At 42.1% G+C, this 57,671-nt stretch carries 55 protein-coding genes, 1 other RNA gene and 1 pseudogene (2 of these 57 cut by a window edge); 6 read left to right on the forward strand and 51 right to left on the reverse strand.

Annotation, left to right across the window (positions count from 1 at the left end; genetic code table 11):
- The 13 genes from NQ560_RS08620 to uraA form a co-directional block, all read right to left on the reverse strand.
- A protein-coding gene (locus tag NQ560_RS08620; protein ID WP_154104202.1) for a histidine kinase N-terminal 7TM domain-containing protein crosses the window boundary here: on the reverse strand, window positions 1-212 show its start. Its footprint begins 1,459 nt before the window's first position; only the first 212 of its 1,671 coding nucleotides appear in the window; the start codon lies at window positions 210-212; its stop codon lies beyond the left edge, outside the window.
- Between the two features lie 343 nt (window positions 213-555).
- Window positions 556-2,643, reverse strand: a complete 2,088-nt coding sequence (locus NQ560_RS08625; RefSeq protein WP_040015292.1) for a polyribonucleotide nucleotidyltransferase — start codon at window positions 2,641-2,643, stop codon at window positions 556-558.
- A gap of 348 nt (window positions 2,644-2,991) precedes the next feature.
- Complete coding sequence (rpsO, locus tag NQ560_RS08630) at window positions 2,992-3,258, reverse strand: 30S ribosomal protein S15 (RefSeq protein ID WP_005331040.1); 267 nt, start codon at window positions 3,256-3,258, stop codon at window positions 2,992-2,994.
- Between the two features lie 132 nt (window positions 3,259-3,390).
- Entirely contained in the window at window positions 3,391-4,287 is an 897-nt protein-coding gene (locus tag NQ560_RS08635) for a bifunctional riboflavin kinase/FAD synthetase (RefSeq protein WP_005331042.1), read from the reverse strand.
- A complete protein-coding gene (gene truB / locus NQ560_RS08640) occupies window positions 4,288-5,202 on the reverse strand; it encodes a tRNA pseudouridine(55) synthase TruB (protein ID WP_005331043.1) in 915 nt (304 codons plus the stop codon).
- A gap of 2 nt (window positions 5,203-5,204) precedes the next feature.
- Complete coding sequence (locus NQ560_RS08645) at window positions 5,205-6,158, reverse strand: DHH family phosphoesterase (protein ID WP_173789360.1); 954 nt, start codon at window positions 6,156-6,158, stop codon at window positions 5,205-5,207.
- Window positions 6,142-6,531, reverse strand: coding sequence for a 30S ribosome-binding factor RbfA (rbfA, locus tag NQ560_RS08650; protein WP_040015293.1), 390 nt, complete (start codon window positions 6,529-6,531; stop codon window positions 6,142-6,144). The genes NQ560_RS08645 and rbfA overlap by 17 nt, the downstream gene beginning before the upstream one ends.
- Before the next feature lie 41 nt (window positions 6,532-6,572).
- On the reverse strand, window positions 6,573-9,377 hold the full coding sequence (gene infB / locus NQ560_RS08655) for a translation initiation factor IF-2 (RefSeq protein ID WP_005331047.1): 2,805 nt from the start codon (window positions 9,375-9,377) through the stop codon (window positions 6,573-6,575).
- Window positions 9,378-9,391: 14 nt separating this feature from the next.
- Window positions 9,392-9,715 (reverse strand): L7Ae/L30e/S12e/Gadd45 family ribosomal protein, encoded by a 324-nt coding sequence (locus NQ560_RS08660; RefSeq protein WP_005331049.1) that lies wholly within the window; start codon window positions 9,713-9,715, stop codon window positions 9,392-9,394.
- Entirely contained in the window at window positions 9,702-9,956 is a 255-nt protein-coding gene (gene rnpM / locus NQ560_RS08665) for an RNase P modulator RnpM (protein ID WP_005331053.1), read from the reverse strand. Before rnpM ends, NQ560_RS08660 begins: the two co-directional genes overlap by 14 nt.
- A 32-nt stretch (window positions 9,957-9,988) precedes the next feature.
- On the reverse strand, window positions 9,989-11,194 hold the full coding sequence (nusA, locus tag NQ560_RS08670; protein WP_005331054.1) for a transcription termination factor NusA: 1,206 nt from the start codon (window positions 11,192-11,194) through the stop codon (window positions 9,989-9,991).
- Window positions 11,195-11,212: 18 nt separating this feature from the next.
- Window positions 11,213-11,686, reverse strand: a complete 474-nt coding sequence (locus NQ560_RS08675) for a ribosome maturation factor RimP (protein WP_005331056.1) — start codon at window positions 11,684-11,686, stop codon at window positions 11,213-11,215.
- A gap of 217 nt (window positions 11,687-11,903) precedes the next feature.
- Entirely contained in the window at window positions 11,904-13,160 is a 1,257-nt protein-coding gene (gene uraA / locus NQ560_RS08680) for a uracil permease (protein WP_005331067.1), read from the reverse strand.
- A gap of 91 nt (window positions 13,161-13,251) precedes the next feature.
- Between uraA and NQ560_RS08685 the strand changes: the two genes are divergently transcribed.
- Window positions 13,252-13,494 carry a hypothetical protein gene (locus tag NQ560_RS08685; RefSeq protein WP_040015294.1) on the forward strand — a complete coding sequence of 81 codons (243 nt, stop codon included), beginning with the start codon at window positions 13,252-13,254 and terminating at the stop codon, window positions 13,492-13,494.
- Between the two features lie 19 nt (window positions 13,495-13,513).
- Here NQ560_RS08685 and nudC read toward each other — a convergent pair whose 3' ends face one another.
- From nudC to gpr, 5 genes are all read right to left on the reverse strand, one after another.
- Window positions 13,514-14,386 (reverse strand): NAD(+) diphosphatase, encoded by an 873-nt coding sequence (gene nudC / locus NQ560_RS08690; protein ID WP_040015319.1) that lies wholly within the window; start codon window positions 14,384-14,386, stop codon window positions 13,514-13,516.
- A gap of 76 nt (window positions 14,387-14,462) precedes the next feature.
- Window positions 14,463-16,703, reverse strand: coding sequence for a DNA gyrase/topoisomerase IV subunit A (locus tag NQ560_RS08695; RefSeq protein ID WP_005331071.1), 2,241 nt, complete (start codon window positions 16,701-16,703; stop codon window positions 14,463-14,465).
- Window positions 16,704-16,720: 17 nt separating this feature from the next.
- Complete coding sequence (locus NQ560_RS08700; protein WP_005331072.1) at window positions 16,721-18,643, reverse strand: DNA gyrase/topoisomerase IV subunit B; 1,923 nt, start codon at window positions 18,641-18,643, stop codon at window positions 16,721-16,723.
- Between the two features lie 107 nt (window positions 18,644-18,750).
- Window positions 18,751-19,971: a stage II sporulation protein P gene (gene spoIIP, locus NQ560_RS08705; RefSeq protein WP_005331073.1), complete on the reverse strand. Its 1,221-nt coding sequence runs from the start codon at window positions 19,969-19,971 to the stop codon at window positions 18,751-18,753.
- A gap of 90 nt (window positions 19,972-20,061) precedes the next feature.
- Complete coding sequence (gpr, locus tag NQ560_RS08710; protein WP_005331074.1) at window positions 20,062-21,042, reverse strand: GPR endopeptidase; 981 nt, start codon at window positions 21,040-21,042, stop codon at window positions 20,062-20,064.
- A 186-nt stretch (window positions 21,043-21,228) separates the two neighbouring features.
- Between gpr and rpsT the strand changes: the two genes are divergently transcribed.
- Window positions 21,229-21,492, forward strand: a complete 264-nt coding sequence (rpsT, locus tag NQ560_RS08715; RefSeq protein WP_040015295.1) for a 30S ribosomal protein S20 — start codon at window positions 21,229-21,231, stop codon at window positions 21,490-21,492.
- 162 nt (window positions 21,493-21,654) lie between these two features.
- Here the strand turns inward: rpsT and NQ560_RS08720 are convergent, their stop codons facing one another.
- The 17 genes and pseudogenes from NQ560_RS08720 to NQ560_RS08800 all read right to left on the reverse strand — a co-directional run bounded on the left by NQ560_RS08720 (window position 21,655) and on the right by NQ560_RS08800 (window position 35,259).
- Window positions 21,655-22,296, reverse strand: coding sequence for a phosphoribosyltransferase (locus tag NQ560_RS08720; RefSeq protein ID WP_005331076.1), 642 nt, complete (start codon window positions 22,294-22,296; stop codon window positions 21,655-21,657).
- A gap of 363 nt (window positions 22,297-22,659) precedes the next feature.
- Window positions 22,660-23,679, reverse strand: coding sequence for a ketol-acid reductoisomerase (gene ilvC, locus NQ560_RS08725; protein ID WP_005331077.1), 1,020 nt, complete (start codon window positions 23,677-23,679; stop codon window positions 22,660-22,662).
- 42 nt (window positions 23,680-23,721) lie between these two features.
- Window positions 23,722-24,219, reverse strand: coding sequence for an acetolactate synthase small subunit (gene ilvN / locus NQ560_RS08730; protein ID WP_005331079.1), 498 nt, complete (start codon window positions 24,217-24,219; stop codon window positions 23,722-23,724).
- Between the two features lie 127 nt (window positions 24,220-24,346).
- The gene (locus tag NQ560_RS08735) at window positions 24,347-25,267 is read right to left on the reverse strand and encodes a ComEC/Rec2 family competence protein (protein ID WP_005331080.1); all 921 of its coding nucleotides are present in this window, start codon (window positions 25,265-25,267) and stop codon (window positions 24,347-24,349) included.
- A 74-nt stretch (window positions 25,268-25,341) separates the two neighbouring features.
- Window positions 25,342-26,001, reverse strand: a complete 660-nt coding sequence (locus NQ560_RS08740; protein WP_005331081.1) for a DUF1847 domain-containing protein — start codon at window positions 25,999-26,001, stop codon at window positions 25,342-25,344.
- 69 nt (window positions 26,002-26,070) lie between these two features.
- Window positions 26,071-26,634 carry a chromate transporter gene (locus tag NQ560_RS08745; RefSeq protein ID WP_005331082.1) on the reverse strand — a complete coding sequence of 188 codons (564 nt, stop codon included), beginning with the start codon at window positions 26,632-26,634 and terminating at the stop codon, window positions 26,071-26,073.
- Window positions 26,631-27,209 carry a chromate transporter gene (locus NQ560_RS08750; RefSeq protein WP_005331083.1) on the reverse strand — a complete coding sequence of 193 codons (579 nt, stop codon included), beginning with the start codon at window positions 27,207-27,209 and terminating at the stop codon, window positions 26,631-26,633. Before NQ560_RS08750 ends, NQ560_RS08745 begins: the two co-directional genes overlap by 4 nt.
- A gap of 18 nt (window positions 27,210-27,227) precedes the next feature.
- Window positions 27,228-28,163, reverse strand: a complete 936-nt coding sequence (locus tag NQ560_RS08755; protein ID WP_005331084.1) for an aldo/keto reductase — start codon at window positions 28,161-28,163, stop codon at window positions 27,228-27,230.
- Window positions 28,164-28,293: 130 nt separating this feature from the next.
- Window positions 28,294-29,046 (reverse strand): annotated as a pseudogene (locus NQ560_RS08760) (3-hydroxyacyl-CoA dehydrogenase); the annotation flags it as partial.
- A 47-nt stretch (window positions 29,047-29,093) separates the two neighbouring features.
- On the reverse strand, window positions 29,094-30,104 hold the full coding sequence (locus NQ560_RS08765; RefSeq protein ID WP_005331087.1) for a GGGtGRT protein: 1,011 nt from the start codon (window positions 30,102-30,104) through the stop codon (window positions 29,094-29,096).
- A gap of 14 nt (window positions 30,105-30,118) precedes the next feature.
- Complete coding sequence (locus NQ560_RS08770) at window positions 30,119-30,811, reverse strand: iron-sulfur cluster assembly scaffold protein (protein ID WP_005331089.1); 693 nt, start codon at window positions 30,809-30,811, stop codon at window positions 30,119-30,121.
- 155 nt (window positions 30,812-30,966) lie between these two features.
- Window positions 30,967-31,428: a GNAT family N-acetyltransferase gene (locus NQ560_RS08775; RefSeq protein ID WP_005331090.1), complete on the reverse strand. Its 462-nt coding sequence runs from the start codon at window positions 31,426-31,428 to the stop codon at window positions 30,967-30,969.
- Entirely contained in the window at window positions 31,428-31,970 is a 543-nt protein-coding gene (gene pgsA, locus NQ560_RS08780) for a CDP-diacylglycerol--glycerol-3-phosphate 3-phosphatidyltransferase (protein WP_005331091.1), read from the reverse strand. The genes NQ560_RS08775 and pgsA overlap by 1 nt, the downstream gene beginning before the upstream one ends.
- Entirely contained in the window at window positions 31,970-33,292 is a 1,323-nt protein-coding gene (gene rimO, locus NQ560_RS08785) for a 30S ribosomal protein S12 methylthiotransferase RimO (RefSeq protein ID WP_005331092.1), read from the reverse strand. The genes pgsA and rimO overlap by 1 nt, the downstream gene beginning before the upstream one ends.
- A gap of 85 nt (window positions 33,293-33,377) precedes the next feature.
- On the reverse strand, window positions 33,378-33,740 hold the full coding sequence (rpoZ, locus tag NQ560_RS08790) for a DNA-directed RNA polymerase subunit omega (protein ID WP_040015296.1): 363 nt from the start codon (window positions 33,738-33,740) through the stop codon (window positions 33,378-33,380).
- Window positions 33,741-33,745: 5 nt separating this feature from the next.
- The gene (gene gmk, locus NQ560_RS08795) at window positions 33,746-34,366 is read right to left on the reverse strand and encodes a guanylate kinase (protein ID WP_005331094.1); all 621 of its coding nucleotides are present in this window, start codon (window positions 34,364-34,366) and stop codon (window positions 33,746-33,748) included.
- Between the two features lie 11 nt (window positions 34,367-34,377).
- Window positions 34,378-35,259 carry a YicC/YloC family endoribonuclease gene (locus NQ560_RS08800; RefSeq protein WP_005331095.1) on the reverse strand — a complete coding sequence of 294 codons (882 nt, stop codon included), beginning with the start codon at window positions 35,257-35,259 and terminating at the stop codon, window positions 34,378-34,380.
- 150 nt (window positions 35,260-35,409) lie between these two features.
- Here NQ560_RS08800 and NQ560_RS08805 point away from each other — a divergent pair, with 150 nt between their 5' ends.
- On the forward strand, window positions 35,410-37,149 hold the full coding sequence (locus NQ560_RS08805; RefSeq protein ID WP_005331096.1) for an Rqc2 family fibronectin-binding protein: 1,740 nt from the start codon (window positions 35,410-35,412) through the stop codon (window positions 37,147-37,149).
- A gap of 56 nt (window positions 37,150-37,205) precedes the next feature.
- Here NQ560_RS08805 and NQ560_RS08810 read toward each other — a convergent pair whose 3' ends face one another.
- The 4 genes from NQ560_RS08810 to pheA form a co-directional block, all read right to left on the reverse strand.
- Window positions 37,206-38,141 carry a nucleotidyltransferase family protein gene (locus NQ560_RS08810; RefSeq protein ID WP_005331098.1) on the reverse strand — a complete coding sequence of 312 codons (936 nt, stop codon included), beginning with the start codon at window positions 38,139-38,141 and terminating at the stop codon, window positions 37,206-37,208.
- Window positions 38,142-38,188: 47 nt separating this feature from the next.
- The gene (locus tag NQ560_RS08815; protein WP_005331101.1) at window positions 38,189-39,403 is read right to left on the reverse strand and encodes a DUF1015 domain-containing protein; all 1,215 of its coding nucleotides are present in this window, start codon (window positions 39,401-39,403) and stop codon (window positions 38,189-38,191) included.
- 2 nt (window positions 39,404-39,405) lie between these two features.
- Window positions 39,406-40,698, reverse strand: coding sequence for an ATP-binding protein (locus tag NQ560_RS08820; RefSeq protein ID WP_005331114.1), 1,293 nt, complete (start codon window positions 40,696-40,698; stop codon window positions 39,406-39,408).
- 94 nt (window positions 40,699-40,792) lie between these two features.
- Window positions 40,793-41,923, reverse strand: a complete 1,131-nt coding sequence (gene pheA, locus NQ560_RS08825; protein WP_005331121.1) for a prephenate dehydratase — start codon at window positions 41,921-41,923, stop codon at window positions 40,793-40,795.
- Window positions 41,924-42,160: 237 nt separating this feature from the next.
- Here pheA and pyrB point away from each other — a divergent pair, with 237 nt between their 5' ends.
- Window positions 42,161-43,078: an aspartate carbamoyltransferase gene (gene pyrB, locus NQ560_RS08830; RefSeq protein ID WP_040015297.1), complete on the forward strand. Its 918-nt coding sequence runs from the start codon at window positions 42,161-42,163 to the stop codon at window positions 43,076-43,078.
- A gap of 13 nt (window positions 43,079-43,091) precedes the next feature.
- Complete coding sequence (locus tag NQ560_RS08835; RefSeq protein ID WP_005331128.1) at window positions 43,092-43,547, forward strand: aspartate carbamoyltransferase regulatory subunit; 456 nt, start codon at window positions 43,092-43,094, stop codon at window positions 43,545-43,547.
- A 141-nt stretch (window positions 43,548-43,688) separates the two neighbouring features.
- On the opposite strand, the gene rnpB is transcribed toward NQ560_RS08835, so the two are convergent.
- The 8 genes from rnpB to der all read right to left on the reverse strand — a co-directional run bounded on the left by rnpB (window position 43,689) and on the right by der (window position 50,717).
- Window positions 43,689-44,052: RNase P RNA component class A (rnpB, locus tag NQ560_RS08840), an RNA gene on the reverse strand.
- Window positions 44,053-44,098: 46 nt separating this feature from the next.
- The gene (gene rnhA, locus NQ560_RS08845) at window positions 44,099-44,551 is read right to left on the reverse strand and encodes a ribonuclease HI (protein ID WP_005331130.1); all 453 of its coding nucleotides are present in this window, start codon (window positions 44,549-44,551) and stop codon (window positions 44,099-44,101) included.
- The gene (locus tag NQ560_RS08850) at window positions 44,552-45,250 is read right to left on the reverse strand and encodes an MBL fold metallo-hydrolase (RefSeq protein ID WP_005331132.1); all 699 of its coding nucleotides are present in this window, start codon (window positions 45,248-45,250) and stop codon (window positions 44,552-44,554) included. It abuts the gene before it with no gap.
- Window positions 45,250-45,720 carry a MogA/MoaB family molybdenum cofactor biosynthesis protein gene (locus tag NQ560_RS08855; protein ID WP_005331133.1) on the reverse strand — a complete coding sequence of 157 codons (471 nt, stop codon included), beginning with the start codon at window positions 45,718-45,720 and terminating at the stop codon, window positions 45,250-45,252. The genes NQ560_RS08850 and NQ560_RS08855 overlap by 1 nt, the downstream gene beginning before the upstream one ends.
- 117 nt (window positions 45,721-45,837) lie before the next feature.
- A complete protein-coding gene (gene spoIVA, locus NQ560_RS08860; RefSeq protein ID WP_029730374.1) occupies window positions 45,838-47,310 on the reverse strand; it encodes a stage IV sporulation protein A in 1,473 nt (490 codons plus the stop codon).
- Window positions 47,311-47,715: 405 nt separating this feature from the next.
- A complete protein-coding gene (locus NQ560_RS08865) occupies window positions 47,716-48,729 on the reverse strand; it encodes an NAD(P)H-dependent glycerol-3-phosphate dehydrogenase (protein ID WP_005331136.1) in 1,014 nt (337 codons plus the stop codon).
- Between the two features lie 14 nt (window positions 48,730-48,743).
- Window positions 48,744-49,385 (reverse strand): glycerol-3-phosphate 1-O-acyltransferase PlsY, encoded by a 642-nt coding sequence (gene plsY / locus NQ560_RS08870; protein ID WP_005331137.1) that lies wholly within the window; start codon window positions 49,383-49,385, stop codon window positions 48,744-48,746.
- 3 nt (window positions 49,386-49,388) lie between these two features.
- Window positions 49,389-50,717, reverse strand: coding sequence for a ribosome biogenesis GTPase Der (der, locus tag NQ560_RS08875; protein ID WP_005331138.1), 1,329 nt, complete (start codon window positions 50,715-50,717; stop codon window positions 49,389-49,391).
- A gap of 204 nt (window positions 50,718-50,921) precedes the next feature.
- Here der and NQ560_RS08880 point away from each other — a divergent pair, with 204 nt between their 5' ends.
- Window positions 50,922-52,139 (forward strand): ribose-phosphate pyrophosphokinase, encoded by a 1,218-nt coding sequence (locus NQ560_RS08880; protein WP_005331139.1) that lies wholly within the window; start codon window positions 50,922-50,924, stop codon window positions 52,137-52,139.
- A gap of 191 nt (window positions 52,140-52,330) precedes the next feature.
- Here NQ560_RS08880 and NQ560_RS08885 read toward each other — a convergent pair whose 3' ends face one another.
- The 4 genes in view from NQ560_RS08885 to ilvD are tightly spaced (at most 48 nt apart) and all read right to left on the reverse strand, a layout consistent with a single transcriptional unit that may run on beyond the window.
- Window positions 52,331-53,494 (reverse strand): phosphoglycerate dehydrogenase, encoded by a 1,164-nt coding sequence (locus NQ560_RS08885; protein WP_005331141.1) that lies wholly within the window; start codon window positions 53,492-53,494, stop codon window positions 52,331-52,333.
- 1 nt (window position 53,495) lies between these two features.
- Window positions 53,496-54,578, reverse strand: coding sequence for a 3-phosphoserine/phosphohydroxythreonine transaminase (gene serC / locus NQ560_RS08890; RefSeq protein ID WP_005331142.1), 1,083 nt, complete (start codon window positions 54,576-54,578; stop codon window positions 53,496-53,498).
- A gap of 48 nt (window positions 54,579-54,626) precedes the next feature.
- Window positions 54,627-56,303: a biosynthetic-type acetolactate synthase large subunit gene (gene ilvB / locus NQ560_RS08895; protein ID WP_005331143.1), complete on the reverse strand. Its 1,677-nt coding sequence runs from the start codon at window positions 56,301-56,303 to the stop codon at window positions 54,627-54,629.
- Between the two features lie 23 nt (window positions 56,304-56,326).
- Window positions 56,327-57,671, reverse strand: partial view of a dihydroxy-acid dehydratase gene (ilvD, locus tag NQ560_RS08900; protein ID WP_005331144.1) — the 3' portion only. The gene runs 329 nt beyond the window's last position; the window shows 1,345 of its 1,674 coding nt (coding positions 330-1,674); its start codon lies off the right edge, out of view; the stop codon is at window positions 56,327-56,329.

A 57,671-nucleotide genomic window follows, 5' to 3' on the forward strand; every position in this document is an offset into this window, starting at 1 on the left:
ACTCCACTTAAAAATTTACATTCCTCATTCTGCAAAAGTCTGCGTCTCACCTGACTGATCCAAATAAATAAAGCTGATGTATAAAGCAAAAAAATAATAATATTACAGGAATATCCCGGAATTACATTGAACAAAACACGAACCGGTCCACTCATAATAATCAAAAATATACATACCCAGTCCAAGAAAATTGTCTTTTTTATTTTCCTCAAATACCTCTCCTCCACCTGCAGTTCAAGAATGCCTCGGCATTCTTGCTGCGAGGTGCGCGTCATGCAATTGCATGACATACTTCTACTGCGCACCTCTGCAATCCTGCCGGAGGCTATATCAGCTGGGGGATTGACTCCCACCACTGATACCAGCTTGTTTCTCACCACCTATAGAGGTGGGAGTCATCTCCCAGCTGATATAACCTCTTTTCTTTCATTGTATCGAAGATAGTATGAATTTGCAATGCAAAAGGGCACCCCTTTCTTCAAAAAGGGACACCCTTAATCCATGATGGGGACGTAGCATTTTAACATTTTACTACGTCCCCAATTTACAATTTTTTTATTCTGCTACGTCTTTCATGCTGAATGAGAATCTTCCCATCTTATCTTTTCCAAGGCATACAACTTTCACTGTATCGCCAAGTGTCAGGACGTCTTCTACATGATTCACTCTTTCTTTTGAAATTTTAGAAATGTGTACCATTCCTTCTTTACCTGGTGCAAACTCAACGAATGCTCCAAACTCTTTGATGCTGATGACTTTTCCTTCCAGAACCTGTCCGGCCTCAAAGTCAGTAACGATTGTATAAATGAGCTTTCTTGCCTGCTCCATTCCTGTTGCGTCTGTTCCGCAGATAGATACTGCACCATCGTCTGTAATATCAATCTTCACACCTGTCTGCTCAATGATCGCATTGATTGTCTTTCCTCTCTGACCGACAACATCACCGATCTTCTGAGGATCGATCTGCATCTGGATAATCTTAGGTGCGTATTCTCCGACCTCAGCTCTTGGCTCATTGATTGCTTTGGACATAACCTCATCCATGATGTAAAGTCTTGCTTTTCTTGTCTTTGCAATTGCCTCTTCAATGATGGCTCTTGTCAATCCGTGAATCTTGATATCCATCTGGATAGCTGTGATACCTTCATGTGTTCCGGCTACCTTGAAGTCCATATCTCCGAAGAAGTCTTCCAGTCCCTGGATATCTGTCAGTACAAGGTAATCATCATCAGTATCACCTGTTACAAGTCCACAGGAGATTCCTGCTACTGCAGATTTGATTGGTACACCTGCTGCCATCAGAGCCATAGAAGATGCACATACACTTGCCTGTGATGTGGATCCATTGGACTCAAATGTCTCAGATACTGTACGAATCGCATATGGGAAATCTGCCTCACTTGGAAGTACTGGTACAAGTGCACGCTCAGCCAACGCTCCATGTCCAATCTCACGGCGTCCCGGTCCTCTGGAAGGTCTTGTCTCGCCTACAGAGTATGATGGGAAATTATAGTGGTGCATATATCTCTTTGTTGTCTCTGCCTCGTCAAGTCCGTCTAATCTCTGCGCCTCAGATAACGGAGCCAGTGTACAGATATCACAGATTTGTGTCTGTCCACGAGTAAACATTGCAGAACCATGAACTCTAGGAATCAGGTCTACCTCTGCTGCCAGTGGTCTGATCTGATCGATCTGTCTTCCATCTGGACGCTTGTGGTCTTTTAAGATCATCTTACGAACAGTCTTCTTCTGGTACTGATATACAGCATCCGGAAGAATTGCAAGCCACTCTTCATTGTCTGCAAATGCTTCTTCTAACTTTTCTGTAACAACACGAATATTTTCTTCTCTAGTCTGCTTGTCATCCGTAAATACAGCTTCTTCCATCTCTTCTGGAGTTACCACTTCTTTCATAGCTGCAAATAACTCTTCCGGTACAGCAAAGCTCTCATATGAGTGCTTTGGCTTTCCACACTCAGCTACGATTGTATCAATGAATTTGATCACTTCCTGGTTCACTTCGTGAGCCTTGAAGATTGCATCGATCATCTGCTGCTCCGGCACTTCATTGGCACCGGCCTCGATCATGATAACTTTCTCTCTTGTAGATGCAACAGTCAGGGCAAGATCTGATACAGCTTTCTGCTCTGCAGTCGGATTGATCACAAACTCGCCATCAACAAGTCCAACTTGTGTTGTTGAGATTGGTCCATCAAATGGAATATCTGAAATTGTTGTTGCAATTGCAGCACCAAGCATAGCTGTAAGCTCCGGTGAGCAGTCCTGATCTACAGATAATACCAGATTCTCCAGTGTTACATCGTTACGATAATCTTTCGGGAACAGCGGACGCATCGGACGGTCGATAACACGATCTGTCAGAACTGCATTCTCAGATGCCTTTCCCTCTCGTTTATTAAATCCTCCCGGAATCTTTCCTACAGCGTACATTCTCTCATTGTACTCTACACTTAATGGGAAGAAATCAATTCCTTCTCTCGGCTTTTCAGATGCAGTTGCCGTACACAGAACAGTCGTATCACCGTAATGCATCAGAACAGCACCATTTGCCTGCTTTGCAACTCTGTCTACATCTACGCGAAGAGTTCTTCCAGCCAGTTCCATCTCAAACTTTTTGTACATAGTGTTCTCCTTTTTCTCTATTACTCTTGAACTCACGGGATACCATATGAAAATCCCACGCTCTCGTATTCTCTCACTTTTGGTATCTCATGTATTATTCATCGGCCGGGGAACACCGAAACTACTGAAAAATGTACTTTTTCATCGAAGCAAATACCCTTTTCAGTGGTCTCGGAGTGTTATCCCCGTCCACAATCTTTAATATTATAACATACATATATAAAATGTGCCATATAAAAATTTATATTACATGGTGTCGGCTTTTTGGCTTTTTTATATTATAAAATGCAATTTCCTACTATAGAAAAAGAGACGTCCATAAAATGAACGTCTCTAAACATAACTGAATTATTTTCTCAGTCCAAGCTTCTCGATCAGTGCACGATATCTCTCGATATCTGTCTTCTTAAGGTATGCAAGAAGTCCTCTTCTCTGTCCTACCATCTTAAGAAGTCCTCTTCTTGAGTGGTGATCTTTCGGGTTAGCTTTGAAATGATCTGTAAGATCATTGATTCTAGCTGTCAGGATAGCAATCTGTACTTCCGGTGATCCTGTATCCCCTGCTGTTCTACCATATTCTGCAATAATCTGTTCTTTCTGCTCTTTTGTTACCATGTTGTGGTTCCTCCTTAAATTCTTATATATCGCCTGGCATTAAGTAACGGTTGGAGAATCCAATTACCGAACACCGGCTAACTCACTCGACTAATATATCATATCTGTCTCGTATTGTAAAGTACTATTTTTCTAGATTTGAAAATACTGTCTGCCACTGGCGATATCTTTATCCACGCGTGCTTTCAGTTCTTCTTTACTTTCAAATTTCTGCTCCGGTCTGACGAACTCAATCAGTTCCACCATAACTTCTTTTCCATAAGCATCTGCTTCATAATCAAATAAAAATGTCTCAAGCCACACTTTTTCTTCGTTGGATACTGTCGGTCTGACTCCCACATTTGCAATACCATTATATCCATAACCGTCCATATACGCCCGGCACAGATACACGCCTCTCGGCGGTATAATCTTGCGCTTCGGCCATGCAATATTCATCGTTGGAAATCCAAGTGTTCTTCCAAGTTTATGTCCATGCTCTACCGTGCCGCAGATTCCATAAGAATAACCCAGAAGTCTGCCGACCAGATCCATGTTTCCGGTTCCCAGTATCTTCTTTGTGTAGGTACTGCTGATAATATGATTCTCATACCGTATCTTTTCCAGAACGATCAGACGGTATCCATATCTTTCCTGATACTGGGCAAGCATATAGATATCTCCTTCTTTATTATAGCCAAACTGGAAATCTGTACCTACTACTACATAAGCTGCATGAAATGTTCCGATGATAATATTCCGGATAAAATCCTCAGCTCTCATCTGACGGATTTCATCTGTAAATGGACAGTCGACCAGATAATCCACCTCATCCTCCAGATGAATCTGCCGTTCCTGCGGAAGCATCAATAGCGCCGGTGAATCCATATCGAACGCACATACTACACTATCTACATCATCTTTGTCCTGCAGTTTTTTCACTGTGTCAACGAGCGTCATATGCCCTTTATGAAGTCCGTCAAACTTTCCAAATGTCACTGCTGTCTTTCTGGCATTGTCATAATGCTCAAGACCTCTGATATACTGCATCTATTTTTCCTCTTTTATATAAAACATTTTCCGTATCCGGTACTCACGTTCTTTCTCGTGATACTGATACACCCCAATAAAATCTTCTACATCATCATATACCCTGACATACGCTTCGTCCAGAATATTTTCATCTTTCCGGACATCTCTGTCTTTGATCCCATTACCATTATACGCAAGTCTCGCCGCTTCTCCCGACACAATAATGCTCGGATAATCTGCGAACATTTGATCAATTGGAATCAGTATTTCTGACAGTCTGTCTTCTTTCTTTAATACCTCGATCTGTGCAAGTGTCAGACTGTCCTTTATCTCAAATCTGCTTACCTTTGTTCTTGTAAGCTTTTCCATACATGCACCACATCCAAGCTTCTGCCCGATATCGTGGCACAGTGTACGGATATATGTTCCTTTTGAGCAATGAACCTTCATTGTCACCCGTGGCAATGCTATACTTAGGATTTCAATATCGAAAATCTGTACCCGTCTTGCCGCACGCTCTACAATCTTGCCTTCTCTGGCAAGCTCATAAAGCTTCTTGCCGTTGATTTTAAGCGCGGAATACATAGGTGGAACCTGATTGTAATCCCCCACAAAATCTAAAACTGCAGCCCGGACCTGTTCTTCTGTAAGCTCGTCTGTCTCACTGCTTTTTAGTATCTGTCCGGTTGTATCCTGGGTATCTGTCTCCACACCCAGAAGCATCACAGCCTCATAGACTTTGTCTTTATCTGTCAGCATATCGCACAATTTTGTTGCACGTCCCAGACATACAGGCAGCACACCGACCGCATCCGGATCCAATGTGCCTGTGTGACCAATTTTCTTCTGTCCCACAATTCCACGAAGCTTTGCAACCACATCATGAGAAGTAAATCCCTGCTCTTTATATACATTTATAACTCCGTGTATCATGCCTATCCTTTCAACTGCTCATCAATGCGCTCTGCCAGATTATTCAGAATATCCTGCGGCGTACCTGTCATAGTAACTCCAGAAGCTTTTTCATGTCCACCGCCGCCAAAATATCCTGCAATCTTGCTTACATCAACTTCATTCCCAGAACGAAGGCTGACTTTAAATACATTCTGATCCAGCTCATACATAAAAATAGCAACTTCCACGCCTCTGGTATTACGGAGCTGGCTTACAATCCCGTCAAGATCTTTTGGCTTTACACCATAGAAATCCATGACTTTCTTACGAATATAGGAGACGATACATTTTCCTTCCATGAACAAAAAGCTCTCCACCAGTGCACGTCCGAAAATCTGCATTCTCGCATAAGATTTTTCATAAAATGTATCCATAATAAGATCTGCCGCATCAATTCCAGTCTCCAGAAGTTCTGCCGCCGCACGAAATGTAGATGGTCCGGCACAGGAATACTGAAATACTCCTGTATCATGTACGATTCCTAGATACAGTGCTTCTGCAATCTCTTTTGTAATCTTATCTTTATCAATCAGATTGTAAACAAGCTCTGAAGTGGAGCTTGCATCTGGTACAACATAATTATCCTGTGCAAAACAGATATTGCTGACATGATGATCAATACAAAGTGTATGTCCTGCACTTACGAACAGTGGCACAGAAAACTCCAGTCTTCCGGTATCTCCACAGTCCAGTACAATGAACAGATCATAATGTTTACTCTCGTCAATCTCATGTAAAATCTCATCCGTCCCTTTGATTCTGTAAAATGTAGATGGGATTTCCTCCAGAAAAACGTCCACTTCTTTGTCTGGATAATTATTTTGGATATACTGATACATTGCCATACAGGATCCGACACAGTCGCCATCCGGACGCACATGTCCTCCGATGGCGATTGTTTTTGCCGGTTCCAGAATCTTATTCAGATTCAACATCTTCATCACCTTCTGTGTTCAGATCTTTTGTTACTTCATCAATCTTCTTGGACATGTTAACACCATACTCAATAGACTGATCCAGAATGAACTGAATCTCCGGAGTGTTTCGCATATTCAGAGTTCTTGCCAGTTCGCGGCGGATAAATCCTTCTGCACTTCTCAGTCCTTTGATCGTATCCTCCTGCGCCTTTACGTCACCGAGAACACTGATATATGCTTTACATGTCTTAAGATCTGGTGCCACCTCGACTGCTACAACAGATGTCCACGGAGCTACCCGCGGGTCCTTTAAGCCCCGGCGGATAATCTCACTGAGTTCACGCTGTACTTCAATGTTCACTCTTGTATTCTTAATACTTCTTTTTCTCAATTTCTATTCCTCCTAAGAGAAGGCTTTTCACATGATTTCCCTTATCTTGGAACCTCTACCATCTTGAAGGCTTCTACAAGGTCACCCTCTTTGATATCATTGAAGTTTGCAAATACGAAACCACACTCATAGCCTGCTTTTACTTCTTTTACATCATCTTTGAAACGTTTCAGAGACGCAAGCGGTCCTTCAAAGATCACAATTCCATCTCTTGTCAGACGAACTGAGCAGTCACGCTCAAACAAGCCATCCAGTACATAGGAACCTGCAATAGTTCCGACACCGGAAGCCTTGAATGTCTGACGCACTTCTGCATGACCAAGTACTTTTTCTTCGAATACCGGATCAAGCATTCCTTTCATAGCTGCCTCTACATCCTCAATCGCATTATAGATGACACGATACAGACGTACATCTACGCCCTCTCGCTCTGCTGTTTCTTTTGCAGTTGCATCCGGACGTACGTTAAATCCAATGATAATTGCATTAGATGCAGATGCAAGGCTGACATCAGACTCATTGATTGCACCAACACCACCATGGATTACTTTTACAATAACTTCGTCGTTAGACAGCTTCAGAAGGCTCTGTTTTACAGCCTCCACAGATCCCTGTACATCAGCCTTAACGATCAGATCAAGTTCTTTTAAATTACCTTCCTGAATCTGTGTAAACAGATCATCCAGGGAAAGTTTTGACTTTGTATCTTCAAGAAGTTTCACTTTATTCTGAGCAATAAATGTCTCAGCAAAGCTTCTTGCCTCTTTTTCATTCTTACAGCATACTACAACTTCTCCTGCATTCGGCACATCATCAAGTCCAAGAATCTCTACTGGAACAGATGGACCTGCCTCTTTGACACGTCTTCCCTTGTCATCCATCATAGCTCTTACTTTACCATGTGCAGAACCTGCTGCAATTGCATCTCCGACACGGAGTGTACCTTTCTGCACAAGCACAGTTGCGACCGGACCTCTTCCTTTATCAAGCTGTGCTTCCAATACAAGACCTCTTGCACGGCGGTTCGGATTTGCTTTTAATTCCATAACCTCTGCAGTCAGAAGGATCATTTCCATCAGTTCTTCCAGACCTTCTCCTGTCTTAGCAGATACCGGAACAAAAATAGTACTTCCACCCCAGTCCTCTGCAATCAATTCATACTCTGTCAATTCCTGTTTTACACGATCAACATTAGCACTCGGTTTATCAATCTTGTTGACAGCTACAATAATCTCAACACCTGCAGCTTTTGCATGGTTGATAGCCTCAACAGTCTGTGGCATGACACCATCATCTGCTGCGACAACAAGGATTGCGATATCTGTAGAACTTGCTCCACGCATACGCATTGCTGTAAACGCCTCATGTCCCGGTGTGTCCAGGAATGTGATTTTTTCTCCATTTACCTCTACAACAGAAGCACCAATGTGCTGTGTGATACCACCAGCCTCTCGGTCGATGACATTTGTCTGACGGATAGCGTCCAAAAGGGAAGTCTTACCGTGGTCAACGTGACCCATGACACAGACTACAGGTGGACGTTTTTTCATCTTGCTTTCATCCTCTTCGTCCTCTTTAAGAAGTTCTTCAATCACATCAACAACTTCCTCTTTTTCACAAAGAACATCAAACTCCAATGCGATTTCTTCAGCTGTCTCGTAATCAATTTCCTGATTGACTGTTACGATTTTACCCTGCATGAAGAGTTTCTTTACAATAACCGAAGGAACAATCTTCATCTTATCTGCAAGTTCCTGAATCGTCAGAACCTCTGGAATCGTGATAGATTTGATCTGCTCTTCCTGTTTCTGCTCTTTCTTCTCCGGTTTCTGAAGCTGAGTCTTTGGCTCATTCTTGCCCTTCTTACCTTTTCCTACGCGGTCTTCGTCATGGCGGAAGTCTTTATCTTTCTTCTTAAAGTCATCCTTACCTTTTCCTTTGTTTCTCTGTGGCTTCTGACCTTCCACGATTGGCTCTGGAATTGCCGGACTGTTCTTGCGGTTGTCACGTCTGTCATCACGTCCACGATTATCACGTCTGTCATCACGTCCGCCCTGATTACGATTGTCGCGTCTGTCATCTCTTCTGTCATCACGTCCGCCCTGATTACGATTGTCGCGGTTATCTCTTCTGTCATCGCGTCCGCCCTGATTACGGTTATCGCGTCTGTCATCACGTCCACGATTATCACGTCTGTCATCACGTCCGCCCTGATTACGGTTATCGCGTCTGTCATCTCTTCTGTCATCACGTCCACGATTATCTCTTCTTTCGTCGCGGTTATCACGATTTCCCTGAGAACGGTTTTCTTTTCTTTCCTGCTCTTTTTTCTCCTGTTCCAGTCTCTTCTTCTGCGCGGCTGCAGCTGCTTCTGCCTCATGCATCTGCTGAACCTGTTGACGGATTCTGTCCGGACGTGGACGAATTGGCTGGGATGGTCTTTCATCTCTTACTTCTTTGCGTCCATTCTGGGATTTTCCATTTTTATTTCCACCGTTTGAACGGTTATCTCTCTTATCATCACGTCCAGTCTGAGAACGGTTATCGCGTCTGTCGTCACGTCCCTGACCCTGACGCTTTCCACCCTGTCTTCCACCACTCTGGGTGTTCTGCGGGCGGAATACCTGGACGATTTTTTTCTTCTTTGGTGCGTCAGATTTTTCCTCTTCTGCTTTTTCGGCATTTGCCTTTGGTGCAAATGCTTTTCTTACCATATCTGCTTCTGCCTCGTCGATGGTACTCATATGTGTCTTGGCTTCCACATCCTTTTTATTCAGGAACTCAACAAGCTCTTTGCTCGGCTTATCAAGTTCTTTCGCTAACTCATATATTTTGATTTTTGACATATACACTACCTCCTCTATGCAACCGTATTATCTTCTGTCTTCATCTGCTTCATAATTTCCTTCGCAAAACCTTCGTCCAGTATTGCAAGAGATGCCCGGAATTCCTTTCCCATTGCATGCCCCAAGGTATCTTTATCTTTATAAAAATAGATTGGCACTTCATAAAATTCACACATATCCCGGAACTTTTTCTTTGTATTTTCGGAAGCATCTCCTGCCACAATAACAAGCGCTGCTCTTCCTGTCTTTACTTCCTTTTCTGTACAGAACTCTCCGCTGGCTGTCTTACCTGCCCGCGTTGCAAGCCCGACGAGTGATAAGATCTTATCTGGTTTCAAGCTCTGTCATCTCCTTTTCCAAAGACTCATACACTTCCTGCGGAATTGCCTGCTTAAAAGATCTCTCAAGGCCCTTACTTTTCACTGCCTTTTTCAGACATTCCTGATTTGGACAAATGTATGCGCCCCGTCCATTTTTGCGTCCGGTCGCATCTAACAGAAATTCTCCTTCACTGGTACGGATCACACGGATCATTTCTTTTTTATTCTTCATTTCCTGACATCCCACACACTGACGCATAGGAATCTTTTTATTTGCTCCCAATGAGATTCTTACGCCTCCTCACCGTCTTCTTCCGGCTGAACATTAGCTTCTGTTTCATTTTCCGCTTCTGTATCTACTTCTACATCTGCGTCCTCTGGATATTCTTCATTCTCATCATAAACATCTTCTTCGTACACACCTTCGCCCAGTTCCATATAGTTCTCTGGAAGCTCACCGGACTCAATTGCCTGTGTCTCGCTCTTGATATCGATCTTATATCCAGTCAGTCTTGCTGCCAGTCTTGCATTCTGTCCTTCTTTACCGATTGCAAGGGAAAGCTGATAATCCGGTACAATAACGCTTGCTTTCTTCTCATCCGGATCAGCCATAACAGAAATAACTTTTGCAGGGCTTAACGCATTCTCGATCAGGATTGCCGGATTATCGCTCCAGTTGATGATATCAATCTTCTCGCCGCGAAGTTCATTCACGATCGCATTGACTCTGGCTCCGTTCATACCAACACATGCTCCGACCGGATCTACATCCGGATCATTAGACCATACCGCAATCTTTGTTCTGCTTCCGGCCTCTCTTGCAATACTCTTAATCTCTACGATTCCGTCTCTAACCTCTGTAACCTCAGACTCAAACAGTCTCTTTACAAGTTCCGGATGTGTACGTGATACAAGAATCTTCGGTCCTTTTGTTGTATTCTTTACTTCTACAACATAGAGCTTGATGCGCTCTGTTGGTTTGAACACTTCACCTTTGACCTGCTCATTCTCTGTCAGCATAGCATCTGCTTTTCCAAGGTTGATACTTACATTCTTACCTACATAACGCTGAACGATACCTGTCACGATATCCTTCTCTTTCTCAAAATACTGATCATATACCACTTTCCGCTCTTCCTCGCGGATTTTCTGAAGGATCAGGTTCTTTGCATTCTGTGTTGCGATACGTCCAAATGATTTGGATTCGATTGGAACACGAACGATATCGCCGAGGTCATAATGTCCATCTAACTGGCTTGCCTCGTCAAGACTGATCTGCTCAAGCGGATCTTCTACAGTCTCAACAACTGTCTTCTCTGCAAAAAGCTGGTAATCACAAGTATCATGATCCATAATAACTTTGATGTTATCTGCTTTACCAAAATGATTCTTACATGCATTTAACAGGGAATTCTCAATTGCATCTAACAGAGTCTCTTTGCTAATTTCTTTTTCTTTTTCCAAAATATTCAACGCTTCTAATAATTCTGTGTTCATAGTAATTCTCCTCCTAATCTAAAAATCGAACGCCAGGCGAATAAGCGCAATATCGCCTTTTTCAAATGTCTTCATAGTTCCATCTTCCAGTTCTATCGTAACTGTTCCTGCCTCATAGTCATAGCTGTCAAGAAGTCCTGTGAATTCTTTCTTCTTGTCAACCATACGGTAGGTACGTATCTCAACTTCTTTTCCAAGATTACGTTTATAATCTTTCTCCTTCTTAAGAGGTCTTCCAAGTCCAGGAGAGCTGACCTCCAGAACATAAGAATCTTCAATAAAATCTTTTTCATCTAAAATATCTGATAATCTGCGGCTTACAGCTTCGCAGTCGTTCACTGTAATTCCGCCCGGTTTGTCAATGTAAGCCCGCAGATACCACATGCTGCCTTCTTTTACATACTCTACATCTACCAGTTCAAATTCCAGTTCCTCCATGATCGGATTCAGGATTTCTTCCGTCTTCTGCTCATAAATTTCTCTTTTTGACAATGTTCTAATTTCCTCCTTACTGTGTCAAAGACTTCTTGTCTTTTTACACACCCATGCAACAAAGAAGAGTGAACTTACGTCCACTCTTCTGCCGATTCCTATGTTACTATTCCAATAGTATAGCACTACAAACCCTAAAAATCAAGGCTTTTTTATATTTACATCAATCTTTTCCAAAGACTTTTCCAGCGACTACGCTGCGATTCCCCTTAAGTCTTTAATCACGATCGTTCGTAAGTTTTAACTTATCCAGTATATAAAAGATCAGACTCAGAATCATGGCAACTACACACGCCAGTACCATTCCCGTAAGCTGTACATCCCCAAAATTTACTGCAATACCGGAAAGTCCTGTTACAAACACAACACTTGTCAGTGTCAGGTTTCTGGATTTACCATAGTCTACCTGCGCGTCTACAAGAATCCTAATTCCGGAAGCTCCTATCATTCCATACAAAAGGAAGGAGATTCCTCCGATGACCGGTCCCGGAATCGTCTGGATCAGCATGGACAACTTCCCGACAAAGGAACAGATAATGGAAAGCACTGCTGCCCCTGCAATAACGCGCACGCTATATACCTTTGTCACTGCCATAACTCCGATATTCTCACCGTAAGTCGTTGTCGGGACGGAACCGATCAGACCTGAAAGCATCGTTGAAAAGTTATCTCCAAACAGAGATCTGTGAAGCCCCGGATCCTTTAACAGATCCCGTCCGATAATCTTGCCGGTCACAACCTGATGTCCGATATGCTCTGAGGTAATAACAAGTAATACCGGAAGGATCATAAGAATTGCTCCCATATCAAACTTTGCAGGTTGGAAGTTTGGCAGGGCGAACCAGGAAGCTGCTGCTACCTGTGAGAAATCTAAGATTCCAAGACAGAACGCTGCCACATATCCTGCAATAACTGCGATCAGGATTGGGATTACAGATAAAAAGCCACGGAATAAAATATTTCCAAATATCGCAACACCAAGTGTCACTAAAAATACAATTACATTTTTCATATCCGGCTTGTCGCAAAGAAGTCCCGCATTGCTTGCTGCAGAGCCGGATAACTCCAGTCCGATCAAAGCAACGACCGGTCCCATAGCTGCAGGCGGCAGAACCACGTCAATCCATTCTGTTCCACATTTATAAATAATAAAAGAAAGAATACAGCCGCAGAAACCGACTGCCACGAATCCTCCCAGGGCATAGGAATAACCCATTTTACTAATAACGATTCCTGCCGGTGCAAGAAATGCAAAGCTGGAACCTAAGTATGCCGGCGCCTTCCCCTTGGTCACTGTCATAAAAATCAAAGTTCCCACACCGTTCATAAATAACACAATTGCCGGATTGATCCCGAAAATGAACGGTACAAGCACAGATGCGCCGAACATGGCAAACATGTGCTGAATGCTGAGCGGCAAGAGCAGCTTAAATGGCACCTTGTCCTCAACCTGAATGATCTTCCTCTCACTCATCTTAAATCCTCCTCATAGTTTGGTATTGAAACCACATTTTTTCTATTGTATAATGAAACATCATAAAAACAAAGGAGATTTTAAAATATTTATGAATTTTAATCAGATTGCAATGCTCCAGAAGTTAAAAAGCAGCATGGATCGTTTCCGCAACAATCATCCGAAGTTTCCACTTTTCTTAAAAGCCGTCGTTGGAAATGCACTGGAAGAAGGAACCCTTGTGGAAATCAATGTCACAACTCCTGAAGGGAAGAATTACTGTACGAATTTAAAATTAAAACAGGAAGATCTGGAATTTTTCCAGACATTGAGTGAAATGGGAAGCCAACATTAATGTCAGCTTCCCATTTTCTTTATATTGTATATCCGTCACGAAACACCATCATCATCTCGTTAGTCAGACTGATGTCGTCCGGCTCTGCCGGAATCTGATTCCGTTCGAACCATTCGGCAAGTGCCAGTTCATTTTCATCTAATTTCACCTGATCCGATCCGTCAAGCTCGCAGAAGAATCCCATCAGTAATGTATCTGAAAATGCCCACGGCTGATTCTTATAATAAGTAATATTCTTTACTTTTAAACCAACCTCTTCCATAACCTCCCGGCTCACAGTCTCTTCCAGTGTTTCACCAATCTCTGTAAATCCCGCAAGAAGTGCATATTTCTTATATTCCCGTCCTGCATACTTGGACATCAAGATCCGGTCACCGTCAATAACTCCAATAATCACAGCCGGACAGATCTTCGGGAATTCCATCAGTCCACACTTCGGACATTGCATCATCCGTTCCACATGATCTGGCTTCATCACATTTCCACATCGCCCACAGAACTTGTGATCCTGATACCATCTGGCAAGCTGCCAACCTGTGATTCCTGCAAAGGCCTCATACTTTGGAGATACACATCTAAACTCTTGATGATCGATCCACTCGTATCCCATCTGTTCAGATAATATACCGACATTCTCTTTTTTTCCAAGATAATAGCTTTTATCGTCTACTGCAAATAAATATGTATATTCTGTATCTTCTGCCACATCTTTAGGCATACACTTTTTCAGTTCTTCATAAGTCGGATATGCGATTTGATTCTCGTTCCCGCCAATTCCTTTTCTCACCAGAACCTTTCTGCCATCATAATATAAAAATCTGCTGCCTGCATCCGGTGCTTTTTTCTGTCCATACTGATTATTCAGTTTATGTGGTGCAATATCCTGAATCATTTTTGCTGCCTTCTTTCCTGCTGTATCTTGCTCTCTTATAAATGCCCCGGCATGATTGATGCCTGAGTTTTCACTCTTAACTCCTAGCCTTCGTTCCGGTCCCGTCACGTTTTGCAACCTTCAGCCGGTTCAACGTCAGTTCCCGGTCACCGTATGAAATCTTGTGTTCCGTTCCTTCATAAAAGAGATAAATCTGTTCCAGCTCATCATTCTTACGAAGCTTTATGCCACGGACTCCCACAGCCGCTTTCTTCTTCTCGGCAACTTCCTGAGCTGAAAAACGCAGAAAATATCCATCTTTTGTCTGAAGGACTACATGCTGGTCATCAGTAATGACTTGAACACTGATCAGCTCATCATCCTCCTGAAGCTTTGTTGCTGCAATGGTACGTTTTGCCACCTGGAACTCATTTCCCTTTACTTTCTTAATCATCCCCTGCTTCGTTGCAAATAATAATTTCGCATAACGAAGCTGTAATTCGTCGCACATATATACGACCATTTCCTGTGTACTGTCATAATTACTTACATTGTCGATTGGCTGCCCCTTATCACGGAACTTTCCATATGGAAGATCGAGCACTTTAATCTGATGCATCTTGCCGGTATTGGTAAATACACACAGTTTCCCGGTATTAATGCAGTTTACGATCCATTTATTCTCTGCATCTGCTGCCTCTTTATTTCGCTCGTAAGTTGCCACATCCACTGTCTTGGCATAACCAAAACGATCCATCAGGAATACTACTTCCTGTTCTTCTACTTTCTTTTCTTCATAGACAGCCTCCTGGCCATTCTCTACAACAGTGCGGCGTTTGCGTGCATATTCCTTTTTGAAATGCTCCAGATCTTCAATGATAACTTCTGCCATAGAATCATAATTATTCAAAATATCTTCATATCTTGCAATATTTTTCAGAGTCTCCTCATGTTCTTTCATCAGCGCTTCAATTTCCAGACCAATGAGTTTGTAGAGACGCATTTCCAGGATTGCATTTGCCTGGCGCTCAGTAAAACGGAGCATCGCAGCCATTTTCCTGGAAATCCCGGATTTAAATTTGATATTTTCGGTGATTCCCTGTGTCAGACAGGCTCTTGCATCGGCCACAGACTGACTTCCCCGTAGGATTTCAATGATCAGGTCAATGACATCACACGCTTTGATAAGACCTTCCTGAATTTCTTTTCTGTCCCGCTCTTTTGCAAGCAATGTCTTATATTTTCTTGTTGCCAGTTCGAACTGGAAATCTACATGGTGCTCGATAATCTTCTTAAGCCCCATAGTCTCTGGACGTCCGTCTGCAACTGCCAGCATATTTACCCCGAAAGTATCTTCTAATCTTGTCTTTTTATAGAGCATATTGGTCAGATTTTCAACATCTGCTCCTTTTTTCAGCTCAATAACAATGCGGATTCCTTCCTTTGAAGACATATTGGAAATGTCTACAATATCGTTTGTCTTCTTTGTCTCTACAAGCGCACAAACATCATTTAAAAACTTGCCGATTCCGGCTCCGATCATCGTGTAAGGAATCTCAGTGATGACAAGACGCTTCTTGCCACCTTTCATCTCCTCTACTTCCACTTTACCACGGACTTTGATCTTACCCGCACCAGATTCATAGATTTCAAGAAGGTCATCTTTATTGACAACAATTCCTCCGGTTGGGAAATCCGGTCCTTTGATACATTTCATCAATTGCTTTGTGGAAATGTCTTCATGTTTCATATACGCTTCTACCGCATCAATGACTTCTGCCAGATTATGCGGCGGAATACTGGTCGCCATACCAACTGCAATACCATCCGCTCCGTTGATCAGAAGATTCGGTACACGCACCGGAAGAACTTCCGGTTCTTTCTCCGTCTCATCAAAGTTCGGCATAAAGTCTACAATATTCTTATCCAGGTCAGCAAGATAAGCTTCCTGCGTGATCTTTGCAAGTCTTGCCTCTGTGTAACGCATTGCGGCTGCTCCGTCCCCTTCAATGGATCCGAAGTTACCATGTCCGTCCACCAGTGCCATTCCTTTTTTAAACTCCTGTGCCATGACAACTAATGCATCATAGATAGAACTGTCACCGTGCGGGTGATATTTTCCCATCGTATCCCCAACGATACGGGCACATTTTCTATATGGTTTATCATAACGGATACCAAGCTCGTACATATCATAAAGCGTACGTCGCTGTACTGGTTTTAGTCCATCCCGCACATCAGGAAGTGCCCTGGCAATGATAACACTCATGGCATAGTCAATGTAAGACTTCTTCATCAACTCACTGTATTCCGTTCTGATAATCTGTGAATCCTGCATATTTTCTCTCCTAAATTTTATATGTCAAGCTCCGCTTCTGTCGCGTTTTCATAGATAAATGCACGTCTTGGCGGTACTTCTGTTCCCATCAGCATCTCAGTCACACTGGACGCCATTCTTCCATCCTCAATCTCTACTAATTTTAAAAGTCTTGTCTTAGGATTCAGTGTTGTCTCCCAAAGCTGGTCTGCGTCCATCTCTCCAAGACCTTTATAGCGCTGCAGAGTAAATGGACCATCATGGGTTTTCCTGTATTTTTCCAAGGCCTTGTCATCGTACAGATACTCTTCCTCGCCTTTCTTCGGCATAGCCTTATAAAGCGGTGGCATGGCAATATAGACATGTCCCTCCTGAATAAGCTCCGGCATAAAGCGGTAGAACAACGTCAGAAGCAATGTGGAAATGTGTGCACCGTCCACGTCAGCATCAGCCATAATAATAATCTTGTCATAGCGCAGTTTTGTAATATCAAAATCATTGCCGTAGCCCTCGGAAAATCCACAGCCAAAAGCATTGATCATAGTCTTGATTTCCGCATTTGCAAGGACTTTGTCGATGCTTGCTTTCTCCACGTTCAGAATCTTACCCCGGATCGGCAGGATTGCCTGATACATACGGTCTCTTGCTGTCTTTGCAGATCCTCCGGCAGAATCTCCCTCCACAATAAATATCTCGCATTTTGATGCGTCGCGGCTCTCGCAGTTGGCAAGCTTTCCGTTGCTGTCAAAAGAATATTTCTGCTTCGTCAGAAGATTCGTCTTCGCTTTTTCTTCTGTTTTACGGATTTTTGCAGCTTTCTCCGCACAACCGATGACATTTTTCAGGGTCTCCAGATTGCGGTCAAAAAAACGAACAATTTCCTCACCGACCACCTTGCCAGTCGCCTTGGATGCATCCGGGTTGTCCAGCTTCGTCTTCGTCTGACCTTCGAATCGCGGATCCGGATGTTTGATGGACACGATCGCTGTCATTCCATTTCGCACATCCGCTCCTGTAAAATTAGGATCCTTATCTTTAAGAATTCCAAGTTCTCTTGCATACTGATTAATGACTGTTGTAAATGTTGTCTTAAATCCGGTCAGATGTGTACCGCCCTCACTGTTATAAATGTTGTTACAGAATCCAAGAATATTTTCATGGAACTCATTTACATACTGGAATGCAACTTCCACTTCTATTCCGTCTGCCTCACCTTTAAAATAAACCGGCTCATGGACAGATTCTTTTTTTGCATTTAGTTCACGGATAAATCCAAGAATTCCGTCTGGCTCATGATAAACGATATGCTCTGGTTCTGTGTCTCTTAAATCTTCAAATATAATCGTCAGGTTCGGATTAAGGTAGGTCGTCTCATGCATACGGCTTTTGACTTCCTCTGCTTTGAACTTCGTTTTTTCAAATATCGTATCATCTGGCAGAAAGTTAACCTTCGTTCCGGTCTTTCTTGTCTTCCCGAGTGTCGGAAGAAGTCCATCTTCCAGTTCAACTACAGGAATACCTCTCTCATACCGGTCATGATGAATATATCCATCACGACTGACCTGCACATCCATATAAGCAGACAATGCATTTACAACTGAAGAACCAACTCCATGAAGACCACCACTTGTCTTATAAGCAGAGTCATCAAATTTACCACCTGCATGCAGTGTCGTATATACAATTCGCTCCGCTGAAACGCCTTTTGCATGCATACCGACCGGGACTCCTCGGCCATTGTCCGAAATTGTCGCAGAGCCATCTTTTTCCAGAGTTACATGAATCTCCGTACAAAATCCGGCCAGATGTTCATCAACTGCATTGTCTACAATCTCATAGATCAGATGGTTCAATCCTTTCGTCGATACACTTCCGATATACATTCCCGGTCTCTTCCGAACTGCCTCAAGTCCTTCCAGGACGGTAATACTATCTGCATCATAAGTGTTGTTCTTTGCCATTTCGTCAGTTCCTTTCCATTTTTAAACATACTATTTAAAATATAGCACAAAACAAAAAGACAGGCAAATAAATTTTCAAGACGTCAGCGCAAGCTTTTTCAAGCTTTTCAGGGTGTCAGCACCCGACTCAGCACATCTGCCAGTACTTCCATAGCATTTCTCATCTCTTCTACTGTATTCGTCTGTGCTCCTGCCTCAATAAGCATTGCCTTCGGTGCCAGATCCAGATTATACCGGTAACTTTTCAGATAAATATGCCTCGTAAAACCAGGATAATATCTTGCTGCCATAAGCTGCATCTGAAAAGACGTTGCCAGATTATCCTCACGGTATGGATTATTCAAATATGCTATCTCTCCATTTTTCCTTGTCCGGCTAAGACCATTAAAAAACATGATCTGAGCGGTTGGTTTCCCATTAATTTCCGTCACCAGATGTGTGCCCTGCGCCACGCCATCTCGATGCAGATCAATCACCACTTCAATGCTTGGATTATCTTTTAAAATCTGCCGGACATCCGGCTCTGCAAGCTGATAGGCCCGGCTGCGATCCAATTTCCCATCAATCAGATCATAAATGCCCTCATGATGAAGCGTCTCAATTCCCCTTGCATTCAAAAGCTCTGTCAAATATGTACCTATCCCCATAATTGTCGTAGAAGTGTCTCCATCAACAGAATCAGCAAATGCCTCCTGGGAATGTGTGTGATAAATCAGTACTTTTGGTCCTCCTGTTGTCATATCAAGCGCCAGATTCTTCTCCAGAAACTTCCCTGCATTCAGTTCCTCCGGACCGGTCATAGTTGTCCCGTCAACGGTGTAAAATGTTCCCACCAGATATTCATAATCATTTAACTGATTCATATCAATGTCCTGAACCGGTGTACTGGCTAATACTGCTGCATTTTCTTCTGGCACCCCAGCCCCAACTGATTCTTGCATACTCCCAGCCGGAATCAGATTGCCGTTCTCATCGATAGCATTTTCATCATTTGCCTGATTTTCCAGAATCATAGTTCGTGTCAATGTATCTTCCACGGTTGTTTCCGGTTCTTCATGATTTCGAACATATTCACTGATTGGAACGAAGCTTAAAACACTTTTTTCAATTCTTCCCGTCAATGTGTCTTTCCGCCCCTCTTTTACATATGTAAGTCCCGGAAGCAGCCAGTTTGCCGCCTGCTTCAGGACATTTTGACTTACCAAGCCCAAAAAAATATTTCTACCCCTACTTATTTTTACATTTTCTATATCTGTAAATGCATAAATCAGCAGCATCCCTACGATCAATAGCATCAGTATTCGATTTCTTTTCTTTTTTTCTTGCATTACACCGCCCCGTGTGCGTCTTAGTTCTAATAATATATGATGCAATGGGGGTTCTTATGTGCATGTCCTTTCAGAAATCCAAAATATCTTCTATTCAAAACTTTGCCCTGAAAACGCAAGATTCAGCCCCTCTGAGATGGTGTAACTCAGACGTTTTACTGTCTCATCTATATCTTTCGGTGTCATAAACATACTGTTCAGGTTTGGTGCGATCAGTTCTTTGATCAGCTCATACTTCTCTGCTTCGCTGTATCCTCCTAGCACAAGTCCGACTCCTTTTAACGATTCTGATGTCTCCAGTGCTGACAATAGATTTTCCATCGTATCACTTACAATTGTCACAGCATCAACAACTGTCGGAACTCCGATTGCAATTACCGGAACTCCAATTGTTTCTTTTGTAATCGCATTCCGGTAATTACCGACACCGGAGCCTGGGTTGATTCCGGTATCAGCAATCTGGATCGTCCGGTTCAGTCTTCTGGAATTTCTCGCAGCAAGGGCATCAATTACAATTAAAAGATCTGGCTTGGTCTCCCTCACCACACCCTTTATAATCTCCGCTGTTTCCATTCCGGTCTGTGCCATCACTCCTGGAACTATGGCACTGACCACACAATTCATCTCTTCTAGTGCTGCATATTTCCCATATTCTTTCACAATATGTCTGGTAACGTTCAGATTATCTGCCACATAAGGACCAAGAGCATCGGGTGTCGCCTGACGATTTCCAAGCCCTATGACCAGAACTTCCTTATCATGTTCACTTTCCGGTATGATTTTTTCCATAACTTCTATCAGATATTTTGCCAGTTCTTCTGAAACCTCCCGGTGGATTCCCTCATCCGGCGAAGATAAATTCGGGGCTTCAATCGTCAGATATGTTCCGACTGGTTTCCCCATAGTCTTCGCACCATTTTCGGTTTCAATCCGTACAGTCGTCACCCTAATTTCCCGCTCCTTATCATATTCTTCCTCCAACACAACTCCTTGTACCTCCACCTGGTCAGACTCAAAACGTTCCTTCTCTTCCAATGCCAAATCTGTCCGTATGTTATATTTTTCAACCATGATTTTCTCCCCCTTTCACCTGCAAGCACTATTTTTATACTAGTTTTTACAATATTTCCATAATTATGTATTGACAGAATAAGTCAGCTGGTCTAAAATGAATGAGTGTGTTCGAGAGAACGTCCGTGTCCGGATCTGTCGAACTGATCATTATAATCGAAATCATAGATATTGGAGGTGGACAAATTGGCTAATATCAAATCCGCAAAGAAGAGAATTTTAGTAAACGAGACAAAGGCTGCTAGAAATAAAGCAATCAAGTCTAAAGTTAAAACTTACGTAAAAAAAGTTGAGACAGCTGTAGAGAAGAAAGATGCAGCAACTGCTGCAGTAGCTCTTAAAGAGGCGATCGCTGAAATCAACAAAGCTGGAAGCAAGGGTGTATACCACAAAAACACATGCTCTAGAAAGATTTCCCGTCTGACAAAAGCTGTTAACGGAATTGCTTAATTCATAGAGAAACATTGAAAGACAACCATACCGTCATGTGGTTGTCTTTTTTATATATATAATAGAAAATTGCACTTCCACTAAAAAGAGCCGGAAATAAATGCTCGCATCTTTCTCTCCGACTCCTCATCTTATTATTTAACAGATACTCCTGTTCTATTTCTATAATTTTGAATATCCAAAACTGTTGACAATTGCTTCTACTCTGTCACCTGCTTCACACATTGGGCACTTATTCGGCTCATATGCATGATATGCCGGAAGATCTTTGCTTGTGAAAATTGTCTTTACTTCCATGCCTGCTACTTTTGTTACAGCACTGAAGATAGAACATACTCCACAAATCGTTCCTCCATAATATAATACAGAATCAATAGCACGCTTAATCGTCTTTCCAGTCGTAATGGATGCTGCCAGCACAAGTACCTGCTGATCTTTGATCATTCTCTGTTGATTATCACGGAACATAATCTGCCCCAATCCGTTATATTCCGGTGTGATCACAGAAATATTATTCTTATGGCTCAATGCCATATGTGTGCTGTCTGCCAGCTGTTCAGCCAGAAATGCTCCAATCACACTTGTCTCATCCAGGCATACAATCGTATCTACATATGTACTTGTCACGTACTCCTGCGCCAGTACTTTCGCTGCCTCTCTCGCATTGTTATGACGAATCTTTACTGTTGACATATCAATATAAGTATCCAGATGTGAGTTGCTTGTAGCAAAATGTCCTTTCATAATCTTGATACGCGCTTTTGGATTTTTCGTCGACCGCAGATTCTCTAATCTTTCATCCATGTCTCATACCTCCCTTGATGCTTGCTGTTTCCAGTCGTTCGTAATCATTCGATTCATTCTGCCGCATTTAAAATTGGTATCGAACTTTTTACTTTATGTTTTATTCTATCATATATGTATGTAATTGAAAACTAAAATTATAATTTTTTGTGTATTTTTCACATACAAAAGCATCCTTCAAAATTACCCACATAATCCTTATTCACACGTATGACTTTCTGCGAGAGTTCTTTATATAATAGGAATGCTTTTTCCGATTATACAAAAAAGAAGCTCTGCGTTCCTGTTACGGTTCGTAAAGCTTCTCTTATCTCTTATGTCAAATATGTAAGATCAAGTCTGATTCTATGCTGCAAATCTCGATTAGTTGTTGATCAGTTTGTCTTCTCCATTCCAACTGTACAGCTTTCTAACTTCAGCTCCAACTTTCTCTGATGGGTGCTCAGCTGCAAGCTTTCTCATAGCCTGGAAGTGTACCTGACGTCCTGCCGGAGACATGTCAAGTAAGAACTCTTTTGCAAATGTTCCGTCCTGGATATCAGAAAGAATCTTCTTCATAGCTTTCTTTGTATCCTCTGTAATAATCTTAGGTCCTGTTACATAGTCACCATACTCTGCAGTGTTAGAAATAGAATATCTCATTCCAGCGAATCCTGACTGATAGATTAAGTCTACAATCAGTTTCATCTCATGGATACACTCAAAGTAAGCATTTCTCGGATCATATCCTGCTTCGCAAAGTGTCTCAAATCCTGCCTGCATAAGTGCACAAACACCACCGCAAAGGACTGCCTGCTCACCGAAGAGGTCTGTCTCTGTCTCTGTTCTATATGTTGTCTCAAGAAGTCCTGCTCTTGCTCCACCAATTGCAAGACCATAAGCTAATGTTCTGTCCCAAGCTTTCCCTGTAGCATCCTGCTCTACAGCGATAAGGCAAGGAGTTCCTTTTCCTGCAAGATACTCGCTACGAACTGTGTGTCCTGGTGCCTTAGGGGCGATCATTGTTACATCTACGTTCTTAGGTGGTTTGATGCATCCGAAGTGAATGTTGAAACCATGAGCGAACATTAACATGTTTCCTTCCTCAAGGTTTGGCTCGATGTCTTTCTTGTACATATCAGCCTGTAACTCATCATTGATAAGAATCATGATAATGTCTGCCTGCTTTGCTGCCTCTGCTGCTGTGTATACTTTCAATCCCTGCTCTTCAGCTTTCTTCCAGGATTTACTTCCCTCATAAAGACCTACGATTACGTCACATCCGGACTCTTTCAGGTTCAGAGCATGAGCATGTCCCTGACTACCATATCCGATGATAGCAATCTTCTGTCCTTCCAGTGCTGATAAATTACAATCTTCCTGATAAAAAATTCTTGCTGCCATTTTGACATTCCTCCTAATAAATATGTAAATTTAAATTGGTAACTACTCGATAAATGTGACATCCTTGATTCCTCTTGACAGTCCGGCAATTCCGGTTCTGGCAAGTTCCAGGATTTCATAACCATCCAGGAGCTGTAAGAACGCTTCCAGCTTCGACTGGGTTCCTGTAAGCTCAATCACGAGAGACTCTCTCTCTGCATCAACAATCTTTGCACGAAAGATATCAGCAATTGAAACAATCTCTGACCGCTGCTGTGCATTGGCACGGATCTTAACCAATATCAGTTCACGATATACGGATTCTTCCGGCTTTAAGACCTTCACTACGATCACGTCTTCCAGCTTGGCAATCTGCTTTTCAATCTGAGATAAAATAATCTCATCTCCACTGGATACAATCGTGATTCTCGTAAATCTTGGATCTGCCGTCACACCGGCTGTAATACTGTCGATGTTGTATCCTCTTCTTGTGAATAGTCCGGATATTCTACTTAATACTCCGGAATTGTTATCAACTAATAATGAATAAACTCTCTGCATAATGCACCTCTTTCTTGTATCTTTTCAAAAACAGAGTGCGTTCTGTTTTTAAATAATAGCAATATCTCACGTATTTGTCAAGTATCTATCTTATCTTTTCTAAGAACTTTTTATCTTTTTTTGATTTTTACTCTTTCTCACTGAACCAGGAAATATTCGTTCCGTCACTCGTTGCAATAATTGTTCCAAGCAGATCTGTGCGGTAAACCTGCACATCATCGTTATTCAGGCGCTCCAGCGTCTCCTGATGCGGATGTCCATAAGAATTATCCACGCCACAGCTGATAACAGCCCATGTTGGGTTCGTTGCTTTTAAAAACACTTCACTTGTAGAAGTTCTGCTTCCGTGGTGTCCGCATTTTAACACATCACATTCCAACGCACTTCCAAATCTCTTCACCATTGCGCTCTCAGATTTCTCACTGGCATCTCCACACATGACAAAAGAATTCTCTCCATGCACCAGTTTAATTCCTACTGAAGCATCATTGGTATCATCTGAACTGACCAGATCCGTTTCCGGACAAAGCACAGTAAATGTCGCATCTCCAAATCCGAACTCTTCGCCGACTTTTGGATGCTCTACCGGAACATTTTCTTTCTCAATATCATCCATAACCTCTTCATAAGTCATTGTATCATTCGCCACATCCGGCATAATAACCTGTTCTACCTCAATCTTCTCCAAAACATCATCGCCGCCACCTATATGATCGGCATCCGGGTGTGTCAGGATCAGATAGTCAAGCTTGTCTATGCCCTGTTGATTCAGATAATCCACCACATCTTTTCCTTCATGGTTATTCCCAGCATCAATCATTGCATTATGACCTTCTGTCTGAATAATTGTACAGTCACCCTGTCCTACATTAAGATAGGTCACTTTCATCTGACCGGTCGCAACCGTATCTGCAATGTTTTGTGCAGGCTCACCAGACATTCGTTCCATCAAATTCCCACGCTCCGCAAATCCGCCAATCAATGCAAGAATCAGCATGATTGCCGCAGGAATTCCTTTTAGATTCTTATTCTTTTTTCTTCTAGCCATACTTACTTTCGCTCCCCTTATGTAATTTTCGCTCCCCTTTCATTCAGGCCTTGAAATCCATTTTTCGCTTCAAATTATTGTTCTTTTTCTCCTGACACCGGATCAGCCATCAGTTTCTTGTAATACGCTTTTGTCTGATACAATGCTCCAACCGGATTGTGTGCAAGCACGCGGTCTTTTGTCACCAGCGTTGTCGTCAGTGTGTGTGTATATTTATAAAACAAACTATCATGTCCGACGCATAATCCAACTACAACATTAAAATCTGTCCCGGCTTTCTCCAAAAGCTTTGCCTGCATAATCGGATTACACAGCGCATTTCCTACTTGCGTTGTATACTCTTTTCTTACTCCTATATCCGTCTTATTAAATGCTCCAGCCTTACAAAGTGCTGCATATGGTTCAAAACCGTTCTTTCTCAAAATCTGAGCAAATATACGACTTTCTTCAATCAATCCAATACATGTTGCAATTCCAATCTTATGAAAGCCCATCCGCTTTGAAAATTCAATGATTTCCTCTACTCTCGTATAACGGCAATAAAATTCAGCTTCAATCTCTGCTGAAATCACAGAAACTTTATTGTTCTCTTCATCTTCAAGATATAGTTTTTTAATCTCCTCCAGCTCTTTTACATCAAAATTTGTAGTCAGACAGAACTCCGGATATTCCTTATCTCTCTTGGCACAGTTCAATACGCCACAGTTAACACATGATTTTTCAAATTCTCCCATTGTACATTCTCCTTCCAGCTGATATATTTGCTTATATTTAGTATTGTTTATTTGGGTATAAATATTATCCTACAAACGTTGAGCACAACTCACGCCAACTTTCATCATCCCTGCCAGCAACATCACCCACACAGGATTCATTTTCACTTTCTGTATCAAAAAAATACAGATTATAAATATTGTAACCAGACCCCAATTAGTTCCTGCAAAAGTAATCATATCATTTCCCCAAAATGCCGTAATGAGAATTGATATTCCTGCCGATGCTATCAATGCAACAACCGCTGGGCGCAAAGAGCCTAACACCCCCTGAAATAACTCCATATTCCGCCATTTTAGATAAATCTTTGCAATTACCGTTACAATAATACAAGACGGCAATATGTACCCGGCTGTTGCACAGAGCGCTCCTGGTATACCTGCAATCTTTTCACCTACAAATGTTGCTGAATTCACGGCTATTGGTCCCGGTGTCATCTGAGATATGGTAATCAGATCTGTAAATTCTGACATACTAAGCCAGCTATGCGTTTTTACGACCTGCCCCTGAATCAGAGGAAGTGCTGCATATCCACCTCCGAAACTGAACATGCCAACTTGAAGGAAACTTAAGAACAACTGCAAATAGATCATGCTTCTTTTCTCCTTTTTAAAAGAGTCCTTACCACACCAAATATAATACATGTCAGAATAATATATATTACATTTACATTCATGAAACATGCCGCAACAAATGCTCCAGCCATTATCAGAAGTGACATTTTGTCACCGCCTTTTGCAATACCATTTCCCATTTCGTAAGTCACACAGGCAATGACTGCAGCCACACCTGCCTGCATGCCTTCCAGCATCTGACTGATCAACCAGTTATCACGAAATGCCTGATAACACATTGCAAGAATTGTGATAATCACGAATGGCGGAATAATTGCTCCTATAACCGCTACAAATGCTCCTATAAGCCCCGCCAGTTTATATCCCACCACAATCGCTCCATTAACTGCGATTGCTCCCGGTGCCGATTGTGCAATTGCCACAAGATCTAACATCTCATCATTTTCAATCCAGTGATATTCGTCCACGAATTTTTTCTTTAACAGGGAAACAATCACATATCCTCCACCGAAAGTAAATGCGCTCAGATATAAAGTTGAAATAAATAAATGGAATAACACCTTTTTCTTATCTTCCACTATTTTCCCTTTCATAAATCAGTTATCCGACTGTTATAATATTCTTACAGACTCCAGTCTTCGAATCTCATTATCCGTCAGTTCCCATTGAAGATTTCTGCAGTTTTCTTCTACTCTGGCACGGCTCTGCGCCCCAATGATGCAACTGGATACAAATCTCTTCTGAATCACCCATTTCTCTGCGATCTGAGCCAAGGAAACATTTCTCTCTTCTGCAATCTGATCCATGATTGTTAACAGTTCCATTGCTTTTGAAAACAATGGTTCTTTAAAATATGGGTAAAATCGATTTCTGCTGTCAGTCTGCTCAAAGGTTCTAAGTTTTCGGTAATTTCCAGTCAGAATTCCGCCACCTAAAGTTCCATAAGTCATAATTCCAAGCCCTTGTTCATAAGCCCAGCGAATCAACTTCTCGTCTTTTCGGTCTGCCAGTGAATACTGTGGCTGAAAAGCTTCGATTTTGCAATATTTCTGGGCCTCTTCAATCTGTTCTTTTGAAAAATTAGAAACTCCTGCATGCAGAATTTTTCCTTCTTTTTTCAACGCACTCACCGCATCTATTGTCTCTTCCAGTTCAACATCCGGATCCGGCCAGTGTACCAGATAAATATCAATATAGTCTGTCTTTAGATTTTTCAGCGACTCGTCGCACTGCTTTAAAATACTCTCTTTTGAACCACAGCGAAGATATTTTCCATCTACGAACTTATTTCCACATTTTGTAGAAATGACCACCTCTCTGCGCTTTTTGAGCTTACTCAAAGTTTCACCAACATAACATTCTGCTTTTCCTGCATTGTAAGCCGGTGCTGTATCTATAAAATTAATGCCACACTCCAACGCTGCCTTAATTGCGTCCATTCGTGACTCATCCGAATAACTGTCCCAACCGGCACCTCCGATACCCCATGTTCCAAGACACAGCTTCGAAACCCTCAAGCCTGTTTTTCCAAACTCCTGATACTGCATATCTGTCACATTCCTTTCTGTCTGCTACGTTATCATTCATCATCTGTTTTGTTACGGCCTTTTATTATTCTACCAAATTACTTTCCATACGTCAAAACCGTCAGGAAACATATCCTGACGGTCATACTTTTTACTTCGTGTATTTATAAAATCCTTCTCCTGTGCAGACGCCTTTCTTGCCTGCATCGATTTTTTCTTTCAAGCGTTTTGCAATCTTTCCCGGTGTTGTCTCCGGATCTTTTGCAGCCGGATCCATACAAACGATATTGTATGCAGTCTCCAGTCCCACAATATCAAGAATACGGAATGGGCCAAGTGGAGCTCCAGTAGCAAGACTCCATGTCAGATCAATTGTCTCCGGATCAGCCACATCATTTGCATAAAGTGCTTCTCCTGCATTCAAAAACGGAACTAACAGAGAGTTCAGAATATATCCCGGCTGTTCTTTATGTAATTTCAATGGAATCATACCAATCTGTCCGGCAAACTCTACAACCTCATCGTAATATTTTCCTTCTGTACCGGCATGTCCCATAATCTCAGCCGTGTTATTTTTCCAGATTTCATTTGCAAAATGCAGTGCAAGATATTTTTCCGGTCTTCCTGTGTACTGAGCAAATGTACTCGGCACCATAGTTGATGAATTTGTCACAATAACTGTCTTTTCCGGAAGAAGCGGCGCCATCTGCTGATAGAATGCAATCTTTGCTTTCGGATCTTCTGATAAAGATTCAATCACAAGGTCTGCATCTGCCATTGCTTTCGCCATATCAAGTTCATATATAAGACTTTCAAATGCCTGGTCAGCCTGCGCTTTTAATTCCTCTACTTTTGTATTAAAGTTCACACTTATAAACGTAAAGAGAAGCCTAGCATACGCTAAGCTCCTCTCATTATTCCATTATTATTTCTTGCTTTTCTGGCGGTTTCTTAGAATTTACCTGCCTTTGCTGCTTCCTCAACAGAAACTGCTACTGCAACAGTCATACCAACCATCGGGTTGTTACCTGCTCCGATAAGTCCCATCATCTCTACGTGAGCCGGTACAGAAGATGATCCTGCAAACTGTGCATCTGAGTGCATACGTCCAAGTGTATCTGTCATACCATAAGATGCTGGACCTGCAGCCATGTTATCTGGATGAAGTGTACGTCCTGTACCACCACCAGATGCTACTGAGAAGTATTTTTTACCTTTCTCAACACACTCTTTTTTGTACGTTCCTGCTACTGGATGCTGGAAACGTGTCGGGTTTGTAGAGTTACCTGTGATAGATACATCTACACCCTCTTTCCACATGATTGCAACACCTTCACGTACATCATTTGCTCCATAGCAGTTTACTTTGGAACGAAGTCCGTCAGAATAAGAGATTCTCTGAACCTCTTTCAGCTCTCCTGTATAGTAGTCATATTCTGTCTGAACATATGTAAATCCATTGATACGGGAGATAATCTTAGCTGCGTCTTTTCCAAGTCCGTTCAAGATAACACGAAGTGGTTTTTTACGAACTTTGTTTGCTTTTTCAGCGATACCGATCGCACCCTCTGCTGCTGCAAATGACTCATGTCCTGCAAGGAAACAGAAGCAGTCTGTATCCTCTTCCAGAAGCATCTTTCCAAGGTTACCATGTCCAAGACCAACTTTTCTCTGATCTGCTACAGATCCTGGAATACAGAAAGACTGAAGTCCTTCACCGATTGCTGCTGCTGCTTCTGCTGCTGTCTTACAGCCTTTTTTAATTGCAATTGCAGCACCTACTGTGTAAGCCCAGCATGCGTTCTCAAAACAGATTGGCTGAATGCTCTTAATCTGATTGTATACATCAAGTCCGGCATCTTTTGTAATCTTCTGTGCTTCCTCGATTGAAGCGATTCCATATCCTGCCAGCACTTCATTGATTTTATCAATTCTTCTTTCATATGATTCAAATAAAGCCATTTTAAAAAGTCCTCCTACTCTTTTCTTGGGTCAATAATCTTTGCTGCGTCTTCAACACGACCATACTGTCCTTTTGCCTTTTCCCATGCATCATTCGGTGTATCGCCTTTTTTGATGAAGTCTGTAAGTTTTCCAAGATTTACGAACTGGTATCCGATGATCTCGCCTGCTTCATCGAGTGCGATACCTGTTACATAACCCTCTGCCATCTCAAGATAACGAGGTCCTTTTGCTAATGTTCCGTACATTGTTCCTACCTGAGAGCGGAGTCCTTTTCCAAGGTCCTCAAGTCCTGCTCCGATAGCAAGTCCGTCTTCAGAAAATGCGCTCTGAGTTCTTCCGTATACAATCTGTAAGAATAACTCACGCATTGCTGTATTGATTGCATCACAGACAAGGTCTGTATTCAATGCCTCTAAAATAGTTTTTCCTGGAAGGATTTCTGAAGCCATAGCAGCTGAATGTGTCATTCCGGAGCAGCCGATTGTCTCAACCAATGCCTCCTGGATAATTCCATCTTTCACATTCAGTGTCAGCTTACAAGCACCCTGCTGAGGAGCACACCAGCCAATGCCGTGTGTAAAACCGGAAATATCTTTGATCTCCTTAGCCTGAACCCATTTTGCCTCTTCCGGAATCGGAGCTGGTCCGTGATTAGCGCCCTGCGCTACCGGACACATCATTTCTACTTCTTGTGAATAAATCATTTTAAAACTCCTTTCAACTATGTGTGTTTTATAAATAGTGTTTGTTATAAGTTTAACACCATATCCTTTTTTATTCTCTCATAAATAACATTTTTCGTCAATTGGCACTACGCTACATTTTTAAATTGTTTGGACCGCTTTTTATAGTCATTCTACTAAAGAATTTCCATTGCCATAGGCACATAACATTTTCCATGTATCATCTGCATCTCATCGATTGGTTTCATGCCCATGTGGATATATTTTTTCACCGCCTCCGGAGCAGCATCAACGGTCATAATAGTCTTATGCAGTTCTTCCTTACAATACCTTTTCGCATAGTCAAAAAGTAACCTTCCAGCACCTTTTCCCTGGCAGGATCTGCGCACATAATAATTGCAAATGTGTCCCCGCCTCTGAAGGGATATGGTTCCTTCCAGTTCTTCTTGTTCAAATACACCGAACATCAGAAGTTCTCCGCTATCACAGAGCTGGTCGATATTCTCCTGCTTTAAATATTCGCGGAATGTATCAATTCCTTCCTGCTCATACACCTCGGCCACATCCATGCAAAAAACGCTCCAGATAATATCCAGAGCGTATTTCCTTTCCTGTTTTTCCAGTTCACGTACGATCATTACATACCTCCCTGTGTCAGCACCTGCACATTCTTTGCAATATAGTCAATCAGTGATACAACTGTCAGGATCAGTGAAAGCCAGATCAGAACTGTGCCAACGATATCGAACACACCTCCAAGATCTGCAATCAATACAATGATCATAAACATCTGGGATACTGTCTTAAATTTACCCCAGTAACTTGCTGCGATGACAATTCCATTATCTGCAGCCACAAGGCGGAATCCGCTAATAATAAACTCACGGGCAATGATGATGATGACGAACCATGCCTGTAATTTTCCTAACGGAATCATACAGATCATAGCAGAACACACAAGCAGCTTATCTGCTAAAGGATCCATGAACTTTCCAAAGTTTGTCACAAGATTTCTTGCACGGGCGATCTTACCATCCAGCATATCTGTCAGACTGGCAACACAGAACAAAACTAACGCGATCCATTTATTTGCCGGTCCTCCCACATCAGTCAACATAAAAAATACAAAAAACGGAACCATGATAACTCTTAATACTGTCAGTTTATTTGGTAAATTCATTATATCAGCTCTCCTATCAAATCATATTCCAGTGCACCGGTCACGCGGACTCTTGCAAAATCTCCACTCATCAATTCTTCGTCTGTATTGATAAAAATCAAGCCATCCACATTCGGTGCATCTTTATAAGTTCTTCCTACATATGCATTTTCATCTGCAACTTTTCCTTCAATCATAACGAGAACTTCACGTCCGACCATATCTTCTGCCAGATCAAATGCGATTTCCTGCTGAAGTTCCATCAATTCTGCCTGGCGGTCTTCCTTGACTTCTTCCGGAATCTGCTCTGTCATAGTTGCAGCTGGTGTATCTTCCTCCGGTGAGTAAGTAAAAACTCCAAGTCTGTCAAATTCCATCTCATCTACGAAATCCTTCAGCTCTTCATGCTGTTCTTGTGTCTCACCCGGAAATCCTGTGATCAATGTGGTACGAAGAGAAATATCCGGGATCTCTTTTCGAAGCTTTTCAATAATCTCTACAAGCTGAGCTTTTGAAGTTCTTCTTCCCATTCTTTTTAGCACTGCGTCACTTGCATGTTGAATCGGAAGATCCAGATAGTGACAGACTTTATTTTCTTCTTTAATCGTCTGAATCAGTTCATCGTAAATCTCCTCCGGATAACAATAAAGAATTCGGATCCACTGGATTCCGGATATTTTACAAAGCTCGCGGAGCAATTTATGCAAAGATTTCTCTCCATATAAATCCTTTCCGTATACGGTCGTTTCCTGTGCAACAAGAATCAATTCTTTTACTCCCTGATCAGCCAGGTCTTTCGCTTCTGCCAGCAGCTTCTCCATCGGAACACTGCGGTAATTACCACGAAGTTTTGGGATGATACAGTAAGTACAATGCTTGTCGCAGCCTTCGGCAATTTTCATGTATGCATAATGCCCGCCTGTTGTTACAAGTCTCTTTTCTTTTACATCTGGAAGTGCATCCACATCTTCCAGAACAACATGTCCATTTCCCGCAAGAGCCTCTTCCACCGCTTCTACGATATGATCATAAGAAGTAGTTCCAAGTACTGCATCAACTTCCGGTATCTCGTCAATAATCTCCTGCTGATAGCGCTGTGCCAGGCACCCGGTCACGATCAGAGCTTTCAGCTTCCCTTCTTTTTTGTACTCTGCCATCTCAAGAATGGTCTGAATACTTTCCTCCTTTGCATCATGAATAAAACAGCAGGTATTAACAACAATAATATCTGCGTCTTCTTCTGAATCTACGATCTGATATCCCTTTTTATCCAAAAGCCCAAGCATGACCTCTGAATCCACCAGGTTCTTATCGCAGCCGAGGGATATAAATAAAATATTCATATAGTTCTCCTTGTATGTCTTATTTAAAAAGCAGATACCAGACGGTATCTGCCTCAGGCACACGGCACACCGTGTAATAATCTCTCTATTCGTTATCTTCAGACTCTTCTACTGCTTCTGCGTCTTTCTCTGAATCCTCTTCCTGAATATTCAAGAAATCTTCCTCTGCATTCTCCTCTGCCTGCTTTGCTTCCAGTTCCGCAAGTTTTGCAGCCTCTTCTTCAGCAAGTATAGTGATCTTTCCCTGATTCATCTCGCTGATCGCGATAGAAAGCGGCTTCTCACCCGGCTTTGTATCTACTAATGGCATAGAACCATCAATAATCTCGCGTGCTCTTTTAGCTGTAGCCATAACGATAGAATAACGGCTGTTAACAACCTTTGTCTCGCCTTCCTCAACGTCTTTATTAACGACCTTCATTAAGTCTGTGTAAGATGGATGTAACATGTACACTATTCTCCTTTCAACTCTCTCTTCATATGCTCTATAAATGTCTGATTACGGAAACATCTCTCATGTTCTCCCTGAATCAGATGATGCATCTCTTCCACGCACACATCTAATTCATCATTCACGACCAGATAATCATACTGATCCATATATTCTGCCTCTTCAATAGCGCGCTTCATACGCCCATCGATGACTTCCTGTGTCTCAGTCCCCCGTCCTTCCAGACGCTTTCTGAGTTCTTCTGCGCTCGGAGGTGTTACGAACAGTAATAATGTATTCGGAAATTTTTCTTTGACTTTCAATGCGCCCTGGATTTCAATCTCCAGGATTACATCTTTCCCTGCACGAAGTTGCTCTTCCACATATGCTTTCGGTGTTCCGTAATAATTTCCCACGTACATAGCATACTCTATCAAATCATCTTTCGCAATCATTTTTTCAAATTCTTCAGTTGTTTTGAAAAAATAAGCCTTTCCTTCTTCTTCTCCCGGTCTTGGGTTTCTTGTTGTTGCAGAGATGGATAATGCATAATTATCATATCTCTCCAGAAGTGCTTTCATAATCGTACCTTTGCCGGCACCGGAAAACCCGGATACTACAATAAGAATTCCCTCTTTATTCATAGCTATACCTCTTATTCAATATTCTGGATCTGTTCTCTGACCTTCTCAATCTCTGTCTTTAACCCAATTCCTGTATTGGAAACTTCCAAGTCATTTGCCTTTGACAAGATTGTATTTGCTTCACGGTTCATCTCCTGTGCAATAAAATCAAGCTTGCGTCCGATTCCTGCCTCATCTGACTGGAGCGTCTCTTTCATATGTACGACATGACTCTTCAGTCGTACGACCTCTTCATCTGTACAGATCTTATCTGCATAAATCACAACTTCTGCTGCAATACGATTCTCCTCAATCTGCGTATCTTCAAGAAGTTCTTTAACTTTGGCTTCCAGCTTTTCTCTATACTCGGCAACGATCTTCGGAGAACGCTCCTCGATAAATGCTACCATCTCAAGAATTCCATCGAGCTTTGCAAGAATATCTTCTCTCAGATGTTCTCCCTCTGCAGTCCTTGTAGTTACAAATCCGTCAACGGCTCCATCCAATGCTTTTTTAAGTCCTTTCCAAAGTTCATCGGTATCCTCACTGCCCTCTTCCATTGTAAATATCTCAGGATATCTGGAAAGTGCAGACACACGGACATCATTCTCAATGCCAAACTTTTCTTCCATCTGCTTGAAATATTCAAGATATTCTGCTGCCAGACTTTCATTATACTTTAATGAAACCTGTCCGTCAGATAAATCCTCATAGCTGATAAAGATGTCTACTTTTCCTCTCTGGATTCTTTTCTTGATCTCTGTCCGGATTGCCGTCTCGAAGAAATTCAGTTTCTTCGGCATACGGATACTCATATCCAGATAACGGTGATTCACACCTTTCATCTCTACGGTAAACTTGCGGTCTCCCTCTGATATTTCACATCTTCCGAAACCGGTCATACTCTTGATCATGTGTATTACCTCTTCTTTTCAGTAATAAATACGGTTTTAACCGTACGTTTTATTATACTTCATTTGGATTTTTGAGTCAACTATGGTATGATATGAAAAGTAAACATTTATCATACATTTATAACATTATTTTAAAGGAGTGCTTATATTATGGCATTTGACGGAACAACAATCGCAGCAGTTCGAAAAGAACTTTCCGATTCTATCCTTGGCGGACGCATCTACAAAATTGCACAGCCGGAACCGGACGAACTGTTGATCACAATAAAAACACCCGAAGGACAACGCAAACTATATATTTCTGCAAGTGCATCTCTTCCACTGATTTATCTCACTGATGAGAATAAACCGAGTCCTATGACTGCACCTGGTTTTTGTATGCTTCTTCGCAAATATGTTGGAAATGGGCGTATCACAGCTATCTCACAGCCTGGTCTGGAACGTATTTTATTCTTTGATATTGAGCATTTAAATGAACTGGGGGACCTTTGCCGTAAGCGTCTGATCGTAGAAATCATGGGCAAGCACAGCAATATCATCTTCTGCGATGATAAAGATAAGATTCTGGACAGCATTAAGCATGTTTCCGCACAAATGAGTTCTGTCCGGGAAGTCCTTCCTGGAAGAACCTATTTCATCCCGGACACGATGTCTAAACTGGACCCGCTCACAGTTTCTTTTAAAAACTTTGTCCTGGCACTGAGAGAAAAAACTGCTGCCCTTGGAAAAGCAATCTACACAAGCTTTACCGGTATCAGTCCTGTAGTAGCGGAACATATCGTCTCGGAGTCTGGACTGGATACGGATATTCCGGCTTCCGACATTTCCGAAGATATGCTCATTCACCTGTACCGCCAGTTTTCCTACTATATCGAAGACCTGAAGGAAGGAAATTTCCACCCAGTGATTTACTATAGCAACGAAGTGCCAAAAGAATTCACCGCCATTCCATTTTCCCACTATGGAAATTACCGGGCAGAATGCTTCGATTCCATCTCACGGGTGCTTCGCACTTATTATGCGACTCGCAACACCGTAACACGGATACGTCAGAAAAGTGCAGACCTGCGCCATGTTGTGCAGACGAATCTGGAACGTGCAAGGAAAAAATATGACTTACAATCCAAACAACTACAAGGAACTGAAGGCCGTGAAAAATACAAAGTTTACGGAGAACTGATCAACACTTATGGTTACAACCTGGATCCGGAAGCAAAGTCATTGACCTGCCTGAATTACTATACGAACGAAGATATTACGATTCCATTGGATCCACAAAAAACTCCTCAGGAAAATGCACAAAAATATTTTGCAAAATACAATAAGCAGAAGCGTACTTTTGAGGCGCTGTCCGAACTGATCCAGGAGACAGCTGATGAAATCCGCTATCTGGAATCCGTCAGCAACTCTCTGGACATTGCGCTAAGCGAAGCGGATCTGGGACAGATTAAAGAAGAATTGACTGCCAGCGGCTATGTGCGCAGAAAATTCACAAAGAAAAAAGTAAAACTGACTAACAAACCAATGCACTACATCTCCAGTGACGGATATGACATTTACGTTGGTAAAAATAATATCCAGAACGATGAACTGACTTTCTCTTTTGCAAATGGCGGTGACTGGTGGTTTCACGCAAAAGGTGCTCCCGGATCCCACGTCATTGTCAAGACAAATGGCGATGAACTTCCGGACCGTACTTTTGAAGAAGCCGGACGGCTGGCTGCTTATTATTCTAAGAACCGCGGCAGTGATAAAGTCGAGATTGACTACATTGAAAAGAAACATGTCAAGAAACCAAACGGAGCAAAACCCGGGTTTGTGGTTTATTATACAAACTACTCTCTCGTTATTGACTCTGACATCAGCAACATAAAAGTCGTGCAGGATTAATTCCCGCACGACCTTTTTCGTATTGTACTTACGATTTTCACTTATTCTATCATTTATTACAGAATATCATCAAACAGCTTTTCTTTATAAACGCCCTCTTCAATCAACTTCTTGAAAGATTCTACAACTGAGTCCTTATCTTCTTTATAAGTAACTCCGAACCATTTATCCTGTGTTTCAAGGACTTTTACAGTCACTTCGCCTTTCTGAAGTAACTCATCAATGTAAATCGGAAGCAGATACTCTCCCTTTAGCACATCCACATCTGGTTTTTCAAAAAATTCCTTGAATCCTTTTTCCAGTGTCTCTACGAACTCCGGTGTCAGTCCCCACATATTCATCGATACATGGGAATTCTCATCAATTGGCTCCTGTCCGTCTTCTTTCTGGACTGCTGCCTTATTTCCCACTTTTACAATGTTCTTTGTCTCGTCAATTCCGGTCAGGTATCCATTCTCATTGACCTGGCATACACCTCTTGTAACGCCGCCGTTTTCACTGAGTGTATTCTTCAGAATAAACCCTGCCGCACAAAAATCTGTCGGTTTCTCCGGTGTGTACTCCTCCAGAAAATCATGCAGTTTAAAAAATGATTCTTTTCCATAATAGTCATCTGCATTAATTACCGCAAATGGCTCTTTTATAAGACCCTTACATGCCAGAACTGCCTGGCCTGTTCCCCATGGCTTTGTACGGTCTTTTGGAAGTTTTACTCCTTTTGGAAGATCGTCGATTGCCTGAAATGCATAGTCAATCTCTACGTTTAATTGTTTACAGATAGCTTCGATTCTCTCTCCGATAACCTCCCGGAAAGCTTCCTCTATGTCCTTGCGGATAATAAATATAATCTTGTTAAATCCAGCTTCGATCGCATCATGAATGGAATAGTCCATAATGATCTCTCCATGCATTCCAACCGGCTCTAACTGCTTAATTCCTCCACCAAATCTGGAACCGATCCCGGCAGCCATAATAACTAATGATGTTTTCATCCTTTTACCTCCATATCATTATTATGATTTTATCTTTTCTAGTCATATCAGCGAATCTGTCTTGCTTCCAAATAATATCTTTTCTCCGTCGCATGTCCCATGGAAAATGTCTTTCTTGGAAGTGTTCCACTTTCAGTCACGTAAGGAAACAACTCTCTTTTCTCCATTGCAGGCAATAAAAAGCCAACCGCATTTTCCTTCTCTGCCAGGTTCTTTAATGCCTCTTCTCCATGTATATAATCCATCTGTCCTCTATGGTTTTTCAGATATTCGTCTAAAAAATTCTGTAAAATTGCGACTGCAAGCCTACTCTTATTCGGATTTAAATAAAGAACACCTTGGCGCTCTTTCGTATACCATTGTACTGGATATCCATTCGGGGCGCAACATGTTTTTTGAAGCTCATCCAATAATGCTTCTTCATCTGTCTCTGTAACAATTCGATGAATCGGAGAAAATTTCAACGCTTCATCGTGAATATTTTCCAGCTCCACCATCGCATATCTTGCCGGAGCATTTGCATTTTCTGTATCGGAATGTGTTTTTTTATATTTTTCATAACATACTTTTGCTGTAGCCAGTGAATGATTCCCGTCGCCAACCGCATAAGGCATCTCTGCACTTATATTCTCATAAGATGTAATCTTCTTTTCAAAATCTTTTGCGAGTTTTCCAGACACCAGCCAGCCACTGATATGTCCGCCTTCTTTCATAAGATTAAAATTATAAACCTTACGCATTTCTTCCTTTTTCCCGCTCAGCCATTCCATCAACCCATCACTTCTGTCATCACACAAAAGTAATACATGTGGCAATTCGACAGGCGCATCCTCACGGATTCTGACTCTTGGCGGAATTCTACAGGTCACTGTCTTTTCCGTCGCACGGATTCTGGAAGAACTATTTTCCGAATAATCATATGCTTCCAGATCAATCATCCCGACCAGCCCTCTTCGAATACTGCCATTTTTAAGGGTCCTCTCTACATAAACATAGGATTTTTCATATTTCTGAAAAATTCCCTGTTCAAGATATGATTGCATATTCCAATTGATTGTCTTTATCTTTTCATTCTCATCCACATCTTCCAATTCTGCTTCCGGAAAGATCAAATGAAAGGAAGATGGAGCATCCCCTACCGTCTTCTTTACATCTTTCCAGTATTCTGGCTGCGAAGAGAACTGGTCGCATGCAATCACCGACCACTTCTCCATGCTTTCTACATCCGGAATCAGAATATCTGCCGGCAAAAATACATTCATGATTACGCCTCTTTTCCTGCCAGATAATCAATAAACTGCTGTGCAGTTCTTCCTGACATTCCTCCGTGACTTAACTCCCATTTATTTGCCTCTGCCAGGAGTTCCTCCTCCGTTAGATTAAGATTATTTCTCTTAGCAAGCTGGCACACGATTTCCTGAAACTCTCGTTTCTGTGGTCTTCCAAAGTAGATCGTCACACCAAATCTTGCTACCAGTGACAGCTTTTCCTGTACGGTATCATTTGTATGTAATTCCTCATCTCTATCTTCTTTATCCTTAAACGTCTCACGGATCAGATGTCTTCGGTTAGATGTTGCATAAATAAGCACATTATCTGGTTTTTTCTCAAGTCCTCCCTCAATGACCGCTTTCAGATATTTATATTCAATCTCAAATTCCTCGAATGACAGATCATCCATGTATATGATGAACTTGTAATTACGGTTCTTGATCTGCGCAATTACATCATTGAGATCCTGGAATTGATGCTTATAGACTTCGATCATACGAAGGCCCTGATCATAATACTGATTCAGGATTGCCTTGATAGAAGAAGATTTTCCGGTTCCGGCATCTCCAAATAACAGACAGTTATTGGATTTTCTTCCCATAACAAATGCTTCTGTATTGTCGATCAGTTTTTTCTTTGCCATCTCGTATCCCACCAGATCATCCAGGTGCACATGAGCAATCTTTGTGATCGGCACGATTCTTGCCCCTTCTTCGGTATGCTCAATACGAAATGCTTTGTGAAGCCCCAGTTTGCCAACGCCAAATTCCTTATAGAACTGTGTTACTTTCTCTTTAAATTCTTCTGCACATTTCGTTCCATCAAGTACCTTTGCAAGGTCACAGATACGGTCACGGATTCTCTCATTGAAGACCTGTCCATGTCCATTGACCCCCTTGTAATCCCGGATCATGGCAAGTCCGTCTTCTCCAAGTACCTCTCCAAGATTCTGGAAATCATAGTCAAACAGTTCTTTAAAAATCTTAAAATCATGCAGTGCTGCAATATTAATGCTTCCTTCGACCGGTCCGACAATCTCACAGGAAGTGCTGTATGCATTCTCATGACTGACCATAAGGTAAGTCAGATAAGTATGCCACAGATTTCCTTCAAATCCGTGACTGACTGATAACTCTGTCAGATCACCAATAGTAGAATACAGAAGGCTCTTCATATCGTCCTCATTGTAATATTCATTATTATAGTTCTCCATAAGAAATGTCATGTCCTGGAGAAGTTCCCCGTCTTCCATATCTTTATATAAAATCAATTCATTCGTTCTCATTTCCTCGATGTCTCCTTTTTTATGTCATTTTATGTTTTTCTATTATACAAATCCTCTAACGGATTACTCTATGTCCGGCACTCCCACACTGGTATTAGTAATTTCCAAGTATCTTCAGGCTTCTGCTCTCTTCTCGCAAGCCCCTAAGTGCATTCTTCACACCTGGTTCTTCCAGATTGCCTTCAAAATCTACAAAGAAACGGTACTCCCAGCTTCTTCCCTCAATTGGTCTGGACTCGATTTTTGACATATTCAGATCATTATAAATAAAATGTGACAGTAGATGATACAGCGATCCACTCTCATGTGGAACCTCAAAACAAATACTGATCTTCTTTGCCCCTTTCAAGAACACCTTCTGGTTCGTCACAATAATAAATCTTGTACAGTTTCCGGATTCATCATTAATGTTGTCGTCTAACACTTCCAGTCCGTAGACTTTTGCCGCATAGGCACTGCAGACTGCCGCCTGAGTCCGGTCCTGGTCATCCAGGATTTTCTTTGCTGCAATAGCTGTATTTGCCACGCTGATCTGCTGCCAGTCACTGTGTTCTTCCAAAAACCTGGTCGTCTGCATCAGCGCTTCCGCTTTAGAATACACTCGCTTCAGTTCAGAAAGCTGTGTCCCTGGAAGTCCTGCCAGTGTATGCGTGATTGGAATTATGACTTCTCCTACAATATAATTTTCAAATTCTACCAGAAGGTCATAGACTTCGTTTACCGCACCTGCTGTAGAATTTTCGATTGGAAGCACTGCATAATCTGCGGCGCCCTCCTCGATTGCTTCCATTGCATCCCGGAATGTACGGACGGAATAACTGTTGCAGTCCTCTCCGAAATAGGTCTTCATAGCTGCCTGTCCATAAGCACCTTCCATGCCCTGAAATACGACTCTCGCTTTCTCCACGTCAAGTGAATCAATCTCTATAAAAGGAAGTCTTCCAAGAGCTCCTGCCTTCACAAGCTGCTGATACTGTAACTTGCGGCTCATGGACATAAGCTGCTGATACAGTTCCTGAATTCCTTTTTTATCAAAATCAGAAGAAACTTTTGATGCCACATTCTGAAGCTTTTCTTTCTCCCTTACACGGTCAAATACTTTTCTTCCTGCTTCGACCTTATATTCTCCAACCTGTTCACATATTTTCATTCGCTCTTCATATAACTTCACGATCTGATCATCTACGACATCTAACTGTCCTCTTAATTCTTCTAATGTAGCCATCCATCTTGTCTCCTTTACAAATAGTCAGTATCACTTGCATCCCCGGCCTCTCTATACTGACACTATTGCATTATAATACATTTCATATCTAAAATCTACCTTACATTCTTATCCTGATTACAGATTCAAAAAAATTATTTTTTACATTCAAAAAAAATAATTTTTACATTGAAAATCTGACAGGTTTGTTATATTATGTACAGAGACTTTTAAGTAAACGTCGCGAAGGAGGATTTTATGAGACACTTGATGAGTCCACTTGATTTCACAGTGGAAGAATTAGACAATCTTATGGATTTAGCCCAGGACATCGAAAAGAACCCTAAGAAATATGCTCATGCATGTGATGGAAAGAAATTAGCAACTTTATTTTTTGAACCAAGTACACGTACTAGACTCAGTCATGAAGCAGCAATGCTTAATCTCGGAGGTAGTGTTCTTGGTTTTTCTTCTGCCGATTCCAGTTCTGCAACAAAAGGGGAAACTGTTGCAGATACGATTCGTATGATTTCCTGTTATGCGGATATCTGTGCAATGAGACATCCGAAAGAAGGAGCTGCGCTGGTAGCCAGCGAGCATTCCAGAATCCCTGTCATCAATGCAGGAGACGGCGGACATCAGCATCCGACACAGACCCTGACTGATCTGCTTACGATCCGTTCTTTAAAAGGTCATCTTGATAATATCACGATCGGTCTTTGCGGAGATTTAAAATTTGGCCGTACCGTTCACTCTCTGATTCACGCTCTGGTGCGTTACAAAAATGTAAAATTCATTCTGATCTCACCAGAAGAACTTCGTGTTCCAAGTTATATCCGCAATGATGTTCTCGACAAAGAACATGCACAGTACGAAGAGGTCGTTCGTCTGGAAGATGCTCTTCCAAAGCTCGATATTCTCTACATGACCCGTGTACAGAAAGAACGTTTCTTCAATGAAGAAGACTATATCCGTATGAAAGATTTTTATGTACTGGATGCTCAGAAGATGGAGCTTGCGCCAAAGGATATGTATGTACTTCACCCACTTCCTAGAGTAAATGAAATTGCTGTTGAAGTTGATGATGACCCAAGAGCTGCTTATTTCGCTCAGGCTCAGTACGGAGTATACATTCGAATGGCTCTGATTCTGACATTACTGGAAATCGAAGTCTAAGGAGGAATATACTATGGTTAAGAATACACTGAATGTAGGTCAGATCTCAGAAGGATTTGTACTGGATCACATCCAGGCAGGAAGAAGTATGGATATTTACAAATATCTTCACTTAGATCAACTGGACTGCTGTGTTGCAATTATCAAAAATGCAAAAAGTAACTGTATGGGCAAAAAGGATATCATGAAAATCGAATGTCCGATCGATTTTATGGATCTTGACATCCTTGGTTTCATTGATCACAACATTACTGTCAACATTATCCAGAATGAGAAGGTTGTTGCGAAAAAATGTCTTCACCTTCCTCACGAAATCCGCAATGTGATCCGCTGTAAAAATCCTCGTTGTATCACTTCTATTGAGCAGGGACTGGATCATGTCTTCGTACTGACCGATCCGGACGAAGAAGTATACCGCTGCAAATACTGCGAAGAAAAGTATCAGGGAAGACTTGGTAAACGCAAATAAAACTTCCTGTTTTAACTATGCAGACAGTTATCTTTTATTTATGAATTGATGATAAACATTGAATTAAATGTATAAAAAAAGATTTTCAGTTTCAATTTTCGAAGCTGAAAATCTTTTTTATTACCATATTGGAATAAAACAAAAGCAAGCAAGACGATAAGCCGGGTTATGTCATTGAGTGATCATCTATCTAGACCTGATGTTGCCATCAGGTTCCAGCGACCTACCTGAGACTTGACGGGCCGCCAAATTGTCTCTGCACGGTCTTGCTTCGAGTGGGGTTTACATGTGCCCCGGTCGTTACCGGCCGGGCGGTAGTCTCTTACACTGCCCTTCCACCCTTACCTGTCCATTCTCATAAGAGTCTGTCAGGCGGTACATTTCTGTTGCACTGGCCTTGGAGTCGCCTCCACCGGACGTTATCCGGCACCCTGCCCTGCGAAGCCCGGACTTTCCTCACCTGCTGCCTTTCGGCAATTACAGCCGCGATCACCTGTCTTACTTGCAAGTATTTATTATATCATATTTTTTCTAAAAAGAAAGAACTTTTTTTACCTCATTGCATCTGCCGCAGAAGTTGCGAGTTCATCGCATCGCTCATTCTGAGGATGTCCATCATGTCCTTTCACCCAGATAAATGTCACATTGTGTGGCTCTTTCGCTTCCAAAAGCCGTTTCCAGAGATCCACATTTTTTACAGGCTCATTCTTTCCACGTTTCCAGCCTTTCTTCAGCCACCCGCCGATCCAGTTCTGATTGAATGCATCTACCACATACTTTGAATCAGAATACAACTTCACATCACACGGACGGTTCAATGCTTCCAGTCCAGCTATGACTGCCATCAACTCCATGCGGTTATTCGTTGTCTTCTCATATCCCTTTGACAATTCCTTTATATGAAGTTCGCCTTTTGAATCTACGTACTCTAAAATGGTTCCGTATCCTCCCGGTCCATCCGGGTTTCCTCTGGCTGCTCCATCGGTGTATATACTGACCAGCATCTATCTTTCCTCCTCGAAATAAAAGCTCTGCCCCGGTTCTTTCACCTTCATGATCCGCTCTCTATACGGCTCCGACACTGAATTTTTCAAAAACTTATCTAAAATGTCATACCCCCACATATGCATTGGGAATACAATCTTTGTATTCGTATGCTGCATAAAATAATTGATACCAAGTACAGACTCTTCTCCCTGTCTGGAATCAAGCGGGAAAAATGCATAATCAATTTCTTCACCCTCGATTTTTGCAATCTCTTTCTGATATGCCTGTCTCATCGGTTCATTCCAGGTCTCATCATCCTCTTCTTCCCAGTACCACCAGTTCAGATCTCCTGCATGAAAAAATGTTTTCTCTTTCACCCTTACAAGAAATGCCACACCTTCATCGGTGGATTTCAGTGTATGAATCCTTAAATCCCAAATATTAAAATCTGCATCTGCACCTATATGCTCCGTCTGATCTTTTGGCCCTGCCGCCTCAATGTCATCAGATAAAATATAGTGGATATTCTCATATTCTTCTGCCCACGTAAATATTTTCTTTTTAAAATGATCGTAGTGCATATGACTTGCAAATACACAGATTTTTTTATCTTTATCAAACTGTGGCAGATTTCCTTTATAATAATCAAAAATCAATACATAATCGTCACACTCAACAGCAAATCCGCTATGTTCCAGGTAAGTAATTTTAATCATTATTTTATTCCCTGTGCCACTTCAACTGCATGCATGACCTCTGGCAAGATGTATCCAAGACATTCCTTTACAGCTCCTGCTTTTCCAGGAAGATTTACAATCACAACATTTCCACGGATTCCTGCCGCTGCACGGTTCAACATAGCTCTTTTTGTCAGTGTAAGCATGTGTGCACGCATACCTTCCGGAATTCCAAGAAGTGGTCTGTCTACAACTTCCATAGTTGCCTCCGGTGTGCAGTCTTCCGGTCCGCAGCCTGCTCCGCCTGTTGTCAGGATCAGGTCTGCAAGATTTCCGTCTGCCATTCTCTGAAAAACAGTAGATAATACCGTTTTGTCTGTCGGGAGAGCCTTCATGAACACAACGTCAAGCCCTGCTTCCTCCACCATCTTGCGGATTACTTTTCCACTTGCATCCTCCTGCTCTCCTTTATAAACTGCTGTACTTGCAGTAATAATCGCTACTTTCATCAAATTGTACCTCCATACATTTTTTCTATCTCATTCAAAGTCTTATCTTTTTTCTTAAGTTCCTTTTTGACATTCATAAAATAGTATAGCACAAATTATGCAGGGGGTAAATCATTTTTATATGATGATGCACACCAGTCCTCCATTACTGTCATTGACAATCTTCTGCATTGTATCCTGAAGCTTTGTCTGGCTTTCATCCCCGATCATGGCAATCTTGCCCCGGATACCATCCATCACTAATTCTTCCACAGATTTTCCGAAAATGTTCGTCTCCCAGATTCCATGTTCGGTTTCTGCTTCCTGCTTAATGAATGTAAGAAGATCTTTCGCCTGATCTTCTGTTCCGACAATCGGTGCAATCTCTGTCTCGATATTCGCCCGGATCAGATGGATAGACGGGGCCTTTGAATGTATCTTCACGCCATATTTATTTCCCTGTTTGATAAGCTCCGGCTCCAAAAGTGTAATTTCATCTCTTACCGGACTGACCACCCCATATCCTTTCATTCGAACAGTTGTAAATGCGTCCCGGACTCCTTCATATTCTTCCTTTAATTTCGCAAGTTCCTGAATTGTTGCAACCAGCTCATATTGTCCTGCAATCTTCGTTCCCGTCATCTCGCTTAACATTTCGTAATAATATCTTTCTGGTATAGAAATGTTGATATTCACACAGCCCTGACCCATTCCAATCTGATCCACTTTGCAGGAATCTATGTACTCACTCTCAGAAACATCTATACTTCCAAGAGCATCCCGGATTTTGGTAAGTCGTTCCAGAATCACTCTCACATGTTCAATCAGATCTTGTTTGATCTTGTGGTCTCTTGGAAGCATCTCCACCCATTTCGGAACAAAAAACTGAATTTCAGATATCGGAAACTCAAAAAGGACTTCCGATAAAATCTGGCAGATATCCTCTCTGGTAAGTTTTTCACAGTTGACCGGCAGCGCCCGTACTCCATATTCCTGTTCCAGATTCTTCGCGGTGTTCTGCGCCCGTTCTCCCTGCGGCTCTTTTGAATTCACAAGTACAATGAACGGCTTTCCGATTCCATTTAATTCCTGTATCGTCATACGCTCCGCATCTTTGTAATTTTCTCTTGGAATGTCTGTGATGGTACCGTCTGTCGTAATCACAATTCCAATGGTTGAATGATCATGAATTACTTTTCTAGTTCCAATCCCGGCAGCCTTTGCAAATGGGATCTCATAAGCAAACCACGGTGTTTTTACCTGTCTCTGGGAATCCCCGTCCATATAACCGGCAGCACCTTCTACCATATAACCGACGCAGTCAATCAGACGTACCTTCACATCCACGTCATCAGCAAGCCGGATTTTTGCTGCTTCCTTCGGCACGAACTTTGGTTCCGTTGTCATAATCGTGCGTCCCGAAGCAGATTGCGGCAGTTCATCCTGCGTACGCATTCTGGCATGTTCATCTTCCATTTCCGGAAGCACCAGCACATCCATGAATCTTTTAATAAATGTAGACTTTCCCGTCCGGACCGGTCCCACAACACCAATGTAGATTTCTCCATTCGTCCTCGCTTCGATATCTTTGTATACCTGAAATCTATCCATCAAAATACCCCCATGCATGAACTTGTTTTACTGTTAACAGATTATGCAGGAAACATTCCGAGTATGTATAGAATTCTGCTTACCATGCGTGAATTTTCTGCTTATGGATTTACGGATCGTAGTGTGTTTTGCTCCATTGCAAGGAACATTCCGATGAACCTTTTTAAGCAGGAAGGCATGAAACTTACTCTTAAAAATACAGAACACCTGATATATCAAATAACACGCGCGCCTTATGTACGATGGAAATGAGACTCTGTCAATCTTAACTGCCCTTGCAGATAAGATTGACTGCCTTAGAGGCTCATTGGAATGTTTCGTACATGAAGCAAGTGTATTCGATATACCAGGTGTTCGTCCTATTTTATGTTCTTGTTGTTGGTCCTGTTTTAATATCTTTTACAATTATTTCTCCCACGGAAGTGCTGTATGCTCCGCCTTATTATCTCTGAGCATGAGTTCATTGACTGCTTCTTTCGGGTCTTTTCCATCAAACAATACTTCGCTGACTTTATTGATGATTGGAAGTGATACTCCATATTTTTCGCCAAGTTTTACTGCTGCTTTTGCAGAATACACTCCTTCTACTACCATCTGAACCTCATCCATTGCTTCCTGCATGGATTTGCCCTGCCCCATGAGATAACCTGCTTTGCGGTTACGGCTGTGGACACTGGCACACGTTACAATCAGATCACCGATTCCTGTAAGTCCGGAAAATGTCTCAACTGCGCCGCCCATTTTCACACCTAGTCTTGCAATCTCTGCAATTCCTCTTGTGATGAGTGCAGCCTTTGTATTATCTCCATATCCCATTCCGTCAGCAATACCTGCTGCCAGAGCAATGACATTTTTCAGAGAACCGCCAAGTTCCATGCCAAGCATATCCGGGCTTGTATATACACGGAACACTTCACTTGCGAACATCTGCTGCAAATACTCGGCTGTCTTTTCCGTCTTTGCTCCCACAACAACAGTAGTCGGAAGTCCTCTTCCTACTTCCTCAGCGTGGCTTGGTCCGGACAGGACTGCTACATCAGCCTGTGGAATTTCATCCTCGATCTGCTGAGATAGTGTCATCAGAGTTGCCTCTTCGATTCCTTTCGCAACATCAACAATGATCTGACCTTCCGCTACATATGGGCACATATTTTTCGCTGTTCCTCTTGTAAATGTAGATGGCACTGCCAGTACAAGGAAATCTTTTCCTTCTACAGCTTCCTTAAGATCTGTTGTAAATTTCATTGTATCCGGAAGCTTCACGCCCGGAAGCTTTGATTTGTGCTCACGCTCTTTATCCAGCATCCGGATCTCATCTTCCAGAATTGACCACATAGTCACATCGTGACCGTTTTTACTCAGAAGAAGCGCCAGTGCAGTCCCCCAGCTTCCTGCCCCTATCACACTTACCTTTGCCATAATCTTCCTCCTTATTATTTCTTTCCGATACTGATCTTATTCTCCGTACCGTTCATGAGTCTTACAATATTTGCCTTATGTTTATAAAATGCGGATAACATCAGAAATGCCGCAATTCCATACATTTCATAAAGATACGGCGGTTTTACACCAAATCCGCCCATCTGGCCATACACAACCACTTCAATCAGATAAATGATTACAACTGCCAGGGAGCCAAGAGACACATAACGTGTCACTGCCACGATTCCGAGAAATGCAAATAAACAGATCAAAACCATCCATACATTTGTCGTACTTAAGATCAGTCCGGCTGTCGCTGCGATTCCTTTTCCGCCTTTAAAGTTCAGATAAAATGGATAGTTGTGCCCAAGTACCGCACCCATCCCTGCATACATGGCAAGAAGTGGGAAAATGTCTGCGTAAGTCTTTCCGTAAATCAGGTAAACCGTCACAACTGCAAAGACACATTTAAAGCAGTCTCCAAGAAGTGTGACAAGTCCGGCTTTGATTCCCATCGTGCGAAGAGCGTTAGTGCTTCCTGCATTGCCGCTTCCTTCTTTTCGGATATCGACTCCTTTCATCTTACCATAGATGTATCCTGTCTGGATCAGTCCAAATGCATACCCGATCAGTAGACATATAAAACGTTCCATTTTCTAATTATCCCTTTCTTTTCTTTCTCTCACAAAGAATTTTAGTGATGTTCCCTTGAAGCCAAAGGACTCTCTGATCTTATTCTCCAGATATCTCTGATAGGAGAAATGCATCAGTTCTTTATCATTGACAAAAATTACAAATGAAGGCGGCTTTACCGCTACCTGCGTCATGTAATAGATCTTCAGACGCTTTCCTTTGTCTGAAGGCGGCTGCTGCATTGCTGTTGCTTCCATCAGAATCTCATTAAGTACCCCTGTTGCAACACGCAGTGTCTGATTCTCAATGACCATATCAATCATATCGAACATTTTTGGAAGACGCTGACCTGTCACTGCAGACACGTACATAATCTCTGCGTATGGCATAAATGAAAGGACACGGCGCACTTCATTCTCGTACTCACGCATGGTCTTATCATTTTTCTCAATAGCATCCCACTTATTTACCACGATGATAACACCTTTTCCACGCTCATGCGCAATTCCTGCCACCTTGGCATCCTGTTCTGTCACACCCTGAGTCGCATCAATTACGACAAGGACCACATCTGCACGCTCCACCGCTGTTACAGTACGGATAATACTGTATCGCTCCAGTTCCTCTTTAATCTTATTCTTTCTGCGAAGCCCTGCTGTATCAATAAAGACATATTCTTTTCCATTGTGCACGATCTCCGTATCAATGGCATCCCTTGTTGTTCCTGCAATGTCACTGACGATCACACGCTGCTCTCCAAGAAGCTTGTTAATAATAGAAGACTTACCTACGTTCGGTTTTCCTACGATTGCCACACGCGGACGAGAGTCCTCTTCCTCTTCTCCTGCATGCTCTGGAAAATGTTCGATCACCTTATCAAGCATATCTCCAAGTCCGAGTCTTGATGATGCAGAGATTGGCACCGGATCACCGATTCCAAGATTATAGAACTCATAAGTATCTGCCATATATTTATCAAAATTATCTACTTTGTTTACAACAAGAATGACCGGCTTTCCGCTTCTTCTTAACATATCTGCAACTTTAGAATCGGAATCCACAAGCCCCTGCTTTACATCTGTAATAAAAATAATAACATCTGATGTATCAATAGCAATCTGAGCCTGTTCACGCATCTGCGACAGAATAATGTCCTTGCTCTCCGGTTCAATACCACCGGTGTCAATCAATGTAAAATCTTTATCAAGCCAGCTGACATCTGCGTAGATTCGATCACGGGTAACTCCCGGTGTGTCTTTTACAATTGAAATCTTCTCTCCTGCCAGCGCATTAAAAAGTGTGGACTTACCCACATTCGGTCTACCCACAATCGCTACTACTGGTTTACTCATATATTTATCTCCATTTCTGTAAATATTCGATTTTTCATCTTATCCACTTGATTTTACAATATCTGCTTCAACTTGTAAAGTTTATAAAATAGAAAACATACCATTGACCTTACATAGGTAAAAATGATATAACTGTAATGTGAGTTATGTTAGAACAAAATATCATTAAAAAAATGAAATATTTATATGTAACAGGAGAGCGTTATGAACAACATTACGATTAACAGTAACAGTAATGATATCAAGGAGATGGAAAAGCTTTTCCCAAGAGCCCCTCTGAAGATCATTGCTATGGAAGGCTGCAAAGAACTGGGACAGAAAGTGAATGACTATATTGTCAACTTCAGACAGTCCTCTTACCGTGAAGAATTAAAATCACCAATGTATGCAACTTATCTTCAGGACAATTATCTGGTAGATGCACATTGCCCACGTTTTGGAAGCGGTGAAGCAAAAGGTGTCCTGAACGAATCTGTCCGTGGAAAAGACCTGTTTATTATGACAGATGTATGTAATTACAGCCTGACATATTCCGTCAACGGATATGTGAACCACATGTCACCGGACGATCACTATCAGGATCTGAAACGTCTGATTTCCGCTGCTAATGGTAAGGAACACCGCCTTAACATTATTATGCCGTTTTTGTATGAGAGCCGTCAGCACAAACGTACAAAACGCGAGTCTCTGGACTGCGCTTTGGCACTTCAGGAACTGATTGACATGGGCGTAGACAATATCTTCACATTTGATGCCCACGATCCGCGTGTACAGAATGCAATCCCGCTTTACGGATTCGACAGTTTCAACCCGCCATATCAGTTCATGAAAGCACTGCTTCGCGCAGAACCAAACCTTTCTGTTGACCCGGATCACCTGATGATCATCAGTCCGGATGAAGGTGCAATGTCCCGTGCCGTATACTTCTCCAACGTTATCGGAGTTGACATGGGTATGTTCTACAAGAGACGTGATTATTCAACAGTCATAAATGGAAAGAACCCAATTGTAGCACATGAGTTCTTAGGTTCTGATATCAAAGGGAAATCTGTCATCATCATCGATGATATGATTTCTTCCGGTGAAAGTATGTTGGACGTAGCTAAACAGATGAAAGACCGTGGTGCAAAACAGGTATTTGTATGTACAACATTTGGTCTTTTCACAGATGGATTTGAGAAATTTGACGAATTCCATGAGAAAGGTTACATCGATCGCGTGATCACTACGAACCTGACTTACCTCCCACCTGCATTCTATGAGAGAGAATACTTCACAGTTGCAGATATGAGTAAATTCATCGCGCTGATCATCGATTCCATGAACCACGATGTATCTATCAGTTCTGTATTAAGTCCGACTGACAGATTACACGCTCTTCTTGAAAGACACAGAAAAGATTTAGCAGAGAAAAATTTATAGGATTTTTCTCATAATCAGATATATGTGCATTTTTATAGACCGCCAGTTAATAGCTGGCGGTTCTATTTTTCATGATTGGAAATAAGACTATGAACTTTTGAACGTCAAAAAAGGAATAGTTATAAGAATCTCTTCCATCACTATTCCTCTTTATATTTTGATTATGTTTGATCAACCTGCAATTGTACCAATTAACGAATCACACGTACTCTTAACACATCTTTGACTTTTGTTAGATCCTCGATAACACTGTCTGTCACATCAGAATCTATATCAATCATCGTATATGCATACTCACCTTTGCTTTTATTCGTCATATCTGCGATATTCATATTATCATCTGCAAGGATCTTCGTGAATTGTCCAATCATATTCGGTACATTATGGTGAAGTAATGTAATTCTTGTATTTTCACCTTTGACTCCCATGTCGCAGTCCGGGTAGTTTACAGAATGCTGGATGTTACCATTTTCCAGATAATTTCTTACTTCTGCAACTGCCATCTTCGCACAGTTATCTTCAGACTCTTCTGTAGAAGCTCCAAGGTGTGGTGTGATAATTGCACCTTTGACTCCTGCCACGATTGGTGTCGGGAAATCTGTCACATAGTTCTTAACATGTCCGGAAACAAGTGCATCTACTACTGCCTCTTCATCAACCAGGACATTTCTTGCATAATTCAGAATGACAACGCCATCTTTCATAAGACCAATCGCATTCTTGTCAATCATGCCTTTTGTACTATCCATAGCCGGCACATGGATCGTAATATAATCACAATCTTTATAAAGCTCATCAACGGTCTTTGCATGATGAATATTTCTGGACAGTCTCCATGCTGCATCCACAGACAGATATGGATCATATCCGTAAACTTCCATTCCAAGATGTACGGCTGCATTGGCAACAAGAACACCAATGGCTCCAAGTCCAATGACTCCCAGCTTCTTACCTTCGATTTCGCAGCCGGCAAACTGTTTCTTTGCCTTTTCGGCATCTTTTAAGATATTGCCGTCTTCTTCATTCTCCTGGACCCAGTTGATTCCTCCTATGATATCACGAGACGCAAGAAGCATACCTGCGATCACAAGCTCTTTTACACCATTTGCATTTGCTCCCGGTGTGTTGAATACAACGATTCCCTGCTCCGCACATGTATCCAGAGGAATGTTATTAACTCCTGCTCCTGCTCTTCCAATAGCCTTTAAGTTTTTGTCAAACTCCATGTCATGCATAACTGCACTTCTTACGAGAAGCGCATCTGCACCTTCTGCAGTATCAATCTTTGTATAATCTTCTGTAAAGTTATTCAATCCAATATCTGCGATTGGATTTAAGCAATGATATTTGTACATATTAAGCGTTCTCCTTTTCAAATTTCTTCATGAATTCGACTAATGCTTCCACGCCTTCGATTGGCATCGCGTTGTAAATACTAGCACGCATACCTCCGACAGTACGGTGCCCTTTTAAATTTACAAATCCGGCTGCATCTGCTTCTTTGACGAATTTAGCCTCCAGATCTTTGTCACCAATTACGAATGGAACATTCATAAGAGAACGGTCTTTTGGTACAACAGTTCCTTTGAACATCTTGCTCTGATCCAGGTAATCATACAGAATCTTTGCTTTTTTCTCATTGTGTTCTTTCATTGCAGCAAGTCCGCCCTGTTTTTTCAACCATTTGAAGACTTTGCCGCAAATATAAATTCCATAACACGGAGGTGTGTTATAAAGAGAACCTTTGTCCGCCTGTGTTTTATATTTTAACATAGTCGGTGTGCCTGGAAGTACGTCATCACGGATCAAATCTTCACGGATAATTGCAATCACAACTCCGGCAGGTCCGATATTTTTCTGTACTCCACCATAGAGAACACCGTATTTTTCTACATCGTGAGGCTCTGACAGGAAACAGGAAGATACATCTGCAACCAGTGTCTTGCCTTTCGTATTCGGAAGTTCTTTGTACTTCGTTCCATAGATTGTATTATTCTCACAGATATATACGTAATCTGCATCGTCATCAATCGGAAGATCGGAACAATCCGGAATATAAGAAAATGTCTTATCTGCGGAAGATGCAATGACATTCACCTTGCCGTATTTTTCTGCCTCTTGTGCTGCTTTTTTCGCCCACTGGCCTGTCACAATATAATCTGCGACACCATTTTTCATCAGGTTCATAGGAACTGCAGCGAACTGCTGGGATGCGCCTCCCTGCAAGAACAGTACCTTATAATTGTCCGGAATATTCAGTAAGTCTCTAAGATCTGCTTCTGCCTCATCGATAATATTCTGGAATACCTGAGAGCGGTGACTCATTTCCATCACGGACATTCCTGAACCCTGATAATCCAGCATCTCTGATGCTGCTTCTTTAAGGACCTCCACCGGTAACATTGCCGGACCTGCTGAAAAATTGTACACTCTACTCATAGTATTGCCTCCATTTCCCTTGCTCTTTTTGAGCTGTTAATTTGTTTATTATTTATTCTTCAAATCTGCTTCATCAAACGCTTCACTGATTGCCGCTCCAGGCGCAACCATTGGCCATACCTTATCATCACTGTCAATCTGACAATCGATGACAACTGGTCTTCCAAGATTCATTGCCTTTTCAAAAGCTGATTTAAATTCTTCCTGTGTTGTTGCGCGGATGCCTTCTGCACCCATTGCTTCTGCAAGTTTTACAAAATCTACTGCATCATTCAGTACTGTCGCAGAGTATCTCTGTCCGTAAAACAGATTCTGCCACTGTCGTACCATACCAAGAACGTGGTTGTTGATGACTACCTGAATCACTGGAATATTGTGGCGGACTGCAGTTGCGATCTCATTCATATTCATTCTAAAGCAACCGTCTCCTGCAATATTGACAACCACTTTGTCTTCTCTTCCACTCTTCGCTCCAAGAGCTGCGCCAAGACCATATCCCATGGTTCCAAGTCCTCCTGATGTCAGGAATGTTCTTGGTTTTGTATATTTATAAAACTGTGCTGCCCACATCTGATGCTGTCCGACCTCTGTAGAAATAATAGCCTCGCCCTTTGTCTGGCGATAAATCTCTTCTACTACGAACGGACCACTCAATACATCTTTATGATAAACTAGCGGATATTTTTCTTTGTATTTCTGAATTTTAGTCACCCATTCTGCATGATCCTGCTGTTCCAGGCGCTCATTCAATCTGTCAAGAACGACTTTTATGTCTCCTACAACACCTGCAGAAATCATCACATTTTTGTTCATCTCGGCAACATCTACATCAATCTGGATAATCTTTGCATTCTGTGCAAATTTCTGTGCATTTCCGGTTACACGGTCACTGAATCTTGCTCCGATCACAATCAGAAGATCACACTCACTGACACCGTAATTGGAAGTTTTTGTTCCATGCATTCCAAGCATTCCTGTATATAACGGGTCTGTTCCAGGAAATGCTCCCTTTCCCATAAGAGAATCTGTTACCGGTGCATCCACTTTTTTTGCAAATGTATAAAGTTCTTCGCTGGCTCCGGATAAAATTGCTCCTCCACCAACGAAGATATAAGGCTTCTTTGCCTCCTTTATCATCTCTACTGCTGTGTCAAGCTGTGTTTCACAGATATTCTGTGATGGCTCTACAGCTACAGGCTTTTCTTTTACATACTCTGCCTTATTTGCAGTGACATCTTTCGGAATATCAATCAGAACCGGACCCGGACGACCTTTTTTCGCAATGGCAAATGCCTTACGGATCGTCGCTGCCAGATTATTTACATCCTTTACAATAAAGTTATGCTTTGTAATTGGTAACGTAATTCCTGTAATATCAATCTCCTGGAAACTGTCTTTTCCAAGGAGGGAAACTCCTACATTACATGTGATTGCAACAATCGGAATGGAATCCATATATGCCGTAGCAATCCCTGTTACAAGGTTCGTAGCTCCCGGTCCACTCGTTGCAAGACACACACCAACTTTACCTGTTGCTCTCGCATATCCGTCTGCTGCATGCGCTGCTCCCTGTTCGTGGGAAGTCAGGATATGCTTGATTTCATTCTGATGTTTATATAATTCATCGTACACATTTAAAATTGCTCCGCCAGGATACCCAAATACAGTATCCACGCCTTGCTCTTTCAAACATTCGATTACGATTTCTGATCCTGTCAACTGCATACTTTATAACTCCTGTTCTATCATTATTTAGCTTTCGGTACTTCCAGGATCGCTCCCCGGTTTCCGGATGTAACCATAGCTGCATATCTTGCAAGGTATCCGGTTGTAACCTTCGGCTCTCTTGGCTGCCATTTTTCTTTTCTCTTAGCCAGTTCTTCATCAGATACATCTAACTCAAGCTTCATGTTCGGGATATCGATCTTGATGATGTCTCCTTCTTCTACAAGTGCGATTGGTCCGCCAACTGCAGCCTCTGGTGAAACATGTCCAATAGATGCTCCTCTGGAAGCTCCACTGAAACGTCCGTCTGTGATCAGAGCAACGCTGGAACCAAGTCCCATTCCTGCGATTGCAGAAGTCGGGTTCAACATCTCTCTCATACCAGGACCACCCTTTGGTCCTTCATAACGGATAACAACAACATCACCGTGGTTGATCTTGCCGCCTTTGATTGCTGTGATTGCATCTTCCTCACATTCGAAGACTCTTGCCGGTCCTTCATGTACAAGCATTTCATCTACTACTGCAGAACGCTTTACAACACTTCCGTCCGGTGCAAGATTTCCTTTTAATACTGCAAGTCCGCCTGTCTGGCTGTACGGATTGTCGATTGGACGGATAACCTCTGGATCTTTGTTCTGCACTCCTTCAATGTTCTCGCCTACTGTCTTACCTGTAACTGTCATGCAGTCTGTATGAAGCAATCCTTTTTTGTTCAGTTCAGCCATAACCGCATAGACACCACCTGCCTCATTGAGATCCTCCATATAAGTCGGACCTGCCGGCGCAAGATGGCAAAGGTTTGGAGTCTTTTCACTGATTCCATTTGCGAAATCAATCTCAAAATCCATACCAATCTCATGTGCGATTGCCGGAAGGTGAAGCATACTGTTTGTAGAACATCCAAGTGCCATATCAACCGTCAATGCATTCAGGATTGCATCCTCTGTCATAATATCTCTTGGACGAATATTTTTCTCCAATAATTCCATAACCTTCATACCTGCATGTTTTGCAAGACGGATTCTCTCAGAATATACAGCCGGGATTGTTCCGTTTCCACGAAGTCCCATTCCAAGCACTTCAGTTAGACAGTTCATACTGTTGGCTGTATACATACCAGAACAAGATCCGCATGTTGGACATACTTTGTTCTCAAATTCGCACAGATCTTCATCAGAAAGTGTTCCTGCTGCATTCGCTCCAACAGCCTCAAACATGCTGGAAAGACTTCTCTTCTGGCCTTTTACATGTCCTGCAAGCATCGGTCCTCCGCTGACAAAGATTGTCGGAATATTAATTCTGGCTGCTGCCATCAGAAGTCCCGGTACGTTCTTATCGCAGTTCGGAACCATAACAAGTGCATCG

The sequence above is a fragment of the Dorea formicigenerans genome, from assembly GCF_025150245.1.
Taxonomy (GTDB): Bacteria; Bacillota; Clostridia; order Lachnospirales; family Lachnospiraceae; genus Dorea; species Dorea formicigenerans.

Excerpts from the sequence above, each read along its gene's own strand:
- NQ560_RS08800 (WP_005331095.1), bottom strand. The coding sequence starts at position 35,259 with ATGATCAAGAGTATGACCGGTTTCGGAAGATGTGAAATATCAGAGGGA.
- NQ560_RS08720 (WP_005331076.1), bottom strand. The coding sequence starts at position 22,296 with ATGGATGAAAGATTAGAGAATCTGCGGTCGACGAAAAATCCAAAAGCG.
- spoIVA (WP_029730374.1), bottom strand. The coding sequence starts at position 47,310 with ATGGATAGATTTCAGGTATACAAAGATATCGAAGCGAGGACGAATGGA.
- NQ560_RS08815 (WP_005331101.1), bottom strand. The coding sequence starts at position 39,403 with ATGAATGTATTTTTGCCGGCAGATATTCTGATTCCGGATGTAGAAAGC.
- NQ560_RS08685 (WP_040015294.1), top strand. The coding sequence starts at position 13,252 with ATGAATTTTAATCAGATTGCAATGCTCCAGAAGTTAAAAAGCAGCATG.
- NQ560_RS08755 (WP_005331084.1), bottom strand. The coding sequence starts at position 28,163 with ATGCAGTATCAGGAGTTTGGAAAAACAGGCTTGAGGGTTTCGAAGCTG.
- infB (WP_005331047.1), bottom strand. The coding sequence starts at position 9,377 with ATGTCAAAAATCAAAATATATGAGTTAGCGAAAGAACTTGATAAGCCG.
- NQ560_RS08865 (WP_005331136.1), bottom strand. The coding sequence starts at position 48,729 with ATGGCAAAGGTAAGTGTGATAGGGGCAGGAAGCTGGGGGACTGCACTG.
- ilvC (WP_005331077.1), bottom strand. The coding sequence starts at position 23,679 with ATGGCAGCAAGAATTTTTTATCAGGAAGATTGTAATTTATCAGCACTG.
- serC (WP_005331142.1), bottom strand. The coding sequence starts at position 54,578 with ATGAGTAGAGTGTACAATTTTTCAGCAGGTCCGGCAATGTTACCGGTG.
- der (WP_005331138.1), bottom strand. The coding sequence starts at position 50,717 with ATGAGTAAACCAGTAGTAGCGATTGTGGGTAGACCGAATGTGGGTAAG.
- NQ560_RS08635 (WP_005331042.1), bottom strand. The coding sequence starts at position 4,287 with ATGCAGTATATCAGAGGTCTTGAGCATTATGACAATGCCAGAAAGACA.
- pyrB (WP_040015297.1), top strand. The coding sequence starts at position 42,161 with ATGAGACACTTGATGAGTCCACTTGATTTCACAGTGGAAGAATTAGAC.
- NQ560_RS08700 (WP_005331072.1), bottom strand. The coding sequence starts at position 18,643 with ATGGCAAAGAACAACACTTATGATGCAGATAGTATTACCGTCCTGGAA.
- NQ560_RS08835 (WP_005331128.1), top strand. The coding sequence starts at position 43,092 with ATGGTTAAGAATACACTGAATGTAGGTCAGATCTCAGAAGGATTTGTA.
- truB (WP_005331043.1), bottom strand. The coding sequence starts at position 5,202 with ATGATACACGGAGTTATAAATGTATATAAAGAGCAGGGATTTACTTCT.
- NQ560_RS08885 (WP_005331141.1), bottom strand. The coding sequence starts at position 53,494 with ATGTACAAATATCATTGCTTAAATCCAATCGCAGATATTGGATTGAAT.
- nusA (WP_005331054.1), bottom strand. The coding sequence starts at position 11,194 with ATGAACACAGAATTATTAGAAGCGTTGAATATTTTGGAAAAAGAAAAA.
- NQ560_RS08855 (WP_005331133.1), bottom strand. The coding sequence starts at position 45,720 with ATGAAAGTAGCGATTATTACTGCAAGTACAGCAGTTTATAAAGGAGAG.
- spoIIP (WP_005331073.1), bottom strand. The coding sequence starts at position 19,971 with ATGCAAGAAAAAAAGAAAAGAAATCGAATACTGATGCTATTGATCGTA.
- uraA (WP_005331067.1), bottom strand. The coding sequence starts at position 13,160 with ATGAGTGAGAGGAAGATCATTCAGGTTGAGGACAAGGTGCCATTTAAG.
- NQ560_RS08820 (WP_005331114.1), bottom strand. The coding sequence starts at position 40,698 with ATGAGAACGAATGAATTGATTTTATATAAAGATATGGAAGACGGGGAA.
- NQ560_RS08880 (WP_005331139.1), top strand. The coding sequence starts at position 50,922 with ATGAACAACATTACGATTAACAGTAACAGTAATGATATCAAGGAGATG.
- NQ560_RS08745 (WP_005331082.1), bottom strand. The coding sequence starts at position 26,634 with ATGATCTATTTGCAGTTGTTCTTAAGTTTCCTTCAAGTTGGCATGTTC.
- rimO (WP_005331092.1), bottom strand. The coding sequence starts at position 33,292 with ATGAATATTTTATTTATATCCCTCGGCTGCGATAAGAACCTGGTGGAT.
- nudC (WP_040015319.1), bottom strand. The coding sequence starts at position 14,386 with ATGATTCAGGATATTGCACCACATAAACTGAATAATCAGTATGGACAG.
- NQ560_RS08750 (WP_005331083.1), bottom strand. The coding sequence starts at position 27,209 with ATGAAAGGGAAAATAGTGGAAGATAAGAAAAAGGTGTTATTCCATTTA.
- gmk (WP_005331094.1), bottom strand. The coding sequence starts at position 34,366 with ATGAATAAAGAGGGAATTCTTATTGTAGTATCCGGGTTTTCCGGTGCC.
- rpsO (WP_005331040.1), bottom strand. The coding sequence starts at position 3,258 with ATGGTAACAAAAGAGCAGAAAGAACAGATTATTGCAGAATATGGTAGA.
- NQ560_RS08775 (WP_005331090.1), bottom strand. The coding sequence starts at position 31,428 with ATGATCGTACGTGAACTGGAAAAACAGGAAAGGAAATACGCTCTGGAT.
- NQ560_RS08805 (WP_005331096.1), top strand. The coding sequence starts at position 35,410 with ATGGCATTTGACGGAACAACAATCGCAGCAGTTCGAAAAGAACTTTCC.
- NQ560_RS08850 (WP_005331132.1), bottom strand. The coding sequence starts at position 45,250 with ATGATTAAAATTACTTACCTGGAACATAGCGGATTTGCTGTTGAGTGT.
- NQ560_RS08740 (WP_005331081.1), bottom strand. The coding sequence starts at position 26,001 with ATGGGAGAATTTGAAAAATCATGTGTTAACTGTGGCGTATTGAACTGT.
- rnhA (WP_005331130.1), bottom strand. The coding sequence starts at position 44,551 with ATGCTGGTCAGTATATACACCGATGGAGCAGCCAGAGGAAACCCGGAT.
- ilvB (WP_005331143.1), bottom strand. The coding sequence starts at position 56,303 with ATGCAGTTGACAGGATCAGAAATCGTAATCGAATGTTTGAAAGAGCAA.
- ilvN (WP_005331079.1), bottom strand. The coding sequence starts at position 24,219 with ATGCAGAGAGTTTATTCATTATTAGTTGATAACAATTCCGGAGTATTA.
- NQ560_RS08645 (WP_173789360.1), bottom strand. The coding sequence starts at position 6,158 with ATGTTGAATCTGAATAAGATTCTGGAACCGGCAAAAACAATCGCCATC.
- NQ560_RS08810 (WP_005331098.1), bottom strand. The coding sequence starts at position 38,141 with ATGAAAACATCATTAGTTATTATGGCTGCCGGGATCGGTTCCAGATTT.
- pgsA (WP_005331091.1), bottom strand. The coding sequence starts at position 31,970 with ATGAATTTACCAAATAAACTGACAGTATTAAGAGTTATCATGGTTCCG.
- NQ560_RS08735 (WP_005331080.1), bottom strand. The coding sequence starts at position 25,267 with ATGGCTAGAAGAAAAAAGAATAAGAATCTAAAAGGAATTCCTGCGGCA.
- plsY (WP_005331137.1), bottom strand. The coding sequence starts at position 49,385 with ATGGAACGTTTTATATGTCTACTGATCGGGTATGCATTTGGACTGATC.
- rpoZ (WP_040015296.1), bottom strand. The coding sequence starts at position 33,740 with ATGTTACATCCATCTTACACAGACTTAATGAAGGTCGTTAATAAAGAC.
- NQ560_RS08770 (WP_005331089.1), bottom strand. The coding sequence starts at position 30,811 with ATGATTTATTCACAAGAAGTAGAAATGATGTGTCCGGTAGCGCAGGGC.
- NQ560_RS08765 (WP_005331087.1), bottom strand. The coding sequence starts at position 30,104 with ATGGCTTTATTTGAATCATATGAAAGAAGAATTGATAAAATCAATGAA.
- NQ560_RS08625 (WP_040015292.1), bottom strand. The coding sequence starts at position 2,643 with ATGTACAAAAAGTTTGAGATGGAACTGGCTGGAAGAACTCTTCGCGTA.
- NQ560_RS08695 (WP_005331071.1), bottom strand. The coding sequence starts at position 16,703 with ATGCAGGATTCACAGATTATCAGAACGGAATACAGTGAGTTGATGAAG.
- pheA (WP_005331121.1), bottom strand. The coding sequence starts at position 41,923 with ATGGCTACATTAGAAGAATTAAGAGGACAGTTAGATGTCGTAGATGAT.
- rnpM (WP_005331053.1), bottom strand. The coding sequence starts at position 9,956 with ATGCGTCAGTGTGTGGGATGTCAGGAAATGAAGAATAAAAAAGAAATG.
- gpr (WP_005331074.1), bottom strand. The coding sequence starts at position 21,042 with ATGGTTGAAAAATATAACATACGGACAGATTTGGCATTGGAAGAGAAG.